The sequence below is a fragment of the Calothrix sp. FACHB-168 genome (assembly GCF_963889195.1).
GTDB lineage: Bacteria > Cyanobacteriota > Cyanobacteriia > Cyanobacteriales > Nostocaceae > Aulosira > Aulosira anomala_A.
In genome coordinates, this window is the sequence record NZ_CAWPNJ010000055.1 from 1 (window position 1) to 55,868 (window position 55,868).

Here is a 55,868-nt window from a genome sequence, read left to right on the forward strand (position 1 = left end):
CCCTCACCCCCAGCCCCTCTCCCTCAGGGAGAGGGGAGCAAGAGATTTAATTCCCCTTCTCCCTCAGGGAGAAGGGGTTAGGGGATGAGGGCGCGAGGTATTTGTACAACACGCGCCGTATATAGCTTTTAGCTTAAGTTGACACCAATGGGCATTGCCTTACCCTCTATTGCAGATGATCAATTTTTATACATTGCTAATAATTGAGGAATGTAATCATAGCCATCTACGCCAATAACTGCAATAATTTTCGGGCGATTTTGTTGGAGGAAATTGGTAAAGGTTTCCTCTCCTATTTGCCCTTGTAAAATTGTTAAAAGTCCGGCTGCTTGTCGCCATTCACGGGAAGCAATTTGCTCTAAAAGATACATGCCTAAACTACCAGTGTAAATGGTTTTTTCAAAATTTTGCAGTTGATAATAAGCTTCAGCTAAGTAAGCTAAATTGCGTCCTTGGAGATATAAATCTCCAGATATTTGCGCTGTTTTAAAACCTTCTTCTAAATATTTAATGGCAATTTGTGATTCGCCAATTACTAAATGGGCAATTCCTAAGCTACTAAAACACAAGGCTTTACTTTGAATATCACCTAATTGTTCGGTTAATTTTAAACCCTGTTGTAAATAGTTAATTGCCATTTCATAGGTTTCTGGTTCTAGCTGTTCTAGTTCTTGGGCGTGCATAACTTCGCTGTAGCCTAAGTTAATTAAGGCGTTGGCTTCGCCGGTGCGATCGCCTACTTGACGACTCAGAATTAAGGCGCGCTGGCTGTGGTTAATAGCTTCCACGTAATCTTGCTCTTGCACGTAGGTACGGCTGAGGTGATTGAGATTGGCAATTTCACAGGGGCGATCGCCTGCATTTCTGGCGATTTCTAATGCTTGTTGATGAAATTCGATAGAACGTTGATATTGTCCTAAAGCCCGTTGTGAATAGCCTAATAGCGTTAATATTCGCGCTTTTTCTTGGGTTTTCTCGACTCTCCGCAGTGGCTCATCTAAATAATCTAAAGCATCCCGCAAATAGTTACCGGAAAATGAAGCGAAAATCCCGCCGTAAAGGGGAAAATAAGGACGCAGGGCAAAATTGCGGAGAATTTGCAGCATAACTTGCGATGCGCCGTTGCTGTAAACTGGGGCTAGGTTGTGAAAACCGCTAGCTAATTGACTCCAAATTACTGCAAAGGTTAAATAAGTAGAAATCGATAACTTAGAACCAGCTTGCACATTGTAAGCTTGTTGGTCAAACCAGTTAACTAAACCCCTTTGCAAATATTGCAGAATTAACGCCATTTCTACCCATTCACTCAAGGTAATTTGCTGGTTAGCGGCGAATTCAATTGCCGAACCTTCCGTTGCTAAGGTACGCAATAGGGTATGGGGTATTTGGCTATTTACCTGCTTTGCCCAAGTTGCCCAAGGGCCGCTTTCTCCAGGTACACCACCAAACCCTAGTGATTGATTTTGCTCGTACATCCAGCTAACTAAATGTTCTTGCAATCGCTGCCAAGCTGCTAAACCTCGGTTAATTCCGTCGGATATATGTTGTAAATCTGATTCTGGTTGAGAAAATTGCTGTATAGATTTTGACAACTGCTGTAGCTGTTGAGAATTGAGGGGCTGCTTTTGATTGGGATCGGTAAATCTAAGAAAAATTGCTAGCCGTTCATCAGCTGCGGCTGTGGTGATTTCTTTGACAGCAGAAACGATCGCTTCTGTAGCTTTGTTGTGTTCTTGCCACCTTTGCCATTGAGTTTGAATAGTCTTAATTGCTCTTAAACTGCGGGTAGCCTTAGCTTTTTTGAGTTCATCCTTTTCCCCATCTACTTGGTTTTGGATGGCTGTAGAGCGATCGCTCAAAACTAACTCAAATACTTCTCCTGTCCCAGGATTCACCCCTTTGAGCAACATTTGATACACCTGCTCTACAGAGCTAATTTTGCCCTTGAGGGTGGTGTCCACAATTTCGTCAATTAAAGCCAGGTAGCGATCGCGCAATGGCAGAGAGTCTGACACTTTAAGCTACTGATGAATGTACGTCATCTTTATTTTAATTGTTGTCGCGGCAGAAGGAGCAAGAGGCAGAGGGAGCAGAGGGAGCAGAGGGAGCAGAGGAAGCAGAGGGAGCAGAGGAAGCAGAGGGAGCAGAGGAAGAAAGAGAGATGGGAAGAAATGCTATGCCCAATGCCCCATGCCCCATGCCCCATGCCCATTGACTAATGACTAATGACTTTCATCGGCAAATTAACAATAAATGTTGCGCCTTTGCCGATTCCTTGGCTTTGGGCTTCGACTGTACCACCATGCAATTCTACGAGATGGCGAACTATCGCTAATCCTAATCCTAATCCGCCGTGCGATCGCGTGCTGGAACTGTCGGCTTGGCGAAAGCGTTCAAATACATAGGGGAGGAAATCAGGGGCAATTCCGCCGCCTGTGTCGCTGACTCGCAATTGAATGCGATCGTCTAGGCGTTCTAGTTGCACTTCAACTCTACCGCCTTTGGGTGTGAATTTGACGGCGTTGGAAAGGAGATTCCAAAAGATTTGTTGCAATCTGTTGACATCGCCCATTACTAACCCCACTGCTGGATCGAATCTGCTCTCGATGTGAATTTCTTTAGCTGCAACAGCTGGTTGTAAAGTTTCAAGAGCGGCTTCTAAGACGGGTATCAGTTCTAATGGTCGCAGATTTAAGGAAAGTTGACCTTGAATAATTCCCGATACGTCTAATACATCTTCAATTAATTGTGCGAGGATCTTGCTATTGCGGTCAATGGTGTCTAAAGCGCGGGTGGTTGTAGTTTCGTCTAATTTGCGCTTTTTGAGTAGCTGTATCCAACCGACTATTGCGTTGAGCGGGGTACGTAGTTCATGGGAAAGGATACCTAAAAACTCATCTTTCATGCGGTTGGCGGTTTCGGCTTCGATGAGCAGTCTTTCCCGTTCTTGCTCTGAGAGTTTGCGATCGGTAATATCAATCAAAAATCCATGTAATATCTGCGGTTTTTCTCCTTGGCGCACGACATTTACTATGTCGTATATCCACAATACTCTGCCATCGGCTGTCAACATGCGGTATTCAAATTCATAGTTATCCAATGTGAGAGCAGATTGTAAACAATACTCAACTGCCCATTCTCGATCTTCTGGGTGGATATGTTCTTCCCAAAAATTTGTGGCGTACCATTCTGTTGCAGGATAACCTAAAATCTCTTCTGATTGCGGCCCGACATAGGTAAATTGTCCGGTATTTGCATCGACTTCCCAAGGAATTACCCGAACTTTTTCTGTTAATTTTCTAAACCTTTCTTCACTATCTTGTAGGGCTTTTTGAGCTTGTTTTGTCTCTGTGATATCGTTAATCAGAGCCACAAATCCTTCTACTTCCGATTGTTGATTAAATTGGGGAATATAAGTGACATTAACATCACGTTTTCCCATCTTTGGACTATCAACTTGAGTTTCGTAATTGATGCGCAATCCCGATAATACTGTATCTATATAATCACTGATTTCCTCATAGACTGAATCGCCGACAATTTCTTGAATTTTCTTGCCATAAAATTCCGCTGCTTTTATGCCATACCATTCTTCGTAATGACGATTATTAAATTGATAACGTTGTTGGTTATCGACATAAGAAATGAAGACGGGTAAGGCATTAGTAATTAATCTGAGTTGTTCTTCTCTTTGGCGAATTGCTGCTTCTGCTTGCTTTCTTTCGGTGATATTACGCCATGCCGAAACTCTGACATTACGACCTTTATATAGAGAATTTTTGGCGATAATTTCTAAATTTATAGTATTTTGCTCTTTAGTTACACCCGTGACTTCATAAGGAGTTTCCCCATTATCTTGCAGTAATTGGCGCGATTCTGGCGTGAGAAATTCTGTAATATTAATGCCAATAACTTCATCAATTTTATAGCCAAACATTTTTGCAAAAGCGGGGTTGGCATCTATGACTTTACCATTGGCGTGAATTAACACGCCTTCAACGGTAGCATCAGCTAAGGCATGAAATCTATTTTGACTTTCGCGTAATTCATTTTCTGTTTGTTTAATTGCGCTTAAATCAAGCACAAAACTAATAACTTCTTCTACACCACTGGCTAATAAGGCAGAACCGATGAGAATGGGAACGCGACTACCATCTTGGCGAAAATATTCTTTTTCAAATGGTTGATTAAAACCTTGATTACGTAATTCAGTAATAGCGCGATCGCTAATTTCTTGATATTCTGGCGGTGTCATTTCTCGCCAGCGCATTTTTCCCGATAACAATTCCTCTCTGGTGTAACCTAACATTGTTAAAAAGGCATCGTTAGCTTCCAAAATTGCCCCTTTCATATCAGCTACAACCACCCCAATAATGTTAGACTCTGCCAAACGTCTAAATCTGGCTTCGCTAGCTTGTAGCTGCTGCAAACTTTGTTCGAGACGACACTTAGCACTGCGTAACTGAGAGTTTAGCCAGCTAATCAGCGTTGTTACCAGTACAAATAAGATTAAGCGCAACAGACTATCAAAAGAGTAAATTAACGGTGAAGATATTGGCTCCAAAAAAAAGTATGCTACAGAGATAGTTGCTAAAGCCGTAGCTAATAGCCCTGGTTTCATCCCGCCGTACCAAGCACTCACCGCCACAGCAGCAAAAAACAGTAAAAAAATCGTTGGACTGAGTAGTGGCTTTAACAAGAAAGTCAGTAGTAATGCGCTACCAACTGCCAAAACTGCTACTGCATAAGGCAAAAGTCGCAGCATCGTTCCCTTCAAGGTGGCTTCTCCTTTGATGCAGCTAATTGCAGCAAAATTAGCCTCAATTAGCTAAACAAAGCGATTGTAGATTAGTTATTTTATCTTGGATAAATAGGGAACAAATCAGAATATTCAGCAAATCTATCTAAAGTAATAAAAGCTGATAGCCGACTATAATTAGTTTCATTCTATATCAAGCTGATAGAAAAAAATTGATGTGTCTCACCCTGCTTAACATCCTTCAGTGCTAGAAGTCTGACAGTTTTTCTCAATGGCAATCGGTGAGAGTATATAGTCTGGATGGAAGCAGGGATTGTTATCGCTTCAATGCGATCGCGATCGCTTTAATTTAATTTAGTCTAAGTTATTATTTAGCAATAATAGTATACATAAACTAGATTGCTCACTTTTGCTCAATAATGTCTGAACAGTAAAATAGAATACTTTACCTTTTCAAAAATATTTTTGCTAGCGTTATTTTAATCATCAACTAAGATTTATCAAAGTATAGAAATTCGCTTTAATTAAAAAAAACATTTAAGGGACTTCCAAGAAATAAATTATCCAATCTTGTGGGGTGGGCAGCGTTCGACTGAGCGCTCACGCCGAAGTCTTGCCCGCCTTTGACTATGGGCGGGCGAGACGCCCACCCCACAATAAATAGTTGTATATTTTTTTATTTGGAAGTCTCTAAGTATTTTTAGGGTTGCTAGATCCCAGACTTCTTATAGGATACAGCTGGCAAATGGTGGGTTAGAATCCTCAATAATGTCGATCCAAACACTTTTCTTGCTTACCCGACACATCGCCCGCAGGCTATAAGCCTGGGGCTAAATCTACAAAGCCTGCCTCCGCAGGCTAGAGAAATCGAGCCTGCGGAGGCAGGCTTTGTTCGATTAGCCTCACCCTTGAGGGTGAGGGCGGGATTTCGTCGGGATAAGCGAGGGTTATTACCCCTAATTCGCCAGATGTATCGGTCTATTTTCGTTCAAAGCCAGCTACCTACTAGAACATAGGGTGCCCAAAACCGTGGATGATCGTAGTTAGGATTTTTAAATAGAGCCTGTTGTGCTAGGCGTAGTGCTTCGGCTCGGCTGACACCAGGTTTTCCTAAGTTTTGATAAAAAGCCTTGGCGAAGAAGACGCTGGATTGATCGTCCAGATCCCATAAACTAGCGATCGCACTACTAGCTCCAGCTTGAACTGTAGTTCCCGCAATCCCCATGACTGCTTGATCGTTACCTGCTGCTGTTTGACAAGCACTGAGAAATAATATTTCAATTGCTTTGGTGCGTTTTTGTCCTTGTCTTTGAAACAACCGATCGAATTCGTCTAACTTCATTTTTCCGTCGGCTGTCAGCACAAATGTGTTTTCTCTGTCAGTACCGAAATAACCGTGAGTTGCTAGATGGACGATATCAAAGTTAGAAGTATTGAGCTTTGTGTTGAAGGCTTTATTAGTAAATTGTTCTTCAGCAATAGCACTAACATCTACGCCTGTCTTTTTAATTTCTGCTACTTCCTTTTGCACATTTGCTAGTCGGGAAAAGCCCTTAACTTGCTTTGGTGGTTCAGTCAAGCTAGCTGCTAACACCTTAATTTCTCGTCTTTGCAAAGGCATGGGATCGCGCACTTGTAGCCCTAAAACTAAAGAGACGGCATATTTTTCCATGAGATACTGTTTGCCATCATATAAACTTGCCATCGGAATTTTGCGCAGAAACCCATCCAAAACAAAAATTAAAGTTTTAATCTTGCCTTGCTCTAGTTTTGTTTGTATTGGTTGAATTAGCCAGTTGTAGACTTTTTTACCATCCTGTCGTACTTCTTGATAAGTACCCACTAGCTTGAGATTTTCATAGAGTTGCTTTAAGGTAGCCTCAATTTCCTGTTTGCCTACTTTGACAGATGGAGAGTGATATAAATCTGGATTATTGGGAAATTTGACAATCACCTCTAAGCGGTCATCTAAAATAATTGAATAGATCACCGCCGCTTGTTGGTCTTTAGTATCAATCACCTTGTCAAGTTGTAATTTATTATCTTGACAAGCTTGTTGCATAAAGTTTTGCAATTTGGCAACTTGCAGCGCTTCTAAGACATTGCGAGCTTGTTGGAGGTTGCTTTGACTAGAGGTGGGCGATTGTAGCAGCAAATCTACTAAGCGGCGATATAGAGGCTCGACACTTTCCCGAAAGGAAAATTGTACATCTGCATTACTGGCAATCAAGTCACCCCGGATACCTTGTAGACTATTAAATGCTTCGGTGTAGGCAGCGATCGCATCTGGAAATTGTTTTTGGTTGTCGCATTGCTTTTGTCCTTGACAGAGAATCCGCCCTAGTTGCCATTGCCAACGATAGGCAATATCTTGTGCTTGAATTGACTGAGATAAATTCAGTGCTTTGCGCGTCAAATCTTGCGCGATCGCCCATTGTTGAGTCATTTCATACAAGTGTCCCAGATTACCTAATACAAAAGACTCTGCCCGTACATCTTGCAATTGTTCCGCCTGCTGACGAGCCACAGCCAGAATTTGACCAATTGTTTCTGGGCTAGGGCTAGAGGATTTCAGCCTTAATTCGAGGAGACTCTGAGCAAATTGTACCTGGGCATAAATCGCCGGACGACCTACAGGCAGGTTAGCAATTTGACTTTGTATTTGCGGATATAGTGCTTGTGCTTCTGGCCATTTTTTCATTGCTACCAGCAGGCGCAGGCGGTTAATTTGGGCTTGAGCCTTCATGCTTGAAGTATTCGCTATCACCTCTGCTTGCTGGTAAAAACCCAGAGCTTGCTGATTATTTTTTTCTTTATTCTTACTTTGAGCGCGAGCCAGATTACCTAAGCTCAAATAAGTAGCAGCAATATTTTCAGGCGATTGTAGTTGTTGAGCAATTTTCAGACTAGCTTGTAAATTCTCATCCGCCTTTTTTAAATCCCCTGCAACCAAAAGAGCATCACCTAAGCTGCGCAAATTAGCGACTTTAATTAAAGAATCTGGTTGATTTTGCAGAGTTGTTTTTAAATTCTCCAGCGTGGAAATTGTCCGTTGATACAGTCCTAAAGTTTGTAAAGCTTGTGCTTGCTTAATAGTGACGAGGGTAACTTTATTGCTATCTTGCAGCTTTTGGTAAAATGATGCAGCTTGCTCCCAAGATGACAATGCAGCTTCCGCCTTACCTTGTGCTAGTTGTAAACCACCTTTGACATCTACAGCTTGCGCCCAAACTGTTAAACGTTGGGGAGAATCAGGAGTTTTTTGGATTAATGCGATCGCATTTTCAATGGCTTCGGTTGCTTTTGGTATCTGTCCTAATTGGTGAAAATTCAAAGCCAAATTACTCAGAACAACCGCCTGTCCAATGGTATCATTATTACCTTGATAAACCTGCAAAGCTTGCTGCAACACCGTCACCGCCTCGCTAAATCGTCCGGCTGTATATAAATTTTTCGCTTCTTGTTCCTGAGGAAGAATCGCAATTTGGGGTGGGTTAAACCCTTGATTTGAGGTATCGCGGGCAATAACAGGTGAAGTAAATATACATAATAAAGCAGTTAAACCAGCCAAAATAACATAGCCAATTTTCTGCCGTTGTCCAAACAACGAATTAAATTTGTGTATAAAAATCTGACTATATAATGCCCTCTTTCCCCACCTCAAAAAGGTTTGTAAATGAGAGAGAAATACAAACCATTTTCTTGCCATGTGTCCCCCTTAGAATCAACTGATGTGAGTGGAATTCCCCAATCTAAACGCGCTGTTAAGTTATTACCTTGATGCCAAAGCAATCCAATACCGGTACTTACTAAAGTGTTGGACTTAGGATTTGCGCCATCATTATTCCAGCCAGTACCAACATCAACAAAAGGTGTGAGTTGCAAAACTCCTTGCAGTTGAGGAACTCGCAAAACTGGTAAGCGAATTTCCGCCGTTGCTTGTATGCCATTATCTGTTAACAACTGATCTTGACGATATCCCCGGACACTAGTTTGTCCACCAATCCCAAATTGTTCTAATCCCAATAATTCGCGATCTGCTAATTGCATATCAGCTTGTAGCAAAAACAAAGTATCAGGCGCTAACAAACGCAGCCATTGTCCTTGTCCGCGCCAGCTAAAAAAGCGACTATCTGGTGCATCTTTGTTGATAGTTGCGTCTAAAATACCTAATCCCAGGCTAAATTGCGATCGCGCGGCGATGACTTGTTGACTACTGCGCTGAGTCCATTCTTGGACAAATCTGATAGCCGAAACCCTGGTACGTCCTTCTTCATCCGCTCCAGTCGCCAGAGGAAACCCACCAATACCATCAACACCTAAAAAGGTTTGACTAGTCTGGTGGCTAGCGGTAAGTCCTAAAGCAAATTCTTGGCTAGGAGTTTGGACAATTGGTTGCCGGAAATTTAACTCATAATAACTAGATTTAGATGTAATATCTAATACATTGAAAGGCTTTTCTATAACATTACTATTAGTATTTCCATAGGAAAAAGTTAGCTTACCGTTGCGCGGGTTAAGTGGCAGACTATAGCTAATATCAAAGCCGTTACTTCCATCGGTGTTGGTATAACCAATATTTAAACTATCTCCCAATCCCCAAAAGTTACCTTCATGAAGATTAACTCGCCGCCGAAAACTACCTACACTAGGACTGCGTCCGTTATCTAAGACAATATCGCCACTCAAAGAATTGGCTTCTTTAACCTTCACCTCTAAGATATTCGTCCCCGGACTGATCCCAGCTTGTAAATCCGCAGAAACACTTTGGATCAGGGGATCGAGTTGTAATAGTTGCAATCCTTCCAAAAGGCGATCGCGTGAGAATGGTTTACCCGCAGCAATCGCCAAGCGATCGCGCACATAACTAGGATTGAGGCGGCGCGTACCTGTAACATTAATCTTTTCTAAACTTCCTTCTACCACCTGCATCACCACCACCCCAGCCTTGATAGTTTGGGGTGGGATGATTACTCCCGATGTAACATAACCTTTATCTACATATAATTTTGTCAACTGAGAGCGTAACTCTACTAATTGAGCAAAAGTTATTGAGCGTTTAGTATAAGGTGCAGCCACCTTTGCTAATTCTTCCGTACTAAACACCGTATTCCCGACAAACTCAAATTTTTCGACTGTTAACGTCTCAGGTAGCGCCTCCGGAGTAAATTCTGGTTGAGTGATAGTACCCGGCGAACTGGGTAAGAGTTGTTCTGGTGGTGGTAAAGGTGGTAGCGGTTCTAATTTTGGCTGCTGTTGTCCTGAAGGCGGTTTAACTTCCACTGGTGGGACTTGCGCCGCTAACCGTTCCACCTGAAAGCTAGGAATCATTGCTGTCATCAGCATCAACATCTTGCGCCAAGACACAGAAGACTTGTATCTAGAATTGTGAGAATATAGACTGCGCGATCGCCAGTCCGATAAACGATTCATAATAAAAATTCTCTATATAGGTAAAATAAACATTGCAATGTCAGCACCCGATGAATTGTTAAATTTATACTGTTAAATTTCTCACCAGCAAAAAACCTGCTGAAAAATCCCGAAATTTAGGCAAACTACTTTCAACTAAATCAACCATCCTGTAAATTAAGCTAGAAAACCCATAAGCCTGCACCAATGACAAATGACAAATGAAAATTGTACAGACGCGATTCATCGCGTCTCTGGCAAATGACAAATGAAAATTGTACAGACGCGATTCATCGCGTCTCTGACAAATGACAAATGTCTACTTAACACTACAGAATGCACTAGATAACCGAGACTGTAGCTGAGTAGCCGTTGTCGGTTTAGCCGTTAACACAATGTCACCATTGCTATTCCGTACCATACCTACTGCTTCCACTAAAGGCTTAGTCCCACCGGATGAAAATTCCATCACATTCGCCGCTTTCACAGAATCTTTTTCATTATTATTACTTGATGTATCAGTATCACGATTAACCCAACTAGCCGACACAGCCCCCGCACTTAAAGCATCATCAGGACTAGGCGGTAGTCCACCTCGCCCAGTGATCACAAATTCACTCTGCCCCTTAGCCACGCTACCACCACCGCCAGCGCCACAGCCTTGAGCAATTAATCCAGAGGCATCTGTTAAGTCAGTAGGCAGTGCTACAAGCCCCTGACTAGGGTCAATACTGAGCGTATCAAGCGATATCTCTCCATCTTGCCCAATATCAGAACTGGCGCTGATATCGCTAATACGGTTTTGATCAATGTTATTCAGATCCAACTTTCCCCGATTTTGAGAGTTTTTAAAACCTATAATGCGGTTAGCGCTAATCTTAATCTTGCCGCCATTTCCACCCACACCATTGGCAAGAATATCGCTATCTTCTGATGGTACTGCTATCACAAATCCAGCTTTAGCATTCTCATTAATCTTGATATTACCGCCATCACCTTCAACACCTGTTGCGATAATGTTGCTGCGATCGCGCAGTAGCAAGAAGTCTTGTACCGTGATGTTAATATCACCGGCAACTCCCTTTTCAGTCTTTGTAGTAATCGATGAGTTATTCAAAGTTAGAGTGTTGGCATTAATAAAAATCCTTCCATAATTTCCTTGACTAGATATTTCACTCTTATTAAAAAGAGAAATTTCGTTACTTGCTTTAATAATAATATCTCCTGCATAACCAGAACCAGTATTGCTATTACTTAATGTAGAATTATCTAAATAAACAGACCCTTCGGTAGAGTTAATATAGATAGTACTAAAATATTTGTTACTATCATTAGCATTATCATTAATACTAGTAGCTGTTATATTAGCGACATGGATATCATCAACAGCTTGAATCGTGACATCGCCTCCAATTTTATCCTTTTGAGCAGTAGTATTAATCTCACCCTGAGTGTCAATATCACCTCGCGAATCGATGGTGACATCACCATAAGTGCTAATTAATCCAGTTGTGATATCACCCGCCAATTCATTATTGGGCTTGTACTGATTAGTTATAAATATTTGTCCACTGTTAGACTCAGCACCTGAAGTATTATAAATACCACCGTTAATGGTGATATTGGCATCTGTTGGAGTATTGGTTGTCGTAGGAATTGTACCACTGTTTCCAATGGGAGGATTGCTTATAAATATAGGAATCCCAATAGCACCAGAACTTACACCTGCGCGAATGTCTAGTGTTGGTTTATTACTACCATCTATCTCTAATTTTGTTCCATCTGACAGCGTGATGGTTTCTTTAAGAAAATTGCTTGTGTCTTCACCAGTGATTTCAACATTACCCTCAATAGTGACACTTCCACCCGCCAAAATGTGCAAAGAAGCACCTTTATAACTACCAAAACTCACATCCCCACTAGCGCGAATCACCGGATCTTTGGGACTTAACAGATTACCCAAATCGCCATCTAACTGTTCGATGGTAAAATTACCCCCAGCCCAGTAATGTGCATCGCCACCAACCGCATTACTACTGCGCAACACCATATCCCCTCCAGAGAAAAAGCCACTATTGGGGTGATTTAAAGCAAAAATATCGACTTGTTGATTACCCTGCACCACCAGTTTTCCACCAGCAGCCGCAATAAAAGGATTGCTTACACTATCTCTAACCTTTAAAGTATCCTGCGCCTGTAAAGTTAAATTACCACCAGCCTGGAGTTGTCCCTGCAAATCCAAATTTCCTGCACTCAGAGTCAAATCCTTTCCAGTTTCTAAATTTCCCTCATTACTAATACTCGCCGTTGGCTGAGAACCATACTGCACCCCCACAGGAACACTCATTGTTAACAGTGGCGCTGCTTGGGGATTCGTTGCACTAAACTCACTACCATCAGGAAACTGAAAACTGTTGGCTGTAGTTGCTAAAAACGAACCTTGAATATCTAACTGGGCATTTTTCCCAAACAAAATACCATTGGGATTGAGTAAAAATAAATTGGCGCTACCATTTACGCCCAATGTTCCCAAAATATTAGAAACGTTATTACCCGTCACACGACTGAAAATGTTTTCAACTCCTGTCGGGTTACCAAAATAAGCTCGTTTCCCTTCGTTGATATTAAATTCTGTAAAGCTGTGAAACAGACTGCTTCCCCTAAGTGCGCCACCTTCTATCAAATCAGCAGCACCACCTTTAATTGTGACATCACCAGTCACGCGGGAGCTTTCATTGCCCAATGTCCCATCCGGCACGATTTGTGCCAGAGTGGGATTGCTGGTAATTATAGGTATCAATAAAAATTGAGCTAAAGTCTCTATTGTTACTACAGACAAAAGCTTGAATCTATCGAAACAATTACTTTTACTCATCTCAATAATTTGTGATTTTATATACAAACAAAATAATCGATTCTAAGACCGAAATAAATTATTAGATGTGTAAATACTTACATGGAAAGCTATCCTGAACTGCACATAGCAGGACAGTTAGACTCATCCCCACCCGTGATGAACTATCAGTGGCAAGTTGTTTTTGCTACTTAATACTGACAAATGACAAATAGCAGCTACGGGATGTCTATCTCTCTCACCCCAGTTGCGGAGTTAGTTTCCCGTCATCTTTTGAAAAAGTTTTCATCTGCTTTTTTTAGTCAGTCTGGACTGAGTTGAGCGATACTCAAACCATCTGAGCAAATTAAGCCGATAAAGAGTGTGAGTGCTGAGTACGTTACAAATACGAAGATTTACGGTTTTGAGTTCTAACTATAACAGAATACTATTACAGTATATTTTCTAGTACTCTACAGGTTTTTCATGAAAAAAAAGTATAAATTCATGTTGCTTAAGTAAAGATACCATAAATTTCTGATAAAGTAATACATAATCTCTACCCATTGTAGGATGTGTTTATGTAAGATTTATGACGACAAAGCAAATTCTTGTGGAATAATGAGCGTGACTTTCTACACTTCAAATTCCAAGTCATGGAAAAATTTCTTAGCCTGAGTTTCGACCAAGGGCAAACAGCAACAGCCGCTAGAGTCTCTGAATCTACAGAATTATCTAATGTGCTTGAGCAAATGGGGCTAATTGGTTCGCGTCCTATTTTAGTGATCGTCGGTGGTGCAAGTCAGATTAGCGCAGCAGATTTTGGGCGTATCCAAAGCTTGTTTGTGGAAGTATTAGCCCCAATAGCCGAGAGTTTAGGAGCCTATGTTGTTGATGGCGGTACAGATGCAGGAGTGATGCAACTGATAGGTAATGCTCGTCAGCAAACCAAGTCTACATTTCCTCTGATTGGCGTAGCACCTATAGGAAAGGTGATTTTACCAAATCAAACTGAAGTTGCTGATGATGCTGCACCCCTAGAGCCACATCATACTCATTTTGTTTTAGTTCCCGGTAATAATTGGGGCGATGAGTCTCCTTGGATCGTCAAAGTAGCAACCATACTAGCTGGTGGCGCACCCTCGGTGACAGTGCTGATTAATGGTGGCGAAATTACCTTTTTGGATGCGGCTAATAGCGTCGTCGCCGGACGTTTGGTGATGGTAATAGCAGGTAGCGGTAGAACAGCCGATAAACTTGTCTCTGCACTACATGGAGAAGCCACAGATGAACGTGCTGAAAAATTAGCTGCATCGGGAAAGTTACAAACAATTGATTTAGAAGCAGAAGTAGAGGAGTTAACCCAGACTATTAAACATTTACTGTCTACTTAATTTACCTTGAGGATACAAAAATAGCAAAAAAAGTCCATATCGGGAATTTTTCCCGCAAGAACGAGTAACCATTATTTTTATCTAACTATAGCTAGAAGCTTTTGAGAAATTTAAAACTATGGCTAAGAAAAACGACTATAGTCAATACCTTAAACAGACCTTCTATGGACTGATTGACCGACTCGACTTGTCAGACTTGCGCAAAGACTTTCTGAAAAATCGCTGGCTCGATCAAGTGATGTGGTTGGAGGGGCGAGCCACCAAAGAACGCAATGCCCATCATAACCTCAGAATGATTACCATCATTGGTGGGGTAATTGTCCCTGCACTCATTGGTTTTGAGAAAGGGAACCAGAAGTGGCAAGAAATTGTTGGCTGGTCGGCTTTTGGTTTAAGTCAGGTAGTAGCCGTTTCTGCTGCGGTTGAAGAGTTTTTTGGTCATGGTGAGAAGTACCGCAGCTATCGTAATACTGCTGAAGGCTTGAAAATTGAAGGGTGGCAGTTTTTCCAAATGGCTGGCCCCTATCGTCAATATAATAACCACTCCGAGGCCTACACCATTTTTGCCGAACGAGTCGAACAGTATATTCAGCAAGATGTACAGGGCTTTATTTCTCAGTTAACAGAACGACAAGAGGGAAGTAGTAAGCAAACACAAGAAACAGTCTCAAAGAATGCAGAACTTGCTCTAGAAAATCTCAACGAGCAGTTGCAGTTACGGGCACAATATGAAGCCCAACTTCAGGAACTAGAAGCCGAGAAACAGCGCATTCAAGCTGAAAAACAGCAGTGGGAACAAGAGCGTTCTGCCCCACAACAAAGCAATAACGAACAAGTAACCCAAGGGGACTCAGATGGGCAAGCTGACTTAAATTCTGCGGTCAATTTCTGGCAAGACGACGAAGAGGATCGTGATAGCACCAGCCTCAACGCTGATTCAGTACAGTATCTCAGTACTAACGAGATTCTGGCTAAGGTTAAGAACAATCCTATCAGCAGGAACGGTACCGCACCAAACCAGCTCGTCGAAACTAAACAACTCTCCACAAAACTACCTATGTGTGGAGTTGAGCTAATTAAAAAGTTTGAAGGTTGTTATCTTAAAGCATACCCCGATCCTTTAAGTGGAGGGCTACCAATCACAATTGGCTGGGGTACGACGAGGAAACGTGACGGTAGCCCCTGGTATCTGGGAGAGAGTATTTCCCAACAAGAAGCTGACGATCTGTTGATTTATCAGCTGGAAACAAGCTACTTACCCGATTTAATGAGAATACCTTGCTGGGGCGAACTTAACCCTCACCAACAAGGGGCATTACTCAGCTTTGGTTACAACTTGGGGAGTAAATTCTACGGCTCTTCTGGCTTCGATTCCATGACCAGAGTCATAAATAATCGTGATTGGGCTAATATGCGCGAAACTTTCATTAAGTATCGCAATCCGGGAACAAATGTTGAGCAAGGATTGAGGAGACGAAGAGAAGCTGAAGCCGATCTATTCTTAAAACCCTACCCCTAATCGTCTAATATTTAAAGCTTGAGGGGTTTTTGTTTGCAGACAACGGGAGATAAGGGAAGGGGGACAAGGGAAGAGGGACAAGGAGAAAATTAATCTTTCATGTCAGCTATCTACGAGAAAATCTCACAACCAAACATGAAAATCTTTTATTAAGAGTCAATAGTCAGCAGTCAACAGTCAACAGTCAACAGTCAACGCTATTTTCAAGTCTGTCATTCACGCTAGGTTTTGGCACAACCAAGCATTAAAATCTGTCTTTCCCATGCCCTATGCCCCATGCCCCATGCCCTATGCCAATTTTCAACTAAACCATTCACGAAAAAATTTTATAGGACACAATTATGATTCGTAACAGTAAAAAGTATTCCATCGATATAGACAAAACGGGGCCAAATATTGCGATTAACATTTCTTTGGAAATAGAAATGAGTCCGGAGTTAATCGATTTGGTGTTGCGTGACTTAAGAAGCGATGCTAGAGACTTTAATGAAGCTCGCATTATAACTGAAATCATCCGCGATCCGATTATCATTTATAGCCTCTGCCAACGCATAGAACAGGTGAAAAATCAAGATAATAGATATCCAGAAGTCCATAATGAAGAGCTGAACAATCCACAGCCAAGAAATTCAAACTGGAGCTTAAACACAGCAAGTTATACTTCTAACGAAGCATAGCTGGACTGTTTAACAGTGGATGCTAGTGTTGCCTGTTCTAGCTGTTGGCGATGATTTATTGGCGATGATTAAAAAATAAAGCTACCAGCCGTTTTAGTTACCAAGCATTTATCACAAAAATGGCTAATATTGTACATATAGAAGAAAAATATACAGAACTATGGCAAAGCTGCAAAGTGCAATCAAATCTCTTGCCAGAGTTAGAAAGAATAGCTGAGAAGCTGTATTACGATCGCGGTTTGTACGAAAAACTTGAGTGGTATTATCCCAATTTACCTTGGTATTGGGCAGGAATCTTACATGCTAAGGCAGATTTCCCGGATTATCAGCAATTTTTAGAGCAAATCACGGGCAAGCTGAGTAAAATTCAGGGCGAACAGATACCAACAAAGCTTTCTACTCGCTTACTCGCCTTCGATGCGTGTAATGACTTCCAAGGTAAAGATAACCAGGGAATTACGCCGTTTGTTTGGGCTGGGACTAATCACACCAAAACTATTGATTCAGTTCCTGGTTGTGCGGCAATTTTGTACTTTCTGCAAGCGCTCGGACTCAAAGATGGCCAGGTTGAGCAGGGACAGTTTAATCTGAAGGTAACTTCTGACTCGGTGTTGAAAAGTTGCTCATTGCCCTCTAATAAGCTGGAAGCATCGGAAAAAACCACCGTCAAAGCGGGGAGAGAGTTGGAAATTATCGAAGTGGCGATCGCAGATGCACAACATCTGCGAGTCATGCTCAAGACTCCAATTCTGAGCCGACGCATTTGGTTTATCTATGGCGGACATGTGCAGATTGATGGTTCTAAAATCGCCACAGTCACGGTTAAGCCGAAAACTCTAGCCGAGAAAATCGTTGCCTATTGTGAGAAAAAGGGCTACAGAATTGACAAACAACCTGGACAAAAGAATATTATCTACATCGAGGGCATGAATCCAGATGGCACGCTCAATGATAATACCCTGAATGTCTGGAACGACCTTCGTACCGTGATTGAGTTTCAAGATGGTAAGCCGAAAATGATTGGCTGTTGGGAAGCTACAACCAACCCAGGTAAGTACTATACCTACAAGCCCATGAACCCCAAAGGTGCAGCAATGATCGCCTTTGGGCAATACAGTGCATGGCAAGTAGGAATTCATACGCCAGGTGGCGGACATGAAGCGCTGGTGCAAACTGGCGGACAAGTCACCGTTCATCGTGATGCCAATCGCAATGGCAGACGCGATCAAGGCGACTCTATGGACTCAGGGATGTTTGGCATTAACCAACATTGGGGAGGTGATAACCCTAAATCTGACGTGGGCAGATGGAGTGCTGGTTGTCAAGTAGGTAGGACAAGACAGGGACATCGCGATTTTATGGCGATGATTAAGTCAGATCCACGCTACCAAGCTAATCGCAAGTTTGTCTTTACTAGTACCATTATTGACGGCAAAGACCTGCTAGCACAGTTCCCTAATTGATGTTCTGTTGACTAGTCGAAGCATCTCGAAGCATCTGAGGCGATCGCTCTTTTGCAAGGGTGGTGTATCACCTGTGTCAACTTACAGCAGTTTTCACCTATTTGAACCACATCTATCGTAGTAGGGGCACCGCATCAGTAAAATTATTGTATTGCCCCTACAGCGTGGTCTATTTACTTTCTCTATCTTGTTTCCAGCAGGAGGATGGAAATGTGGATTCGTGGGCTGCTGCCTCGTCTTCTGATAAATTGAGGCAGAGCCTGATAAATCTTAGCTCCCACGCAGAGCGTGGGAGCTAGATGGAATGGGGGTTTTGCGTTAAGTTGACACCAATGAACATCAGCGCCCCATGAGGGGGAAGTCAAAAGTATTCAACTCCCTTCATCACAAACAATCTGTGTTATTTATGCTTTTATTTGGTATAATTTTAGCAACTCAATCTCATCTTTATATATTGAGTAATATAGTTCAGGTAAGGCTATTTTCTATTCTCGGTGTATTCCTTTCCTGCATAGACCAATTTTTTCCACTTAACCTGATTAATATGTAAAGACCTCTTTTATTTTTTATCTTGATTAAAAAGATTAAATAAAAATACTGGTCAAGTAGTGACTTTTACCACCCGAAGTATTAATCTGTGTATGCAAAGATGAAGAGGATATATAAAAATTAGAGATATGACCAAAATCATCGTTACAGGGGCAGCTGGATTTATTGGTTCTCACATAGCTGAAGCGTTACTGCGACAAGATAAAGAAGTAATAGGTATTGATGAATTTAACGATTACTACGATCCGACATTAAAACACAAGAATATAGCAATTTTAAAAGCATATCCTAACTTTAAACTTGTTGAAGGCGATATTCAGTTATTAGATTGGCCGACATTACTACAAGATGTAGAGGTAGTTTACCATCAAGCCGCACAAGCAGGAGTTAGAGCCAGTTGGGGTAGCGGTTTCCGTGCTTACACCGAACGCAACATTAACGCAACACAAATTTTACTAGAAGCTGCTAAAGATGCAAAAAACTTGCAAAGGCTAGTATTTGCCTCTACATCTAGTGTATACGGTGATGCCGAAACTCTACCGACTCACGAAGATATTCCACCTCGCCCTGTGTCTCCTTATGGTATTACCAAACTAGCAGCCGAGCGTTTATGCAGTCTCTATCACAAAAACTTTGGCGTACCTTTTGTATCTTTGCGCTATTTTACAGTTTATGGCCCCAGACAGCGCCCGGATATGGCATTTCATAAGTTTTTCAAAGCTGTATTGCAAGATGAAGCCATTCCCATCTATGGCGATGGACAGCAAACTAGAGACTTTACCTTTGTTAGCGATGCTGTTGCTGCTAACCTAGCCGCCGCTACTGCGCCTGATGCTGTGGGTGAAATCTTCAATATTGGTGGTGGTAGCAGAGTTGTCTTAACTGAAGTATTAGATACAATGGCAGAAATTGTTGGTCAACCAATCAAAACCAACCATATAGAAAAAGCTATAGGAGATGCACGCCATACCGCAGCTGATGTATCGAAAGCCAGAAAAATTCTCCAATATCAGCCAGCTGTCTCTCTCAAAGAAGGTTTGACTCAAGAATGGCATTGGATCAAATCTTTGTATAGTTAATTATTAACAGCCTGCAAGCTGTAGATAGGTTTTTTGAATTTAATTTAGGGTGTGTTATGCCGTAGGCTAACGCACCTTTAATTATATTTAATCGCCACCAGAGAAGAAAAGAGGTAAAATCAGCGCCGCTAAAATTCCTATTAGGACGATAATTTCTACGATACTGAGAGGAAAATTATTTTGTCGTAAATTACTAATTTCTCCAGCAATATTAGCTGAGAAATTACTCCCCCAATGACGCAACCGCCCATACCATTGTGTCGGGCTATCTTCTGGGCGGAGATTTGGCGAAAATATAGATAATAATAAAGGCGCACCACCTACTTTTGCAGACATCAATACATGAATTGCTAAACAGCAAACTAATAACACCCAAGCAATTAGATGTAGGTAGTACCAACTTTGATTTAAATCTCCTGTCGGTAACCATTCTTCTTGCATCATTCTGCCAGATAATACAGCTAAAATTGATGCAATTAGCATGAGCGTATTAGCAATTCTCTGCAAACTTACCCACCAAATTGGTCTACCAACTTGAGTTAAGTTTTGTAAAGAATCTTTTTGTAATAGGCGTCTATTACCTGCATGAAAGCTATATATTGCTAATATGGGGAAAATTCCCAAGAAAAATACTGCAAATGTCCCGTGAATATCGATAATTGGCCCAATACGCGGGAGGGGTATTTTCCCAAATCTGCCGTCGAAGGTATTGTAAACCAAAAAGCCTGTGATGATGGCGGCGATCGCTAAAATTCCACTCACGCCATGAATTATCTTTAACAACAAAGGCTGATAGGGCGCAGAACGAGACATGAGTAATTACCTCAGTATTTATTTGCATCTATTATTAAAAAAATATTATTAAATAATAAGTCTGATTGAGTAAAGAGCAAAAAATAATCATATTTGCTGATTCAGCGCATCATTATAGGTGTTTAAAAAGATTTTCACAACTATCTAAGGGCAAAATTATTTGTGCCCTGGCATATAATTTAGGTATTTTTGATGATGAAAACTTTTTGCTATGTCAGCCAATCAAATCAGGTTTATACAAGTTAATTTTGCTGCATTCTGGGAATAGGTTGTCCAAACTCAATTACTGGTGCTTCTCCCGGAAAACTAGGGGGAGATTGGGGTACTGTGGGTACGGTAAAATCAGGTTGATTGATCAAAGCAGGATTAGCAATATTATTAGGTTGATTTGAGAAAATTGGCGGAGGAAGTATCGGATTTGGTAGTTGAGATTGGTTATTAGGTGAAAGTGGGGGAACAACTACTAGTGGTTGCTGAGAATTAGTGGGTATTGATGGCAAAGTATGAGATGGTGGTGGTAAAGTTGCAAAGGGAAATTGTTGATTATTAATTGTTGGTTGATTAATCGTTGGTTGGGAATAGTTATAGGGAATTGTCGGGGGGTTATTAGGTTGTTGTGGGTAATTAGGGGGAATTACAGGTAAGGTATTAGGTTGTACAGCATTTCTCAACCCAGAGTTAATCCCCCGCAGTACCCAGCGAGTAGAGTTTTTCTTGGATGTTGGTTGTAATTTTACTTGATTGGGATCTAAATAATTTCCTGGTGCTACATCTAAAACTATCCGAGTTACGCCTGCATTTAACTGAGAAACCCGGACTCTTTGAATAGCTCCAGAATAACTTTGTTGAGTGGAAACATAACCCAATTTCGTATTAGGTAAATCGACAACTAGGCGGGGAGGTTGGGCGAGATAAAAATAATGAGGTGTAGTCCCGGATGAAACTGAAAACTCTAATTGTAACGCTTCTGGAGAAAAGCGCCAATTATCAAGTATAGCTAATGGGGAGGTAATATTGCGGCTACCAATTGGCGGTGGTAGCTGTTTTGTTGCTGGTAAGGCGCTGATGCTACCAGCTTGCAGAGTAATTATGGTATATATGCCAAACCAGCTAATACCAAATAGCTGCTGACAAAGTTGGCAAGATTGTTGAGTTTTGAGACTTTTGTCCATAGGTTTTATCTGGGATATGTTGAGCTATCTGGCATGTTTGTGCTTTAATGTTTTTTGCTCTGTTGAGATTTTACCTGAGTTTTATCTGGCACAGCAGTAAATTTAAAAACTCTCGTGCTACCACTTAAGGAAAATTGTCCGATGAAATTTCCTTGATTGATTAATTGCATTTGCATTTTTACTGAGTGAACGTAGTTATTTTTGGGGTTACTAATCTGACAGAAAACGCTTTTGTCAATTCTGCCAGATAGGTTTAATTCTTGGTTGCTAAAAATGCCAGAGAGATGATTGTGAGTAGGATTGCTATTTGATGATTCAGCTTCAGGATTTGCTGGTAAAAAGGAGGCATTTAGGTAAATACCTGATTGCTGCATATTCAAAATTAATTGTTCTGGTTTTTCGCAGTTGGGTATGGCTTCTTGTAAAGCAATACGATAGTGATTGTTGATTGCAGGGGGAGCTTTTAATTTACTTTCTCCATAGACGCTGACAGTTTTAAATAACAGGAGAACTGAACCGATCGCAATTCCGTAAAAGGTTAAGGATTTTAAATTGAAATGATTCATGATTTCAACTCCTAGCAACCGATTCTTGTGTGGTGACTTCAGATAGCACAGATGATAAATGAGAGGTAACTTGACTATAGCGTCGAGTAATTAGCAAGGAAGAACGACATTGAATTGCTAGTTGATCTGTGTATCTTCCTAGAGTTTGGCGCTCAATACCCCAAGCGCGGCTAGTACCAGCTATTGTCAGATCTACGGCTTCGGAAGCGGTAATTACAGCTTGAATTGGTTCTTCTTCGGCTTTTATGGGTTTAATTTCAATGCGATCGCGTACAGTCTCTGGTAAGCGTTCCATCATCATGTGCAGCTCGTAACTTAATTCATCGTTGGTTTGATTCCCTGAAACAACCTGTAAAATTTTTAACATACAAGTGTCACGATTGATTAATAATCTTAAGGCTAATATCAGGGCTAAATCATCATGAATGTTGGCAGAATATGGCACTAATAAGCTTTCTAAGCGTTCGTTGCCTCTATCAATGAAAACTGCTACATCTACGGGTGCAGTAGTAAGAATTTGACCTACTCTACCACCTAAGCGATTGTTACTAAAAGCTGGACGGTGCCAACCGACTAAAATCAAGTTAGGTTGCTCGATTTTGGCAATTTCTGCGGTTTCTCTGGCAACATTACTTGACAAGCGAATAATCGGTTGCACGTAAGAACGGATTGTTGGCGGTTCTAGACTATTGATTAAATCTTCTAGCTGTTGCTGGCGTTGCTCAATTAGGCGGTTAGCTTCAACTGGGGTATTCTCAAAGGCATAGTCTTCTTCAAATTCAATTAAGCTGAGGGGATGAACTACAGCCGATTGATGATTGTTCAGCGCCAAGGCGACTGCTAACTGTACTAAGCCTTTTTGGGTGCTGGGATTAGCTACTGGAACTAAAATGCGATAATCGTTAGCAACAACAGTATTTTCCCCTGTGGTTTCTGTTAATTCTGGCTCTAAACGATCTAAGCGGATTAACTTTTTGGGATATGTCCATTCCAGTAACGGTGAGGTCATAAATGTGGTGACTAGTGCCATAATCACCAACATGGTAAAAAGTACGGGGGAAATGACACCTAAATCTAAACCAATATTCAGTACAATTAACTCAGTTAAGCCGCGAGTATTCATTAACCAGCCTAAAGCTGAGGCTTCTCGTTTATTAATCCCACTGACACGCGCTGCAACATAAGTTCCAATATACTTACCTGCGATCGCTACTCCTAAAACTAATGCACACATTAGCCACAATTCGGGACGATTGAGTAAGCCAATTTGCGTCCGCAAGCCACTAAAGGCAAAAAATACCGGCAGTAAAAATACTAAAACAAAATCTTCGGTTTTTTCCGCTAATTCCCTGACTAAATCCGCATTTTTTGGCATGGCTGCACCGAGTAAAAAGGCTCCAAAAATCAAATGGATACCAATTAATTCGGTAATCAAGGCGGAAGCGACAACAGCCATATAAATTAAGGCTACTACCAATTGGCTTAAGCGTCCGGCACGCTGGTAATGAGTAGCGAGGCGTTGCAAAAACCAACGTCCGGCAGTGACCATAAAGCCAATATAGAGTATACTTTCGATAATCGTCGGGAATGCACTAACAATACTACCTTCTCTGGCAACTGCGATCGCCACTGCTAACAGACACCAAGCTGTGACATCATCCACCGCAGCGCAAGTTAACGCTAATGTCCCTAACCTGGTTCCTTGCAAGTTGTTTTCTGTAATAATTCTCGCCAACACAGGAAATGCTGTAATTGACATCGCTGCACCTAAAAATAAGGCAAAGGCGGTAAAAGATACACTCCCATTAGAAACTAGCGGATAAAGCAATAATGCTAGGATTGTGCCTAATGAAAATGGTACTAAAATACTCACATGGGAAGTCAAAATTGCTGTTTCTAATTGACCGCTCAGATATTTAGGATTAAGTTCTAAGCCAATGAGAAACATGAAAAATATTAATCCCACTTGTGACAAAATATTTAAATAGGGAATTGTCTCAGGTGGAAATACATGAGCTGCTACTGAAGGTGCAATTAGACCAAATAAAGAAGGGCCAAGCATAATCCCGGCGACAATCTCACCAATTACCAACGGTTGCTTAACTGACTTAAATGCCAGTCCGACTAACCGTGACAGTCCAATAACAATCAGCACCTCAAACAGAACGAGTATGACTGCGTGCATAGTTTCCTCAACAACGACTATCCGGTTTCCCTAAGATGATTCTTTAAATCACTAGAAAATGTCAACCTTTTTATATACATACCAGGTACAGTAATGCTAGGTGAAGATGTTAATTGTTGTTACAACACTGAACAAATTATCATCAATTAAGCGTGTTTTATTCAAATTTTTAGCGATAATTTAATACTCAGAATTGAAATTTCCTAATTCATAATTATTATTGCAAAAACCTAACAGTAAGGGGGAGCATCCCAATTTTGACGCAATACCCTAGAAGGGTATTGCTATAACAACAAAGCCTGCCTTCGCAGGCTATCAAACTTTTAGCCTGCGTTCGTCGAAGACGTTCCCGAAGGGTAGGCAGGCTTCGTATTTCTAGCCCCACCCTTATAGGGTGAGGGCGTTTTTGCACATTTGGGATGCTCCCCAGTAAGGAGATTTACCACAACTTAAAACCTGTAATTTAAAACCCACTTATGACGATGTGACTGATGTTAGGAAAATTGTCCCAATAACTATGATACCAATAAAATTGGGCTAATTTATTTTTGTAATAAACAAATATAAATTAGCATTAAATCTTTACTTATCAGTCATTTATCAAGAACATATTATTATTTAATAAATGCCATTTTTTACCAAATAATTTTTCGGTAAACAGCTAAGTAATATCTTGATAAATAATTAATTTAGCCACAAATAACAGTACAATTACTCAGAAAATACAGCATATTTCACGTAAATGAGGTACAAGCTTCGGGGCATGGCAGTGCCAATGCCCCTACAATCAACTATTATCTGTATCTCACCAACTTGCAATTCGCTGTAAGTGTAGTTACTCACCTAATATGAGCCTTAATCAAAAGACAAACAATAGGCGCAGTAAAAATGCTGTAGTTGAGAGGCGAGGTTGTTGACATATTGCGATCGCCAGTTAAATACCTTATATAAGGCATGTAGTCTTAATGCTAGCCCAAAAAATATGAATGCTCAGGAAATAATTCTTAGACCTGCACAACCAACAGATGCCAGGGATCTGAGTATAATTCATATTGCTGCAATTAAAGCGCTACCAGCTACTTTTTATTCTCCAGAAGAACTGTTAGCTTGGCGCAACTACCGCGATCGCCCCGATAATGGAAATATATTTAAGCTAATTCAAGCAGATAATTTTTGGGTAGCAGCTATAGATAATGTAATTACAGGCTTTGCTAGTTATATTGATGATGAACTCATAGCTTTATACGTGCATCCTCAATATCAAGGGAGAGGAATCGGGCGAAATTTAGTTGAACATTTTTGCGATCGCGCCAGAGAACAAGGTATAGATAGAGTAATGACCACTGCTAGCCTATATGCTGAAGGCTTTTATTCGCGACTAGGTTTTACAGCAATTGCCAGAGCGCCACATTATTTAAGTAAAGGGATAATTGTACCAGTGATGAAAATGAGTAAAAAATTGATGGCGTAGAGAGACGCGATGAATCGCGAGAGACGCGATGAATCGCGAGAGACGCGATGAATCGCGAGAGACGCGATGAATCGCGAGAGACGCGATGAATCGCGTCTGTACAAGAGTCATTTCTCCTCCATGCCCTATGCCCTATGCCCTATGCCCTATGCCCTATGCCCATTTTCAATCTAATGATAGGGTGAAAAAGAGAAGAACTGAGGTTTTTCCATGCCAATTTACTTTTACTGGGGTGAAGATGATTTTGCCATAGAAAAGGCGGTGTCGGCATTAAGCGATCGCATTCTCGATCCTTTATGGACAAGTTTTAACTATACTTCCTTTCTCCCAGATCGAGATGATGCGGTGATTCAAGCCTTAAATGAAGCGATGACACCCAGCTTTGGCGCTGGTGGGAGATTAGTCTGGTTAGTTAATACTACTCTATGTCAGCATTGTCCAGATAATGTGTTAGCTGAACTGACGCGCACTTTACCAGTCATCCCCGAAAACTCATTTTTATTGCTCACCAGTCGCAACAAACCCGACGAACGCTTAAAAGCAACAAAAACGTTAAAGCAGTTCGCTACCGAGTTTCGCGAATTTCCCTTGATTGCCCCTTGGAAAACAGAGTTACTGGTACAAGCTGTCAATCAAGCTGCTCAAAGTTTGGGTGTAAAATTGACACCTAAAGCTGTGGAATTAATTGCTGAGTCTGTTGGTAATGATACAAGACTCCTCTACAATGAAATGGAAAAATTGCGCTTGTATGGGGCTGGAAACAATCAGCCTTTAGATGTAGCAATTATTACTAACTTAATCAGAAATACTACACAAAATAGTTTACAGTTAGCCGCAGCCATTAGAACTGGCGATACGGCTAAGGCTTTAACTACCTTAAACGATTTGATGAATGCTTCCGAGCCTGCTTTGCGGATAGTTGCAACCTTGATTGGTCAATTTCGCACCTGGCTATGGGTAAAAATTATGATGGAAAGTGGCGAGCGAAATTCGGATGCGATCGCTAAAGCAGCAGAAGTTGGGAACCCCAAACGGATTTATTTTTTACAGCAAGAAGTCAAATCCCTCTCTGTACAGCAACTAATCAGCATTTTACCCTTGTTGCTAGAATTAGAAGTCAGCCTCAAACAAGGATATTCCGATATAGCTACAATGCAGACAAAAGTGATAGAACTTTGTCAAGTCTCTCGGAGAAACTGACACAAAATATAAAAATTTCCAGGATTATATAAAAATTTCATGGATAAAAAAATTTGTGGAACTTCTTACTCCTAAAATAATTCAGAGCGAATATCATATCCCTACTGAGTTCTGTGTCACAGGTTATATGCAAAAAACTGCTAATTTATTTTTCCGAGATAGCTTAAAGCAAATGTTTTCTAGAACATTGTATAAGAGTGCGATCGCTACTACAGGTTTAATCGCTAGCGTGCTAATATTTAGCACCAAAGCTAATGCACAAAGTCCATCACCAGTTAATACCAATGAAATCAATAGCTATGCTCAAGCAGTATTAGCAATGGAACCTGCGCGTCAACAAGCCTTTGATGACATTAAAAAACTGATGGGTGGAAGAGAAATCCCCAAAATAGTTTGTAACGATCCTAAAAGCATAAGCGCTCTACCAAAAAAAGCTCAAGGTATCGCCGTTAATTACTGTAAACACTCCCAAAAAATAGTCGAAGATAATAATTTAACCATTGAGCGATTTAACCAAATTACTGTAGATATTCAAAAGGATGAGAACTTAAAACGCCAAGTTTCTAATGCATTAATCCGCTTACAAAATGCGTCAGAAGTTCGTTAAGCAATGAAAGTTACCACATCTTATATCAGATAATTTGGTAATTGCACCCACCATGTAGCAAAAAGTCAAGATGCGTCAAACCCTTACCAATGACAAATGACAAATGACTAATGACTAATGACTAATGACTAATAACTATCCTGAATAGTCACACAAGCTTGACGTTTAGCATGAATATTCTTCATGTGCTTCTTGACCGTGTTGATTGTGATGTACAATTTAGCAGCGATATCTTTATAGCTATAGTTCCTTCTATATAAAGACCAAATTTCCGCTTCTCTCGGCGTTAAATCGTATTTTCTGATTTCAGAAAACGCGACATTTTTCAAAGACTCACAGCGATTTTCAATCGTTACTAAAAAACAAGAATTATGGACAAAATTTAAATTTAGCAATCTCACCCGCACGCGAAAAACTTTTGACGGATTTACGACAATTTCATCCGAAAGAATAACTGGATGATCGGTAGTAAATCTGTAATTCTCTCTTAAAGAATTACAGAGCCGCTCAATCACTGGGTGAATAAAATTCGCCTGGTGTTCTTCTTGATTTAATTGCTCGCATATTGTTAATCCAGATGCATTTGCATGAAATAATTTACCGCGCTCGTCCAAAATTAACAGTCCATCTCCGAGATTTTCAATCACTGCTTGTAATAAATTAGCTTGCAGCGATTCAAAATAATCAATCTTATCTAATTGAGTTGGTTTAATTGCTGTTGCTAGGGAAGTTTTGCTGATAGTAGCCATAGAACGAATCTACGAAAGAATAACTATTGATTTCATAGGTTATACTGACTAAATTTATGCACTGCTAATTTCTGCTGAATAAAGATAATTTATTATTATGCAGATATCGTATATATATAGCAGTCCCATTTGAGTTGTAAAAAATATCAGTGTTGGCTGTTGACTGTTGACTGTTGACTGTTGACTGTCAACGCTTAACAGTCAACAACCCTGTATGTAATATTTCACAACTCCTCAACGGATTACTATATTGGTGTTATTTGTACATTCACACTCTCAGTGCTAATAGTCTGAGTCTCTAGAGTCTTGTTGACTACATAATTTACATACAACTCTTCCGTGAGCTATTTCGGATATATAGGAGGCTAAATTGAAAATAGCGTTGACAGTTGACTGTTGACTCTTACAGCTATTTTCAGGTAAATAAGGGACATCCAATTTTTTAAATACCCAATCAATTTGTAGTGCGAGCAGCGTTCGACTGAGCGCTGCTCGCACTGCGGAATTTGGGTAATTTATTTTTTGTAAGTCCCTAAACCAAACTGTAGGGGCACGGCACCAGTAAAATTATTGTATATATGAGAAGATTGTGGATGCCGTGCCCCTACGACAGATGTGCTTCAAATAGGTGAAAATTGCTGTAATGAGACAAAGCACCAGGGATGAGGGGAGAGATTTTCTTTTTTATGGCTGATTTAAAAGAGTAATTTCTCCCTTCCCTTGTGCTTTCCTACATAGCGATGAAAAAATTTTCATCGAGACTGGCTTTTTAAACCTGATTATCCTCAACTTTGGCGATTTCTAACATTGTTTTGAGAACTGAATCGGGATTTAAACTAATAGAGTCAATTCCCTCTTCTACTAAAAACTGGGCGAATTCTGGATAATCGCTGGGTGCTTGTCCACAAATACCAATTTTGCGATCGCATTTTTTCGCCGCTTGGATAGCCATTTTTACCATGCGTTTAACACCTGGGCTGCGTTCATCAAATAACCGCGCCACCAATGCAGAATCCCTATCTAGTCCTAATGTTAACTGCGTTAGGTCATTAGAACCGATAGAAAAGCCATCAAATACTTCTGCAAATTCCTCCGCCATAATCACATTATTAGGCAACTCGCACATCACATAAACTTGCAAACCGTTCGCGCCTTGGTGTAAACCATTCTTTGCCATTTCTGCTAATACTAACCGTCCCTCATCGGGAGTGCGACAGAAAGGAATCATGGGAATTACATTAGTTAAACCCATTTCTTCCCGCACTCGCTTAATCGCATGACATTCTAAAGCAAACGCTTCCCGATAACCTGGATCGTAGTAACGTCCAGCACCGCGCCAGCCTAGCATTGGGTTTTCTTCATCAGGTTCAAATTGTTTACCGCCTAAAAGATTGGCATATTCATTACTTTTGAAATCAGACATCCGCACAATCACAGGTTTGGGATAAAATGCTGCCGCAATTCTGCCAATACCTTGGGCTAATCTATCAACAAAATATTGAGGTTTATCCTCATAAAGTGCGGTGATTTCGCAAATTTTCTCTTTCACAAATTCATCTTTTAAGTCATCATAGTGAACTAACGCCATTGGATGAATTTGAATTTGATTAGCGATAATAAATTCTGTTCTCGCCAAACCAACCCCATCATTAGGGATAGCAGATAAACTAAATGCTTCTTGAGGATTACCCACATTCATTAAAATCTGTGTGCGGGTGCGGGGTAGATTTTCTAACAAAACTTCTTGGACTTCAAAAGGTAATAAACCGGGGTAAACTAGTCCTTCATCACCTTCCGCACAAGAGACTGTTACCTCTTGACCAGTTGTTAAAATTTCTGTAGCTTTATTACAACCAACAATTGCTGGTACGCCTAATTCTCTGGCAATAATAGCTGCGTGACAAGTGCGTCCGCCAGAGTTAGTAATAATTGCACTCGCCCGTTTCATAATTGGTTCCCAATCGGGGTCAGTTCTATCTGTAACTAATACTTCTCCTGGTTGGAATTGGTCAATTTTATTTACATCTAAAATTAAACGAACTTTTCCTTGACTAATAGCTTCGCCAATAGCCCGTCCGGTAACAAGCGGCTGGGGAGATTTCACAACTTCATCTGTTTTAACTAAGCGATAACTCCGCAGTATATTTCCCCGTTTTTGCGATTGTACTGTTTCTGGTCTAGCTTGGACTATAAATAGTTGATTGGTAATCCCATCTTTTGCCCATTCAATATCCATTGGGGTGTAATAACCATTGACTCGCGAATAATGATCTTCAATTACACAAGCCCAATTTGCTAACTGTAATATCTCGTCATCGCTTAAAACAAATTTGCCTCTTTCGCCTTGAGGAACTAAAATATTTTTCGTAAATTTAGAGCCATCATCATAAACCATTTTGAGTTCTTTACTACCCAATTTTTTATCAATAATTGGGCGGAACCCAGCTTTTAAAGTCGGTTTAAATACATAATATTCATCGGGATTGATATTACCTTGGACGACATTTTCACCCAAACCATAGGCGGCGGTAATTAAGGCTGCATCTTTGAAACCCGTTTCTGTTTCAATAGAGAACATCACCCCAGCAGAGGCTAAATCGGAACGCACCATTTTTTGCACGCCCACAGCTAAAGCAACGCTAAAATGGTCAAAGCCTTTGGTATGACGGTAAGAAATAGCGCGATCGGTAAATAAAGAAGCAAAGCAACGATGACAAGCTGCTAACACCCCAGAAACGCTAACAACGTTGAGGTATGTTTCCTGCTGTCCTGCAAAACTAGCATCGGGTAAATCTTCAGCTGTAGCGCTAGAACGGACGGCAACATCTGTATCTGCATTGTAAGGTTCGCAGAGGGTTTCGTAAGCAGATGCGATCGCCTGACGCAGTTCTGGGGGAAATGGCGTATGCATTAATAAGGCGCGTGCTTTTTTACCCCGTTCTTGTAAATTTTTCATATCCTCCACATCCAAGTCTGCAAACAGTTCTCTTAGCTGTGCGTCTAACCCCGCAGACTCGATGAAATAACGATAAGCATAAGCTGTAGTTGCAAACCCGGTAGGAACCTTCACGCCTTTAGGTGTCAACTGACGAATCATCTCACCTAGTGACGCATTTTTCCCACCAACTAAGGGAATATCCGCAATTCCCACCTCATCAAACCAAAGAATCAGCGATCGCTCTTTTGTATCCACAGACAAAGTATTCTTCGCTACTGTTACCATCAGAATTACCTCACAAGTAAATGCTCTGGTTATAAGTGCAAAATTGCTAGTACTCCTAAGCATCCGGGGATAAGAGTCAAGCAGCAATAATCAGGGATCAAGGAGAACAACAAGCATTACAGAAATTCTCCTAAGTTTGTCGAGAACTTTTATTTGCGCCTTGGCGTGCTAGTTTATTTTGCCTATGTTCAATTTTAGAGATTAAATTTGGGATTGTGTAATGAAAATACCAAGATATAGTCAAGAAAGATTAACAATAATTTGAGATAATCACCTTATTGAGACAAATTGGAAATTAAAGATATAATTGAAGATGGCGCAATTAGAAAATCTCCTCAGAATGGCGGAAGACGAGCTAACTGAGTACAGTACTGACGCTCGTAAAATTGAAAAGCTGCGGCGCAAAATTGGTTTATCAGTATCTTTAGCCGAGCAACGCCAAATCAAGTCCGAATTATTAGCGATAATGCAACCCAATCAAATAGCCCAAATTGTCGAAGAACAAAGACAAGTAGTAGCCTTACCCTTTTGGGGAATTGCCGGCTTAGGTTTATTATTAGGAATTTCTCTAAATCAACCCATCGGATTATTAGCAGCCATCGCTGGTTCTGTCGCTGCTTTTAGAGTTCAAAAATGGGGTTGGCAATTACAAGCAAAACGTTTATTACTGCAAACATTAGAAGATATCGAAACCCGGATTGCTCAACCGAATAAATAATAATTTGCAAAAATAATGCACGTTATGCCCTTCAGAATAAGGGAAATTCAAACAATAAATTATCCCAAATTGTAGGGGCGGGGTAACCCCGCCCCTACGAGTTGCGGGCTTAGTAAGTTAATAATTAGGATATTTTTTCATTCTCCGCCCACAATATACACAGCAGAACCAAAATTCTCATCATCAGTACCAACAACAATACCGCCTTTAGCACCAGAAACAAGTTCTAACGCTTCAATTTTGTGATAATTATTCCGGTAAATTGGTACAAAATGAAAACTTTGCTTGAAGACTATTTTGTTATTACGATATCCCAAAGAACCTGCAACATATACAGCCGATTGAAATGGCCCGTTATCACCAGGATCGCTAGCTGCGCTAATATATATAACTCCTGCTGCATCTATTTTTAAATCGGAAATATGGCGCACATTTCCAGAGGGAAAGGGTACGACTAAATTATTATAACCTGTGGGAACAATTTGATATTTATTCAAATCCAGCAATCCCCAATAAAGAGTTGCTGGTTGTTCTGCTGCGCCGCGATGTGCCCAAACTGCAACTAATTTCTCATCTATATCTTGTAGAGCAAATGCTTCAAAATTACTACCTTTTGGATATGGTGGTAAATTAAACTCTTTAACTAAAGAAATAGTTTTCTTATCAGACTCTAATTTTAAATAATAAGCTTTTCCTAAACTAGTTAAAGCTATAAAAGCAGTATTATTTGTCCCAGGAATAGATGTTAAAGCTTCTAAATCTTCCGGTAATTTTGCGTTACTTGGCCAGTTTAACTCTAAATATTCAGGTTGCTGCTTACCTTTAATATTAATAATTGCTAGACGACCTTGATTTGGTTTTTTATTATCATGAACAATAAGAAAACTTAGGGAATCACTTTGTTGTTCAATCAGCGCTATTCCACTGATACCAAATGGGATACCACCGCGCACAGGTAGCCAATCTTGCGCCCAAACTCGCTGACAGAGGAATAACAGTGTTGATAAGACTACTAAACTGATAATTAACTTGAGGAACCGAGATAGATTAAATCTTGCTGACAGGCGCATAATTGAGCATCCATTAGAGACGATGTGTTAATTGATGCTCAATCATATCAAATTCACGCGATCGCGCCATGCTAGGGAGACAGCTTTTTGTACTTTCAGTCAATCTTACTTAGGTATTAACTTTGTTCTGTATTACCAGAAAAGCTTAGACTGACAAAGTCAAGCTAAATGTTTTACAGGAAGTTGTACTAACTTTTCTAATTGGTGAGCAACCTCTACTCGATGACATCGATGCCAATCTTTCTCTGCACAGAGTAATAAAACAGTTCCAGTACGAGCAATTTCTGCAACCGCTTCTAATGATTTCTCAGCTTCTTGTCTATCGGGAGGTTCCCAAGTTGCATTTCCTGATGTATTTCCTAAATAGATATGAGAAATGTAATTGATCCCTTTAGTAACACAAAGCTTTTCAATTTGTTCTCCATACCATTTTCTACTCCAAGCACGGGGATGAAATCTTACATCAATAACCGATGAGACATTAAACTCTTCAAGGTATTTTATGAACTCTTCATAGCCCTTACGATTACCATAACCGAATGTAAGAATGTATTGATTTGTACATTGTTGCAAGTTATTCATTTTACACTCTTTAATTATTTAAAAAAGACTAAGTTGCTCAAACTCAACTTTTTGTGGATAAAATAGCCCAATAATCATAAAGGCATTCTTATGATTTTTTAGATTACCTACTATAAAGTATAAATCTTTTTTGTTCAAAAAATCATCTACTAATTTTTGTCTAACTTTTTCTAATGCTTCTTGTTCTTTTAATTCTAAAGTAGATGCTTGAGAGTTATTGCGGCAATTTCTATAAAGTTGCATTATCTCCCAATCATTTATAGAGCATTTATGACGTTTACCATCTTGAGCCACAAAATCATAAAAAAATTGGTAAGGAATTTTTTCTAGCTCTACGGAAGGTTCAAATAAATCTAGTTGGTCTTGAATCGCTTGTTGACGGGGACTCCATTCCCGCTCAGTTTTTTTATCATAGTATCTGTTAATTTTTTGAGGTTTAATAATACCTAAAGATTTACCTTGTTGTTTAATGTCACTGATAGAACTAAACTCTAGGGGTAGAATTAGCGACTTTCTCTCTGCCCAATTATCATTGGTACCAATTTTTCTGACAATTTCTATAGATTCATCATTAATTCTAAAGCTTTCTTCTCTGTAGTCTTTTTCATTTCTTTCAATTTCCGCGCTAATAATAGACCATCTAGGATAACGTCGATCGGTTTCTAAATAACGAAATCGGATAGGATAAATGCGAATCCACTGTAGCGGTTGCTCTAAATCATCTAGTAAAACTCCGGCTGTACAGACTGTTTCCTTATACTTTCTGCTAATTGCAGGATATGTTTTTGTAGCAATTAAAATTTTTCTTCTTTCCATTGCTATATAAAGGTTAATGAAATTTTGTATGTTTATTATTTAAACATATTTTCATGGATAATTTTCACTTAAAAACATCTTTTTATATAATGATAGACTCCGCAATTTCTATGCCTCTGTGGTTTAATTAAAAAATCAGGTGGGCATTGCCCACCCTACTATTAATTAGGCGGATCGATACGATTGACAACGGCTGCCCAAAGAATCATCGGTGAACCAACACCTAAACAGAATAACCACTGCTGCCAACTTAAAGGCGCTGTTTCAAACACGTAATTAATAAACGGCACATGGGCAAAGATAATTTGCAAAATAATCGCCCCTATAATCCCAAATGCAATGGCAGGAATATCCACATTTTCTTGAATTGTGCCGTCCATTTTGGCAATTAAATTGGGGATTAATTGGCTAATACTCAACAGATAAAATATCCGCCCAGCAATTAAGGAATTAATCGCCATTGTTCGCGCCAAATTTAAATCGCCTGTGGTTTGGCGGATATATTCAAATACGCCAAATATCACAATCCAGTTAAACAATGAAATTGCTAAAATCCGCTTTAACCGACTTGCCGATAATAAGGGTTCGTTGGGATGGCGCGGTGCTTGTTCCATGATGTTTTGCGCTTTTGGTTCAAAGGCTAAAGGTACTGTCATGGTGATGGAGTTGAGCATATTTAGCCAGAGGATTTGTAAGGATAAAATCGGTAAATCTCTGGCTAATAAGGTGCTAATCAAAATTGTCATTGATTCGCCACCATTCACCGGCAAAATAAAGCAAATGGCTTTGATGAGGTTTTTGTAAACCGCACGCCCTTCTTCTACAGCTGCTTCAATAGAAGCAAAGTTATCGTCGGTAAGCAGCATATCTGCGGCTTCCTTCGCAACTTCTGTACCTGCGCCACCCATCGCAATCCCGATATCTGCTTGTTTTAAGGCGGGTGCGTCGTTGACACCATCTCCTGTCATGGCGACGATTTCGCCTTTTGATTGTAAGGCTTCGACTAAACGCAGCTTTTGTTCGGGGGCGACACGGGCAAAGACTACGCCTTCTTCGGCTACTTGGGCGAGTTCTGCTGGTTCCATTTTTGCTAGTTCTGCACCTGTGAAGGCGAGAACTGAACCGTTTTTGTTAATGCCCATACGACGAGCGATCGCCCCAGCTGTGATAGCATGATCTCCGGTAATCATCTTCACTTGAATTCCGGCTGATTGACAGGCTTGCACGGCTTTAATTGCACTCTCACGGGGTGGATCGATCATTCCCTGTAAGCCTAAGAATATCAAGCCATCCTCAATATCTGCACGATCTACTGTATTTTGCCCATCGCTCACAGGCTTTTTCGCTAACGCCAACACCCGCAAGCCTTGTCGCGCCATAATATTCACTTCCCGTTCGATGGAAGTTTGTTTTAATGTCTCGACACAATCGAGGGGACGAGGTTGTCCATTTGTGTTTAACATTAAGGTGCAGCGTTGCATAATCGCCTCGACGGAACCCTTGATATAGATGGTTTTACCCTTGGGTGTGGCGTGCAAAGTCGCCATGTATTGATAGTCTGATTCAAAGGGTATCCCATCTAATTTAGGCATTTGCTTGGTTAAGGTTGGTTGGCTAAAACCGACTTTGTTTGCAGCTGTAATTAATGCGCCTTCGGTGGGATCTCCCATGACTACCCATCTACCATTTTTCGTCTCTAGGTGGGAATCATTGCAGAGTAAGCCGGCGATTAAGCATTCTTGCAAACCCTTATCACTGTTCAAATCTACAGGTTTCTCATCGTTGAGAATTTCCCCGTCTGGTGCATAACCTACACCTGTAACAGTATATTGATGTCCCCCTGCATAGATGGCTTGTACTGTCATTTGGTTTTCTGTCAAAGTTCCGGTTTTATCGGAACAAATGACAGTTGCACTACCCAAGGTTTCCACAGCCGGTAATTTGCGGATAATTGCATTGCGTCGCGCCATCCGGGAAACGCCAATGGCGAGGGTGACTGTGACAACTGCTGGTAAACCTTCGGGAATGGCGCTGACTGTTAACGCTACCGCCGCTTCTAAAGCATCTTGAAAACTGCGGGAACTTAAGCCGACGAAAAAGCACAGGGTAGCTAACCCTAGCACCATATACAACCAATTTTGACTGAATTTATCAAATTTTCTGGTTAAAGGCGTGGAAAGATTGGTATGCTGCTCCATTAGCTGGGAAATGCGCCCGGTTTCCGTCTCATTCCCTGTAGCTACGACAATTCCCGTACCTTGCCCAAAGGTAACAAAACCACCTGCGTAAGCCATGTTTTTTCGTTCGGCTAGGGCAGTGTCTGGGTTTAAGGTTGCGGTATGTTTTTCTATGGCTACTGATTCCCCAGTTAACGCAGATTCATCGATTTGCAAATTTTTTACTTTAATTAACCGTAAATCTGCTGGGACTTTATCGCCAGAGGTGAGTAATACAATATCTCCAGGGACTAAATCGCGGGAAGGGATGCGAATTTTTTGACCGTCACGGATAATTGTGGCTTCCGTAGTAATGGCTTTGGCTAAAGCTGCGATCGCACTTTCGGCTTTTGACTCTTGAATAAAGCCAATGATGGCGTTAGTAGTCGTCACACCCCAAATTACCCCAGCGTTGACAAAACTACCTGTTACCGCCTTTACCAACCCCGCACACAACAAAATAATCAGTAGCGGTTGGTTAAATTGCAGCAGAAACTTCAACCACCAAGGTTTACCCGGCTTCGCCACTAGTTCATTTGCGCCCAATGTATTCAACAGCATAACTGCTGTTGCATCATTCAACCCATATTCAGCGTCACTTTGCAACCGCGCGATCGCTTCCTCAATATCCAAGCCATGCCAAACAGTCAGCTGCTTATCTTCTGGAGCGATGGTAGATACAGCTGGAGCCATAACTCTTTATTCCCTTGTTTTAAAGTGTTATATTTTGTATAACACGAAATTTTAGTGCTATTTATTTGCAAACACTAAATTATTTAAATAATAATCATAGTTATTCAGCATGGAACAACCATTAACCGTCAACCGTCAACCATCAACCCATTCCACGGTTGCCCACTACTCCCACAACTTAGTATGCTGACGTTACAGATAGGGCAGCATTCAGCAGGCGGGTATATTTTGGACTTGGCTACTCCTTTACAATTAATTGGGCGCTCGGTGGAATTTCAGCATGTTGTCGAAGTGCTGGCGCGAGATGGTGATTTGCTGATTACGGGAGTACCGGGGAGTGGGAGGCGTACTTTAGTGCGAGGTGCAGCTCAAGAAGTAGGTGCGATCGCATTGGAAATCGATTGTATCCGCGCTATCGATGGGCAGCGATTTGTGCAATTGTTGGCGGAGGTGATTAGCCAAAATTGGCAACTAGAAAAAATCCACAGCTGGGTGGCTGAGAATGCTAGGGAGTTTTTTGTCTACAATTCTGAAGGAAAACTAAAAATATTACCTTCCCTTAACCAAAAACAGGTATGGCAAGCATTTGAATTATTGTTGCAATTGACACAAATTATCGCCGTAGATTTACAGCAACGAGTAGTATTAATTTTGCATAGTTTTCCCCACATTCGCTCTTGGGATCGAAATAATTTGTGGGAAGCAACATTCCGCAGAGAAATTAAGGCACAAACGGAAGTTAGTTATGTTTTAATTGCGACTATTGCTGAAACAAGTCAGCACACAGATGAAAATAACTATCCTTTAGAAACGATACAGTTACCTCCCTTAGTTAAAGATGTTTTAGGATTGTGGGCAAGGGAGATGTTACATACACAAGGACTAAAATTTGATTCTCGTTCTTGTGCTTTACAACTCTTCTTAGATGCAGTACAAGGACATATAGGCGATGCAATGGCGTTGATTCGTCGCTTGCAAACTTTGTGTCCTGCTGATGAATTAATTACAGAAGAACATGTACAACAAGCAATTGCCGGATTACTCAAAGATTTATCGATTACCTTTGAATCATTACTGATGCTATTACCTGCAAATCAGGTACACTTGCTGGAATGTTTAGCTTTAGATCCCACAGCAAAACCCCAGAGTAAAGAGTATATTCAAAAACATGGACTATCAAGAGGCGGCAGCCTACAAGGTGCATTGACTGGATTACAGCATAAGGGTTTAATTTACAATGCAGAGCAAGGTTATAAACTAGCTTTGCCGTTATTAGGTTTGTGGTTACAGCGACGTTTGAGCTAAAAATTAGGAGATTTGCTGCTTAAGCCTATGCGTAGAAGGCTTGTAATTACAGTTTTAGGGTTATTAGCCTTAGTTCTGGCTCATCAAATGGCTCTCATCTACCAAATTCAGCCAGGAATCTCTTTATGGTTTCCGCCTTCAGGTGTGGCGATCGCGCTCACTTTTTGGTTAGGGACTGATGGTATCTTACTTACAGGATTGGCATCATTTTTGATGGCACCATTTTGGGGCTTGCAAGGTTGGGAACGACTCATTGGTTTTACTGATGGTATAGAGCCTTTGATTGCTTGGTTACTCTATCGTCGTCTTAAACAAGGTTCGCTGCGATTAAATAATCTCAGAGATGCCGCAATTTTTACCTTAACCGTACCCATAGCAGCCTCTGCTAGTTTAGCTGTAATTGGTAGCTTAACTTGGTTAGCTGTGGGAAAAATGTCTTGGGCTAGCTTGGCGCAAACTATCCCTAATTGGTGGTTAGGTAATGCTATGGGAGTGATGGCAATTACACCAACTGCTTTATTAGTATTCACGCCATTTTTTCAGTCTATGGGCTGGATAGATCGTGAGGAAGGGGTAGATTCTAGCTTAAATGCTGTCAATTTCCGACAATCGCGGCGATTTATCCTGGAAATTAGCACGATTATTTTGCTGTGTGTAGCGATCGCAATTCTCACTGTTACCCAAACTCAACAAACACATTTTCGCTTCCAACAATTATCTTTTTTAAGCTTTATTCCCGTTTTATGGGCTGCCAGTCGCTTTGGTGTTACCAGTGGAATGTTAATCTCTACATTCTGCGTATTAGTAACTTTATTTTGTTATCTCATTGTCTACCCAGATACAATTTTAATAGACAATTTTATGCTTCCTGGTGAAGTTTTACACGTTCATAAACTAAGTTTATTAGTCCAATGTGCTGTAAGTTTACTGGTAGGAACAGCAATTACAGAAAGAGCCAAAACTCAAGTAACATTAGCCGTAGAACGAGTCAAACTTGGTGAATATCAAGCCCGTGCTAAACTTTCGGAAAAACTGATTTATCTAAATGATTCTTTAGTTGCTACTAATATTCGCCTAGAGGAATCTAACCGGGAAAAAGATGAATTACTCCGGCGAGAACAATCTTTGCGGCAGCGTCTAGCCAATATTCTTGAAAGCATGACTGATGCTTTTATCGCAGTCAATCAAGATTGGCAAATTACTTATATTAATCAACAAGCAGTGAACATTATCGGCGTAGACGCAGATAGAATAGTAGGAAATAACTTTTGGGAACAATGGCCAGACAGTCATGGTACACCATTTGAGCGCGAATATCGTCGCGCATTAACTGAAGGAATACCCGTACATTTTGAAGCTTTTTGCGAAGGCGATTGTAAATGGTTTGAAGCCCATGCTTACCCCTCAGAAGATGGTTTAGGTATCTTTTTTAGAAATATTACTAGACGCAAGCAAGCAGAAGTAGAACGAGAACAATTATTAACTAGAGAGCAAGCTGCAAGGGCAGAAGCGGAAAAAGCCAACCGCCTCAAAGATGAATTTTTAGCTGTACTTTCCCATGAATTACGTACTCCCCTCAACCCGATTTTAGGTTGGGTATCTTTAATTAAAATGTATAAATATGAGGGAGAAAAATTATTTCGCGGCTTAGAAATTATCGAGCGCAATGCTAAGTTACAAATTCAACTAATTGAAGACTTGTTAGATGTTTCTCGCATTCAACAAGGCAAAATGGTATTAAATATCCAGCCAGTGAATTTAGCGAAGATAATTACCGCAGCTTTGGAGACGATGCACTTAGCATTAGAAGCGAAAAATATTCAACTAAAAACTAGTTTAGATAGTCATATTGGCTTAGTAGCTGGGGATGTCGCTCGCTTGCAACAAATATTTTGGAATCTCCTATCTAACGCCGTAAAATTTACCCCATCAGGAGGACAGATAGAAGTAAGGCTAGAACAAGTAGATAGTCATGCTGTAATTCAAGTCAAAGATAATGGTAAAGGCATTAGCTTAGATTTTCTTCCCCATGTATTTGAATATTTCCGTCAAGCTGATGGCACAATTACCAGAGAATTTGGCGGCTTAGGATTAGGACTAGCAATTGTGCGCCATCTCACAGAATTGCATGGCGGAACAGTGCAAGTAGAAAGCCAAGGAGAAGGTACAGGGGCAACATTTATTGTAAATTTACCATTGATGCCCAAACAATCACAAATATCAGCCAATGAGCGGACATTAAATAATCATGAAAATTTGGCAGGTTTACGGATTTTAGTAGTAGATGACGATCGCGATACAGGTGAATTTATCACGATTATGCTGGAAAATTTAGGTGCATCAGTCACGGCTGTCACTTCCGCCGGCGAAGCTTTAGAAATCATTGCCCAATCTCGCCCAGATTTACTGTTAAGCGATATTAGTATGCCAGGAATTGATGGCTATATGTTAATCCGTTTAATTCGCGCTATGCCACCAGAACAAGGAGGGAAAATTCCCGCGATTGCCTTGACAGCTTTCGCCGGGGAAATGAACCAAAAACAAGCAATTGCAGCCGGCTTTCAAATGCACCTATCTAAGCCAGTTGAATTAGAAAAATTATTAACAGCAACCACAAAAATTTTAGAATTAAGGGATAGGAGTTAGGGAAGGGGATAAGGGAGAAGGAGAAGGGAAGAAGGACAAATGACTATTGACCATTGACCATTGACCATTGACTATTGACCATTGACTATTGACCATTGACTAATCCAGAAAACTCAAATTATAAATATCAAGTTGGCGGGAGCTTACAAATTGATGCTCCCAGTTATGTGCAGCGCCAAGCGGATAGAGACTTTTATGCGGCGCTGAAGGCTGGGGAATTTTGTTATGTGTTTAATTCGCGGCAGATGGGTAAATCTAGTCTGCGGGTGCAAACTATGCGCAAGTTGCAAGCAGAAGGTGTGGCTTGTGGTGTGATAGATATTACAGCTATCGGCAGTCAGGATATTACTCAATCTGAGTGGTATTTGGGAGTGTTGCGGCGACTGGCGCGGAGTTTTATACCGAAATTTAAAGTATTAAATTGGTGGAGCGATCGCACTGGACTTTCACCTGTAGAATGTTTGAGTGAATTTATTGAGTCGGTGCTATTGGTAGAAGTTGCGCAAAATATCGTCATTTTTGTAGACGAAATCGATAGCATTCTCCAAATCAGCTTTAAAGATGATTTTTTAGCCTTGATTCGCGCTTGTTATAACAAACGCGCCGATAATCCTGCTTACCAACGTCTGACTTTTGCTTTGTTAGGGGTAACTACTCCCTACGATTTAATTCAAGATAAACAGCGTACACCGTTTAATATTGGACGCGCAATTGAACTCAACGGGTTTCAATTTTCGGAAGCGCAACCATTAGTCAAGGGATTAGCGGGTAAATTTGCTCGTCCTGAGAGGATTTTACAAGAAATTTTGGCTTGGACTGGCGGTCAACCTTTTTTGACGCAAAAACTGTGTCAGTTAGCGATTGCATCTTCTGGGATGATTCCCCCAGATAATGAAGCAGATTATGTTGCGAAATTAGTGCGATCGCAAATCATTGACAACTGGGAATCTCAAGATGAACCGCAGCATTTAAGAACAATTCGCGATCGCTTAATTTATCGTTGCAGTGATGATAGCTTGAGAAACGAACAGCGCATTCACAAGTTACTCAAACTTTATCAGCAAATTTTACGCAGAGGACAAATCGCAGCCAATAACAGCCTTGAGCAAATGGAATTAAGGTTATCAGGATTGGTAGTCAAGCAGCAAGGTTGTTTAAGGATTTATAACCGGATTTATGCTGCTATTTTTAATCAAAATTGGCTGGATAAAGCTTTATTTAGTCTAGAATTAGACGATAAACCACTGCAAACCTTATCGAGCAAGCGCCAACTGCAAACTGTGTTAATTTTACCTGCGATTGTCACCGCTTTACTATTAGGCGTGCGTCATCTAGGATTATTACAGGGTGCGGAATTAAAAGCTTTTGATCGAATCATGCGCTTGCGTCCTCAAGAACCGGTAGATTCTCGATTGTTAGTCATAGCGATCGCAGAAAATGATTTTAAGCTACCAGAACAGCAAGACAGAAAAGGCTCCCTATCAGATCGCGCATTGGCTTTATTGGTGGAAAAACTCGAAAAATTGCAACCACGCGCCATTGGTTTAGATATTTACCGAGATTTCCCCGTTAACTCTCAACAAGCACCTCTAGGCGATTGGATGCGACGCAGCGATAAATTTTTTACCATTTGTCGAGCCAGTGAACCAGAAATTAACGAGCCAGGTATTGCAGCAGCGCCAGAAATTCCCGTACAACGTCAAGGCTTTAGCGATTTTACCCAAGATACAGATAGTATCCTTCGCCGCCAGTTAATTGCCATAGCACCCAGCACATCATCCCCTTGTACTACACCCTACAGTATTAGTATGCAATTAGTATTTCGTTACTTAAAAGCTGAGGGTATATCTGCACAGTACACCAAAAATCAGGAATTGCAGATTGGTAAAGTGATATTTAAACGTTTGCGATCGCGCATGGGAGGATATCAGCAATTAGATGATAAAGGCTATCAAATCTTACTAAATTACCGTTCCTCAGGCTCTCCCTTAAAAGCGATAGAGCAAATTACCCTAAAAGATGCGCTGCAAGGTGCGATCGCTCCCGATAAAGTCAAAAATCGCATCATCCTTATCGGTGTTACTGCTCAAAGTGCTGGCGATTATTTCCCCACACCATACACCACACAGCAACAGCAAGAAATTCCTGGTGTAATTATTCATGCACAAATGGCGAGTCAAATTCTCAGTGCAGTATTAGATGGGCGAACTTTGTTAGGGGTTTGGCCGATTTGGGGCGAAATTTTATGGATATTTTTCTGGTCTATTTTCGGCGCAATTATCGCATTGCGTATTCGTAATTACCTAATTTTAGGATTAGTGGGAGTTGTTGTAATTGTCGTCATCTCAGCAACCAGCATGATTCTGCTATTAAAGGGGATTTGGATACCCCTAATTCCTGCTGCTATAAATTTTGTATTTACAGGCACTAGCCTATTAGTAATAATGCCTAAATTAGCCCAATACGAAGACAGAAATAATTGCGCAAACATATCTCCTGATGGTGATTATTTAAAAGAAAACATAGATTAAATCTGGCTCTCTTAATTAAGAATCTTGACAAATCAGCGATTCACGAGAAAATCACACAAATTTTGCCATGAAAATCTCTCTTAAGAATCAACAGTCAACAGTCAACCGTCAACAGTCAACCGTCAACAGTCAACAGTCAACCGTCAACGCTCTTTCCAAAACAGGTAAAATAGCTTGTGCGATCGCTTTATTATCGCTTTGCTGTTGCTGCACCCTAATACCAACACAACCCGTAAACTCGCAAATCCCCGCAACAGAAATATTTAACGCACCCCCACCACCACCAGGGCTTGGCGCACCCGGTAATCGCACAGCCGGCGGAAAACGCGGTTGTTCCGTGATGACAGAACAGGGGGATATCAGTAACCAAAAGCAGCTAACAGCCTTAGTTCCGGTGTATGGTGCTGCAAATCCCCAAGTCGTCTTTGGATTAACAACTCTTTCCCATCCTACCTTTTGGTTTTACGTTCCTTATGTCACCACAGCTAATGCAGAGTTCAGTTTGCAGAATGAAGCTGGAGAAATTGTATATAAAAAACCAGTGACACTATCGGGAAAACCAGGAATTATCAAGCTGTCTGTGCCATCAAAAGATTTCTCCTTAGAAATTGGCAAGCGTTATCACTGGTATTTAGATGTATACTGCGATCGCCAACAACCACCTGTTTATGTTGATGGTTGGATTAAAAGAGTCGAACTCAACGCTACAGCAAAAAATCAATTAAATAAAGCCACACTTAACCAACGCGCCGCAATTTATAGCACCAACGGTATTTGGTACGATTACCTAACTACTTCCGCAGAAATTCACCGCCAAGACCCTAAACAAAATAACTGGTCTAAAATGTTACAATCTATCGGCTTAAATAACATTTCTTCAGAACCGCTAATAGATTGTTGTAAGTAAATGGGCATTGGGCATTGGGCATTGGGCAAATAGAATTCTTAATTTTGAATTTTGAATTTTGAATTTTGAATTGTTTAGATCCTTACCTTTCCTTACCTAACCTTACCTCAGTTTTTTAGTAGCCAAATTAAGCCAAAGAAACTCCTTAAATTATCCACATTTATCTTTTGGGATTTATAGGAGATTCTAAATAATAACAACGGCACAAAGGAGATGGGAACAGCACCAGGAAGATTAATCAATAAACGTGATATTTCCAAATAGTTTATATCAAGTTTATCGACATACAAATTTAATTTAATCTTCCTTTTATCCATTATTCAACTCACCTTTGTTCAACAAGCATAGAGTCAAAATTTGTATTAAATTTTATTGAGAAACTGACATGGCTACTAAAAACGGCACTATTTACAACGACAACGGCACAACTCAAAATGGAATATATTACCCTATCCTCACAGGTACTGATGGCGACGATAAAATCTATGGATTAGCAGGCAATGATATTCTAGATGGTGGCGCTGGTAATGATAGCCTTTATGGAGATAAAGGAAACGATCTGTTACTTGGTGGAGATGGTAATGATTATTTATCTGGTGGTGATGGTAACGATACCTTAGTTGGTAATCGCGGTGCAGATAGATTTTTGGGTGGTGCTGGTAACGATTTACTGATTTGGAATAACGGCGACGGTTCCGATAGAATCAGTGGTGAAACAGGCTATGACACAGTTCAAGTTAATGGCGCAGGTGTTGGCGATAACTTCCGCTTGCAACGCAATGCCCAAGGACAAGCTGTATTTGACCGCCTTAACTTGGTACCATTTACCTTAACCGTAGACTCAGCAGAGAAATTCGAGATTAACGGTTTAGGTGGCGATGACATCTTAGATGTCAATAGTCTGGCTGGTACTGGTGTGAATTTAGTAGAATTCACAGGCGGTGCTGGTAACGACTGGCTAGATGGTAGCGGTACAGAAACAACTTTGCGCGCTTATGGCAATGATGGTAACGATACCCTAACTGGTGGTTCTGCTCACGACAGCCTTTATGGCGATGCAGGGAAAGACTTATTGCAAGGCGGTGACGGTAACGATTATCTATCCGGTGGTCATGACGATGATACCTTAATCGGCAATCGCGGTGCAGATAGATTCCTTGGCGGCGCTGGCAACGATTTGCTGATTTGGAATAACGGCGACGGTTCCGATAGAATCAGTGGCGAAACAGGCTATGATACAGTTCAAGTTAATGGCGCAGGCGTTGGCGATAACTTCCGCTTGCAACGCAATTCCCAAGGACAAGCCATTTTTGACCGCCTCAACTTGGTACCATTTACCTTAACCGTAGACTCGGCAGAAAAATTCCAGATTAATGGTTTAGGTGGCGATGACATTTTAGATGTCAATAATCTGGCTGGTACTGGTGTAGATTTAGTAGAGTTTTCAGGCGGTGAGGGTAATGATACCCTCAATGCTAGCGATAGCAGTACGCGAATATTTGCCAAAGGTGATGCAGGTAATGACTTGCTCACTGGTAGCAGTGCCAATGATACTCTTAATGGTGGCGATGGTCATGACTTTGTTGAAGGAGAGAAAGGCAACGACACCATGATTGGTGGTGCGGGTAATGATACCCTGGCTTGGGATGATGGTGATGGAAGCGATCGCATTAGCGGCAATAATGGTATTGATACAATTGAAGTTGAAGGCTCAGTTACTTTAGGTGACAAATTTGTTCTAGGTCAACAAGGAAATCTTGCTATCTTCGATAGAGTTAACCTAGTACCATTTAAACTCACCGTAGATACTGCCGAGCAATTTTCTGTATCCGGTGAAGGCGGTAATGACTCTTTAGATGTCAACAACTTAAGCTACACAGGCGTCAACTGGGTAAGCTTCTCCGGTGGTTACGGCAATGACACCCTAGATGGTAGCGATACCAGCACTCGCCTATTAGGTAATGGTGATGCAGGTAATGACTTGCTGATTGGTGGTAGCGCTCATGACACCCTCAATGGTGGTGACGGTGATGACAAACTCAATGGCAAGGGTGGTAACGACTTGCTTTCCGGTGGCAATGGTAATGATTATATCGTTGGTGGTTACGGTGCTGACACACTTTATGGCGGTGCGGGTGCAGATAAATTTGCCTTTACCTATGTAGCTGAAGGCATAGATATCATCAAAGATTTCCAGAAAAACTGGTCGCAACCCAGCTTATCAGACAAAATTGAGATCAGCAAAGTTGGATTTGGTGCTAGTTCCCTTTCCCAGTTCCACTATGACAGTTATTCTGGTGGGTTATCCTTCCAAGGTACTCAGTTCGCTATTCTTGAGAACAAGCCAACAGGCTTCTCGACAACAACTGACATTGTTCTGGTATAAAAATATCTTGTATTCCAATAAGGTTCAGTTAGCATCAAAAACCTGAAAAGATGTAGGTTGGGTTGAGGAACGAAACCCAACAAAGCCGCTTTAATGTTGGGTTTCGCTATCACTCTACCCAACCTACAATTATCCTTAACTGAACTGTATTGTATTTTATTCAGAATAAACTAAGTAGGGGCATAATATATTGTGCCCCTATTATTTATTGGGCATTGGGCAATAATAAAGGTAATTAGGAGAACCAATGACAAATGACAATTGTACAGACGCGATTCATCGCGTCTCTGACAAATGACTATTAATTCTTCTCCCGAATCCACAAAGCCAATCCACCCCCACGACCGCGAGCTGCGATAAAATCTTCTGTAATTAAAAAGAAAGCAAAAAACGGTAATTTCGCAATCGGTTGACTATAAAAATCCCCTGATTCCACTTTACCAGAGCGAATCTTACCATTGTAAACAGTCAAATTAGCTAAGTTAATTTGCATCTGCGTAAAGTCAAACGCCAAGAGATTTTTCTTATTTAAATATTTAGCTGGCCCTGTTAACTTTAATAATACCGGGCCTACTTTTACCTGATTGCCAATTTCGCCTTTACCTAAATCCTGTTCAGAAGTTGCACAAAAAGAAATCTGCGCGGCTGCAAATTTGGGCATATATACACCCTTACCTAAGACAATTCCTCCACGCTGTCTTACCTTGCGAGTTCCCGTAGCAAAGCAAAGTTGCCATTTACCTAACAGTGACTCAAAGTTATAAGCTAACCGTTGCTGCTTCGCTGCTGTTTCTGCTGCTAGCAATGCATCCACTAGCACAGCCGGATTTGGAAGTTTACCACCTTCACCGCGATAAGTAGCCGCAGCTTGCGATAATGCGATCGCAAAATCAGGTGTAGTCTTAGATGTTATATCAGCACTCATGTACAAACTCTAAATTTAAATAGCTCTTATTTTCCATTCTGCACTGATGCCGTAGCAAAAAGCTCGCAATTGGCTGACGCTCAGGTGATAATTGACGCTGTTTGACACAAAATAGGGGTACATTATATGAGACAGGAATTCCACAAACTCGCTCAACTCTACAAAAACGCACTGCTCAATGATGTACTCCCCTTTTGGGAACAACACTCAATAGATTGGGAGCAAGGCGGCTATTTTACTTGTCTCGACCGTGAGGGTAATGTATATGACACAGATAAATTTATCTGGTTGCAAAACCGTCAGGTGTGGACTTTCTCCATGCTGTACAACCAGCTAGAAAAGCGGGAAAATTGGCTACAAATTGCCACCAATGGCGCAAATTTTCTTTCCCAACATGGCAGAGATGCTGATGGTAACTGGTACTTTTCCCTCACCCGTGAAGGACAACCCTTAGTCCAGCCTTACAATATCTTTTCTGATTGCTTTGCCGCAATGGCTTTTAGTCAATACGCCCTCGCCTGTGGTGAAGATTGGGCTAGGGATGTAGCCATGCAAGCTTATAACAATGTTTTACGCCGTAAGGATAACCCAAAAGGTAAATATACTAAAACTTACCCCGGTACGCGCCCGATGAAATCCCTGGCTGTACCGATGATTTTAGCCAACCTGACTTTAGAAATGGCTTGGTTACTACCAAACGAAACCCTAGAGCAAGTCTTGGATATGACTGTTCAGGAAGTGATGAACGATTTCCTTGACAAAGAACAGGGTTTAATGTACGAAAATATAGCTCCTGATGGTTCTCACATTGATTGTTTTGAAGGTAGAGTGATTAACCCCGGTCATGGAATTGAAGCGATGTGGTTCATTATGGATATAGCCCGTCGTCGCAACGATACCCAAACAATCAACCAAGCTGTAGATGTGGTGATTAATATTCTCAATTTTGCCTGGGATAGTGAATATGGCGGATTATATTACTTTATGGATGCAAAGGGACATCCCCCCCAACAACTAGAATGGGATCAAAAATTGTGGTGGGTTCATTTAGAGACTTTAGTTGCCTTAGCAATGGGTTATCGTTTAACAGGGCGTGACATTTGCTGGGAATGGTATCAAAAAGTGCATGATTATGCTTGGGCGCATTTTGCAGATTCTCAGCATGGTGAATGGTTTGGCTATCTCAATCGGCGTGGGGAAGTACTATTAAACCTCAAAGGCGGTAAATGGAAAGGCTGCTTCCACGTACCGCGTGCGCTGTATCTCTGCTGGCAGCAATTTGAGGCTTTGAGTGCGTAGTGAAAAATTTCCCAAATCCATAATTTTTTGAACCGCCAAGACGCCAAGAACGCCAAGAATTAGTAGAGTGTCTTTAACCGCAGAGGCACAGAGAACACAGAGGAAAAAGAATGAGCATTTACCCTCCGCGTACCTCTGCGGTTACCCTTGCGCCCCTTTGCGTTTAAATTTCCCGCACTTAACCCTGCGCAGGTGGCAAATTTAAATCCTTCGCCAAGCCAACGGTTTTTAAACACCAAATCGCCCACCAAGTAATATCAATTTCCCACCAACGCCAACCACACCTAGCTACATGGGGATAAGCATGGTGATTATTATGCCAGCCTTCGCCATAGGTGAGTAAAGCCGCCCACCAGAGATTGCGGGAGTTATCGTTAATTTCAAAGGTGCGGTAACCCCACATGTGGGTGACTGAGTTAATCAACCAAGTTGTATGCCAAAGAATCACAGCCCTGACAAATACCCCATACACCACAAACGACCAACCGCCCAAAGCATACAATAATAATGCAACGGGAATTTGCAGAAAGAGAAAGTTAGTATTTAGCCAGCGATAAAAGGGATCTCGCACCAAATCGGGAGCATATCGCTGGTAGTAATTATAATTAAAGAACTCTGCACGGGGATAGAATATCCATAGCATGTGACTCCACCAGAAACCTTTGCGGGCAGAGTAAGGATCTTTATTTTCGTCTTCGGTATGTGCATGGTGCAAGCGATGTCCAGCCGCCCAAAATATCGGCCCGCCTTGTAATGATAAAGCACCCAAAATAGCGATCGCATATTCTAAAAATCGCGGTACCTTAAAACTACGATGGCTAAGAAGTCGGTGATAGCCCAAGCAAACGCCAATGCTACCAAATAGCCAATGCAATAACAGCATAATCCCTACAGCCGACCAAGAAAAAAACCAAGGAGCCAATAAAGCTAATCCATGAATAGCCCCAAAAAACAGCACCGTTAGCCAATCCAGACGCAAAGGCTCATCTTTTTCGGGAAAATTTTGTAATTTCAATCTCACAGATACATCCTCACACAGAATATGCAGGGGGGACAATTGTAGAGACGCGATTCATCGCGTCTACCCAATGCCCAATGCCCAATGCCCAATGCCCTACACCCAATCTTGCGGTTGCAGGAAAACTTCAGTTAGTTGCGCTTCTGGCGTGCCGGGTTCTGGCTGGTAGCAGTACTCCCAGCGTGTTAGCGGCGGTAGAGACATCAATATAGATTCCGCTCTACCATCGGTTTGCAGCCCGAATACTGTTCCTCTGTCATATACCAAATTAAATTCTACGTAACGACCGCGACGGTATAATTGGAATTGACGCTGGCGATCGCTATATTCAATATCTTGGCGGCGATTTACAATTGGTAAGTAAGCAGGTAAAAAAGCCTTACCACAACTCTGCACAAAAGCAAATAAATCTTCCCAATTCCGTGTAACTTTTCCTACCTGCTGACTGTAAACTGCGGCTGGTGTATCTGTCTGGGAAGTCACATAAAGATTACCACTGGCATCTTGATAGTCAAAGAATATACCGCCTATACCCCTTTGTTCTTGGCGATGGCGCAGGTAGAAGTATTCATCACACCAGCGTTTGAAGGTGGGGTAATATTCTGGATGATGCCCATCGCAAGCAGATTTAAAAGTTTGGTGAAAATGAATCGCATCCTCAGCAAAAGGATAGTATGGTGTTAAATCTGCGCCGCCGCCAAACCACCAAATCGGGCCTGCTTCAAAGTAGCGATAGTTAAGGTGTACTGTGGGAACGTAAGGATTACGAGGATGCAGTACCATTGAGGTTCCCGTGGCAAAAAACTGATGTCCGGCTGCTTCTGGGCGTTGAGTTAAAATCGATGGCGGTAAGGTATCACCCCAAACTTCCGAAAAGTTGACGCCACCTTGTTCAAACACTCGCCCTTCCCGAATTACGCGGGTACGTCCTTCACCACCAGCTTTGCGTTCCCAATGATCCTCACGAAATTTGGCTTCGCCATCCAGCTGTTCTAAGCCACTGCAAATTTCATCTTGGATATTCTGCATAAACTGCTTCACCCGTTGGCGTGAATCTGCGGGTGGTAGGTTTGCTGCATTGATGGGAGGTGTGAGCAATGCTGTGTGATTGTTGTGTTCCTGAGAACGATTGTCTGAATGACGACCCATACTGAATATCTCTTAAACTCTTAGTAAGCGTGATTACCTTCGTAAATCACTCTATGGTTATTTAGTTTATTTATGATAAGTATGTTTCAAAACTTAATAAATTGGGCATTGGGCATGGGGCATTGGGCATTGGGCATTGGGCATTGGGAAGTGCATTAGATGTAGGTTGGGTTGAGGCTTTGCGAAACCCAACATGAATTTCAGAAACTCAACATAGATGCTGGTGTTGAGTTTCCTTACGTCAACCCAACCTACTGGCGCGACAAGGCTAAAATGGTGCATTAATAAAACTCTTGTGGGATGGGCGTCTCGCCCGTCCTGGGCGGACAAGATGTCCACCCCACAACAAAATTATATTGTCACATTTTAGTCTAGACGCGCCAGTAGGGTGTGTTATGCCGTAGGCTAACGCACCGAGAGGTTTTGGCGGTGTGGCGTTACGGTGTGGTGCGTTGCGCTGCGCGACAACACACCCTACTTTCTATCAAGGTTGGCGGTGTGGTGTTACATGGGAAGTTCCCATTTGCAGAGTTGCAAAATTAAAGGATTGTAAATCTTTTGGCAAAATAGGCTGGTCTACAAATTACACTAATCATAACTTAATGGCTATGTAATTGTTAAGCTAACTACCGGAGAACTCATGGTAAATACCTTATCCCAGTCTGCCCCGAAAGAACCAAAGCCGGGAATTAAAGCACCAAGCAAAGAAACGGTACTGACTCCCCGGTTTTACACTACAGATTTTGAAACTGCGGCTAGCCTAGATTTGTCTGCTCAGGAAACGGAGTTGCAGGCGATGCTAGCAGAAATGCGGGCAGATTACAACCGCCACCATTTTGTGCGGGATGAGGCGTTTGAGCAGTCTTGGGAACATATTGAAGCCGAAGCACGTCAGTCTTTTATTGAATATTTGGAACGTTCTTGTATTTCCGAGTTCTCTGGGTTTTTGCTATTTAAGGAACTGTCACGCAAGCTGAAAAATCGCAGTCCCCTGTTGTCGGAAATATTTAACTTGATGGCGCGTGATGAAGCGCGTCATGCAGGATTTTTAAATAAAGCTATGGGCGATTTTAAATTATCGCTGGATTTGGCTGATATTACCAAAAGACGCACTTATACATTTTTCCCGATTGAGTGGGTAATTTACACAGTATATCTTTCAGAAAAAATCGGTTATTGGCGTTACATTATTATTTATCGTCATTTGCAACAGCACCCAGAAAACCAGTTTTACCCGATATTCCGCTATTTTGAAAGCTGGTGTCAGGATGAAAACCGTCATGGGGATATTTTCAAAGCTTTATTACGCTCTCAACCCCAATTGTGGAAAACCTGGAAATCTAGACTGTTGAGTCGCTTTTTTCTGTTATCGGTGTTTGCTACCCACACTTTAACAGTTCACGAACGCGCTGGATTTTATCATTCATTGGGGCTGGATGCGACGGAATTTGACCGTCAAGTAGTGTGCAATACTAATGAAACTGCTGGACGCGCTTTTCCGGTGATGTTAAATACGGAACATCCCAAATTTTTCTCGCGTTTGCATCGCTGCTCGGATTACAACTTCAAATTGATGGAAATTGAGCGCAGTTCTCAACCTAAGTTTGTCAAATTTATGCGGAAAATACCGTTGATTACGGCGATTGTTTGGAATCTATTGCTACTTTACTTGATTAAACCCATTGATACCGAAGCTTTGCGGGGACAAGTTTGTTAGATAGTTGAAGCGATCGCATTTTTTGCATTTCGGTAAAACAAGTTCACTCCTACAACCCTATAATCTGTAGAGATTGTTCCGCAGTCTCTACATTTTTTTATTTCTGAGGAAAACACTTAGACATTACCCTTGACAGTCATTGCAAGAACCCTGAAGTTGATTCAGGGTACGCGAAACACGGAAACGGGAACCCTGAAGTTGATTCAAGGAACCCTGAAGTTGATTCAGGGTACGCGAAACACGGAAACGGGAACCCTGAAGTTAATTCAAGGAACCCTGAAGTTGATTTCGGGAACCCTGAAGCTGATTCCGGGAACCCTGAAGTTGCTACACAATAAATGCATTCATTTTCATGGCGATCGCATTTTAAAATTGGTGTGGTGAAAAAGCGATCGCACTTTTGGAATCAGGCTGTAATTGCGATCGCATTTTGAGAGAATGTTTTAAAAATCCTCTCGTGGGTAGCGAAAAGTTATCGATCCCCCTAAATCCCCCTTAAAAAGGGGGACTTTAAGAAGTTTTCCCCCCTTTTTTAAGGGGGGCTAGGGGGGATCGAGTTTTTCGGCTTCAGTGCGCAAGTCTTATTAATGTTGTAGAAATGCGATCGCACTTTTTGAATTAAGCTGGAAAAGCGATCGCATTTTACAGCAGTTTTCACCTATTTGAACCACATCTGTCGTAGGGAACACCGATAATCTTTTGGTACATACAATAATTTTACTGGTGCCGTGCCCCTACAGCGTGGTCTATTGACGTGAAAATAGCTTTAAAATTGGTGTGGTGAAAAAGCGATCGCACTTTTCATATAACGACTTTCTTAATTACCAATTCTACAATTTTTTCAACACATCATCTGTAAAAGGATTCTTCCCAGCCTTGAGGTCTTTCACCCAGCTTTGCCGTTGTGCTTTGATATCTTTATCGTCAGTCTGGGCGATATAGGCTTCAAAATCAGCAATTGCGCCTTGATAGTCGCCTTTTAACGCCCGCGCCAAGCCACGACTATCACGAATGCTGCCATTATCAGGGGCAAGCTTCACGGCTTGGTTACAAGCAAACATTACATCGGCGGCTTGTTTTTGCAAACTACCGTGCCAGCATAATGTATCCCAATTATCAGCAGAAATTTCGACTTTTGGATCTAACTGTTGGGCGTTGGTGTAAGCTGCTAATGCTTCCTTAAACTTATCCTGCCATACAAGGCTTGTTCCTTGCTCAACTAATAAAGTAGCTGCTTTTGCCTTTGGTTTAAAGTCTAAACTGGGGTCTAGTTGTAATGCTTGCTGGAAATTAGCAACTGCACCGTCAAGATTGCCTGCTTGTACTCGGCTCTCACCTTTTTCAATTAAGGCTGAAGCATCTGCTAATTGTTTGGCTTTTGCTTGGGGGTCAAGTTTTAAGCTGGGATTCCATTCTAATGCTTGGTGGAATTTAGCAATAGCAAGATTAATATCTTGATTGCGGGCTAATTCTTCACCTTGGGTAACTAATGTTGGTGCTGCTGCTTTTTTCATAGCTGGAGTTTGGCAGGCTTTGAGGTCTTGCAGCACATCAGGATGGATAGCTAGGTAATTATTTAGCCAATTGCAACCACTGGCTAATAAATTATTTAAATCCAAATCCCATAAAATCACTGTGCGGTCATAACTTGCTGTAGCAATGGTTTTGCCGTCGGGACTGAAACTCACACTATAGACCCAACTGCTATGCTCTTTGAGAGTTGTGAGTGGTTTGCCAGAGATGTCCCAGAGTTTGACTGTGCTGTCAGAACTTGCTGTGGCAATGGTCTTGCCGTCGGGACTGAAACTCACACTATTGACATAACCGCTATGCCCTTTGAGAGTTTTGAGTGGTTTGCCAGAGATGTCCCAGAGTTTGACTGTGCTGTCACCACTGGCAGAGGCAATGGTCTTGCCGTCGGGACTGAAACTCACACTATTGACATAACCGCTATGCCCTTTGAGAGTTGTGAGTAATTTGCCAGAGATGTCCCAGAGTTTGACTGTGCTGTCATCACTGGCAGAGGCAATGGTCTTGCCGTCGGGACTGAAACTCACACCCCAGACAGAACCGCTATGCCCTTTGAGAGTTTTGAGTGGTTTGCCAGAGATGTCCCAGAGTTTGACTGTGCTGTCAGAACTTGCTGTGGCAATGGTCTTGCCGTCGGGACTGAAACTCACACTATTGACAGAACCGCTATGCCCTTTGAGAGTTTTGAG

At 41.3% G+C, this 55,868-nt stretch carries 37 protein-coding genes; 18 read left to right on the top strand and 19 right to left on the bottom strand.

Annotated features, from left to right (window positions below; translation table 11 throughout):
• Positions 1-179: 179 nt before the first annotated feature.
• Entirely contained in the window at positions 180-2,015 is a 1,836-nt protein-coding gene (locus AACW45_RS29090; protein WP_190636428.1) for a tetratricopeptide repeat protein, read from the bottom strand.
• Positions 2,016-2,056: 41 nt separating this feature from the next.
• On the opposite strand from AACW45_RS29090, the gene AACW45_RS29095 reads away from it, so the two are divergent.
• Positions 2,057-2,215, top strand: a complete 159-nt coding sequence (locus AACW45_RS29095; protein WP_190636430.1) for a hypothetical protein — start codon at positions 2,057-2,059, stop codon at positions 2,213-2,215.
• Here AACW45_RS29095 and AACW45_RS29100 read toward each other — a convergent pair whose 3' ends face one another.
• The 4 genes from AACW45_RS29100 to AACW45_RS29115 all read right to left on the bottom strand — a co-directional run bounded on the left by AACW45_RS29100 (position 2,216) and on the right by AACW45_RS29115 (position 13,010).
• Positions 2,216-4,777, bottom strand: coding sequence for a PAS domain-containing sensor histidine kinase (locus AACW45_RS29100; RefSeq protein WP_190636432.1), 2,562 nt, complete (start codon positions 4,775-4,777; stop codon positions 2,216-2,218). It abuts the gene before it with no gap.
• A gap of 970 nt (positions 4,778-5,747) precedes the next feature.
• Positions 5,748-8,366 carry a CHAT domain-containing protein gene (locus AACW45_RS29105; RefSeq protein ID WP_242045506.1) on the bottom strand — a complete coding sequence of 873 codons (2,619 nt, stop codon included), beginning with the start codon at positions 8,364-8,366 and terminating at the stop codon, positions 5,748-5,750.
• A gap of 53 nt (positions 8,367-8,419) precedes the next feature.
• Positions 8,420-10,192, bottom strand: a complete 1,773-nt coding sequence (locus AACW45_RS29110; protein ID WP_190636436.1) for a ShlB/FhaC/HecB family hemolysin secretion/activation protein — start codon at positions 10,190-10,192, stop codon at positions 8,420-8,422.
• A gap of 298 nt (positions 10,193-10,490) precedes the next feature.
• Positions 10,491-13,010: a two-partner secretion domain-containing protein gene (locus AACW45_RS29115; RefSeq protein WP_199331255.1), complete on the bottom strand. Its 2,520-nt coding sequence runs from the start codon at positions 13,008-13,010 to the stop codon at positions 10,491-10,493.
• A 650-nt stretch (positions 13,011-13,660) separates the two neighbouring features.
• Here AACW45_RS29115 and AACW45_RS29120 point away from each other — a divergent pair.
• From AACW45_RS29120 to AACW45_RS29140, 5 genes are all read left to right on the top strand, one after another.
• The gene (locus AACW45_RS29120; RefSeq protein WP_190551093.1) at positions 13,661-14,398 is read left to right on the top strand and encodes a hypothetical protein; all 738 of its coding nucleotides are present in this window, start codon (positions 13,661-13,663) and stop codon (positions 14,396-14,398) included.
• A 118-nt stretch (positions 14,399-14,516) separates the two neighbouring features.
• Positions 14,517-15,917 carry a DUF4231 domain-containing protein gene (locus tag AACW45_RS29125; protein ID WP_242045505.1) on the top strand — a complete coding sequence of 467 codons (1,401 nt, stop codon included), beginning with the start codon at positions 14,517-14,519 and terminating at the stop codon, positions 15,915-15,917.
• Positions 15,918-16,258: 341 nt separating this feature from the next.
• Positions 16,259-16,594 carry a hypothetical protein gene (locus AACW45_RS29130; protein WP_096647495.1) on the top strand — a complete coding sequence of 112 codons (336 nt, stop codon included), beginning with the start codon at positions 16,259-16,261 and terminating at the stop codon, positions 16,592-16,594.
• A gap of 119 nt (positions 16,595-16,713) precedes the next feature.
• Positions 16,714-18,057: a hypothetical protein gene (locus AACW45_RS29135; RefSeq protein ID WP_190636440.1), complete on the top strand. Its 1,344-nt coding sequence runs from the start codon at positions 16,714-16,716 to the stop codon at positions 18,055-18,057.
• A 677-nt stretch (positions 18,058-18,734) separates the two neighbouring features.
• On the top strand, positions 18,735-19,685 hold the full coding sequence (locus tag AACW45_RS29140; RefSeq protein WP_190551087.1) for an NAD-dependent epimerase/dehydratase family protein: 951 nt from the start codon (positions 18,735-18,737) through the stop codon (positions 19,683-19,685).
• A gap of 87 nt (positions 19,686-19,772) precedes the next feature.
• Here the strand turns inward: AACW45_RS29140 and AACW45_RS29145 are convergent, their stop codons facing one another.
• The 4 genes from AACW45_RS29145 to AACW45_RS29160 all read right to left on the bottom strand — a co-directional run bounded on the left by AACW45_RS29145 (position 19,773) and on the right by AACW45_RS29160 (position 24,421).
• Positions 19,773-20,498 carry a cytochrome b/b6 domain-containing protein gene (locus AACW45_RS29145; protein ID WP_190636442.1) on the bottom strand — a complete coding sequence of 242 codons (726 nt, stop codon included), beginning with the start codon at positions 20,496-20,498 and terminating at the stop codon, positions 19,773-19,775.
• 242 nt (positions 20,499-20,740) lie between these two features.
• Positions 20,741-21,670 carry an AMIN domain-containing protein gene (locus AACW45_RS29150; protein WP_190636444.1) on the bottom strand — a complete coding sequence of 310 codons (930 nt, stop codon included), beginning with the start codon at positions 21,668-21,670 and terminating at the stop codon, positions 20,741-20,743.
• 44 nt (positions 21,671-21,714) lie between these two features.
• Positions 21,715-22,236 (bottom strand): hypothetical protein, encoded by a 522-nt coding sequence (locus AACW45_RS29155; protein ID WP_190636447.1) that lies wholly within the window; start codon positions 22,234-22,236, stop codon positions 21,715-21,717.
• A 4-nt stretch (positions 22,237-22,240) separates the two neighbouring features.
• Positions 22,241-24,421 (bottom strand): cation:proton antiporter, encoded by a 2,181-nt coding sequence (locus AACW45_RS29160; RefSeq protein WP_190636449.1) that lies wholly within the window; start codon positions 24,419-24,421, stop codon positions 22,241-22,243.
• A gap of 913 nt (positions 24,422-25,334) precedes the next feature.
• On the opposite strand from AACW45_RS29160, the gene AACW45_RS29165 reads away from it, so the two are divergent.
• The 3 genes from AACW45_RS29165 (at position 25,335) to AACW45_RS29175 (ending at position 27,699) form a co-directional block, all read left to right on the top strand.
• Positions 25,335-25,892, top strand: a complete 558-nt coding sequence (locus AACW45_RS29165; protein ID WP_339385100.1) for a GNAT family N-acetyltransferase — start codon at positions 25,335-25,337, stop codon at positions 25,890-25,892.
• Positions 25,893-26,102: 210 nt separating this feature from the next.
• Positions 26,103-27,092 (top strand): DNA polymerase III subunit delta, encoded by a 990-nt coding sequence (holA, locus tag AACW45_RS29170; RefSeq protein WP_190636453.1) that lies wholly within the window; start codon positions 26,103-26,105, stop codon positions 27,090-27,092.
• A gap of 55 nt (positions 27,093-27,147) precedes the next feature.
• Entirely contained in the window at positions 27,148-27,699 is a 552-nt protein-coding gene (locus AACW45_RS29175) for a DUF4168 domain-containing protein (protein WP_313933815.1), read from the top strand.
• 128 nt (positions 27,700-27,827) lie between these two features.
• Here the strand turns inward: AACW45_RS29175 and AACW45_RS29180 are convergent, their stop codons facing one another.
• Positions 27,828-28,448 carry a LuxR C-terminal-related transcriptional regulator gene (locus AACW45_RS29180; RefSeq protein ID WP_190636455.1) on the bottom strand — a complete coding sequence of 207 codons (621 nt, stop codon included), beginning with the start codon at positions 28,446-28,448 and terminating at the stop codon, positions 27,828-27,830.
• A 769-nt stretch (positions 28,449-29,217) separates the two neighbouring features.
• Entirely contained in the window at positions 29,218-31,671 is a 2,454-nt protein-coding gene (ppsA, locus tag AACW45_RS29185; RefSeq protein ID WP_190636457.1) for a phosphoenolpyruvate synthase, read from the bottom strand.
• A 313-nt stretch (positions 31,672-31,984) separates the two neighbouring features.
• Between ppsA and AACW45_RS29190 the strand changes: the two genes are divergently transcribed.
• A complete protein-coding gene (locus AACW45_RS29190; protein WP_190636459.1) occupies positions 31,985-32,389 on the top strand; it encodes a hypothetical protein in 405 nt (134 codons plus the stop codon).
• 137 nt (positions 32,390-32,526) lie between these two features.
• Here AACW45_RS29190 and AACW45_RS29195 read toward each other — a convergent pair whose 3' ends face one another.
• The 4 genes from AACW45_RS29195 to AACW45_RS29210 all read right to left on the bottom strand — a co-directional run bounded on the left by AACW45_RS29195 (position 32,527) and on the right by AACW45_RS29210 (position 37,766).
• Positions 32,527-33,459 carry a hypothetical protein gene (locus AACW45_RS29195; protein WP_190636461.1) on the bottom strand — a complete coding sequence of 311 codons (933 nt, stop codon included), beginning with the start codon at positions 33,457-33,459 and terminating at the stop codon, positions 32,527-32,529.
• A 159-nt stretch (positions 33,460-33,618) separates the two neighbouring features.
• Positions 33,619-34,041 (bottom strand): DUF488 domain-containing protein, encoded by a 423-nt coding sequence (locus AACW45_RS29200; protein WP_190636462.1) that lies wholly within the window; start codon positions 34,039-34,041, stop codon positions 33,619-33,621.
• 18 nt (positions 34,042-34,059) lie between these two features.
• Positions 34,060-34,857, bottom strand: a complete 798-nt coding sequence (locus tag AACW45_RS29205; protein ID WP_190636464.1) for a hypothetical protein — start codon at positions 34,855-34,857, stop codon at positions 34,060-34,062.
• 161 nt (positions 34,858-35,018) lie between these two features.
• A complete protein-coding gene (locus AACW45_RS29210; RefSeq protein ID WP_190636466.1) occupies positions 35,019-37,766 on the bottom strand; it encodes a cation-translocating P-type ATPase in 2,748 nt (915 codons plus the stop codon).
• A 183-nt stretch (positions 37,767-37,949) separates the two neighbouring features.
• Here AACW45_RS29210 and AACW45_RS29215 point away from each other — a divergent pair, with 183 nt between their 5' ends.
• The 5 genes from AACW45_RS29215 (at position 37,950) to AACW45_RS29235 (ending at position 47,541) form a co-directional block, all read left to right on the top strand.
• Positions 37,950-39,071 carry an ATP-binding protein gene (locus tag AACW45_RS29215; RefSeq protein WP_190636468.1) on the top strand — a complete coding sequence of 374 codons (1,122 nt, stop codon included), beginning with the start codon at positions 37,950-37,952 and terminating at the stop codon, positions 39,069-39,071.
• Positions 39,072-39,098: 27 nt separating this feature from the next.
• Positions 39,099-41,717: an MASE1 domain-containing protein gene (locus tag AACW45_RS29220; protein ID WP_190636470.1), complete on the top strand. Its 2,619-nt coding sequence runs from the start codon at positions 39,099-39,101 to the stop codon at positions 41,715-41,717.
• Between the two features lie 95 nt (positions 41,718-41,812).
• Positions 41,813-44,248 (top strand): CHASE2 domain-containing protein, encoded by a 2,436-nt coding sequence (locus AACW45_RS29225; RefSeq protein WP_190636473.1) that lies wholly within the window; start codon positions 41,813-41,815, stop codon positions 44,246-44,248.
• Between the two features lie 67 nt (positions 44,249-44,315).
• Positions 44,316-45,155: a DUF928 domain-containing protein gene (locus tag AACW45_RS29230; protein WP_190636475.1), complete on the top strand. Its 840-nt coding sequence runs from the start codon at positions 44,316-44,318 to the stop codon at positions 45,153-45,155.
• A 385-nt stretch (positions 45,156-45,540) separates the two neighbouring features.
• On the top strand, positions 45,541-47,541 hold the full coding sequence (locus AACW45_RS29235) for a calcium-binding protein (protein WP_190636477.1): 2,001 nt from the start codon (positions 45,541-45,543) through the stop codon (positions 47,539-47,541).
• 301 nt (positions 47,542-47,842) lie between these two features.
• Here the strand turns inward: AACW45_RS29235 and AACW45_RS29240 are convergent, their stop codons facing one another.
• Positions 47,843-48,466: a hypothetical protein gene (locus tag AACW45_RS29240; RefSeq protein WP_190636480.1), complete on the bottom strand. Its 624-nt coding sequence runs from the start codon at positions 48,464-48,466 to the stop codon at positions 47,843-47,845.
• A 126-nt stretch (positions 48,467-48,592) separates the two neighbouring features.
• Between AACW45_RS29240 and AACW45_RS29245 the strand changes: the two genes are divergently transcribed.
• Positions 48,593-49,765: an AGE family epimerase/isomerase gene (locus AACW45_RS29245; protein ID WP_190636481.1), complete on the top strand. Its 1,173-nt coding sequence runs from the start codon at positions 48,593-48,595 to the stop codon at positions 49,763-49,765.
• 178 nt (positions 49,766-49,943) lie between these two features.
• Here the strand turns inward: AACW45_RS29245 and AACW45_RS29250 are convergent, their stop codons facing one another.
• Together AACW45_RS29250 and hemF are read right to left on the bottom strand one after the other, a co-directional pair.
• Positions 49,944-50,780, bottom strand: coding sequence for an acyl-CoA desaturase (locus tag AACW45_RS29250; RefSeq protein ID WP_199331258.1), 837 nt, complete (start codon positions 50,778-50,780; stop codon positions 49,944-49,946).
• A gap of 99 nt (positions 50,781-50,879) precedes the next feature.
• Entirely contained in the window at positions 50,880-51,932 is a 1,053-nt protein-coding gene (gene hemF, locus AACW45_RS29255; RefSeq protein ID WP_190636484.1) for an oxygen-dependent coproporphyrinogen oxidase, read from the bottom strand.
• A 640-nt stretch (positions 51,933-52,572) separates the two neighbouring features.
• Between hemF and acsF the strand changes: the two genes are divergently transcribed.
• Positions 52,573-53,649, top strand: a complete 1,077-nt coding sequence (acsF, locus tag AACW45_RS29260; RefSeq protein WP_190636488.1) for a magnesium-protoporphyrin IX monomethyl ester (oxidative) cyclase — start codon at positions 52,573-52,575, stop codon at positions 53,647-53,649.
• Between the two features lie 129 nt (positions 53,650-53,778).
• The gene (locus AACW45_RS29265) at positions 53,779-54,033 is read left to right on the top strand and encodes a hypothetical protein (protein ID WP_190636490.1); all 255 of its coding nucleotides are present in this window, start codon (positions 53,779-53,781) and stop codon (positions 54,031-54,033) included.
• A 446-nt stretch (positions 54,034-54,479) separates the two neighbouring features.
• On the opposite strand, the gene AACW45_RS29270 is transcribed toward AACW45_RS29265, so the two are convergent.
• On the bottom strand, positions 54,480-55,868 hold a 1,389-nt coding region (locus AACW45_RS29270), incomplete at its 5' end, for an eIF2A-related protein (protein ID WP_190636491.1).

Bases quoted from the DNA above. Each gene is read 5' to 3' on its own strand.
- ppsA (WP_190636457.1), bottom strand. From the start codon at position 31,671: ATGGTAACAGTAGCGAAGAATACTTTGTCTGTGGATACAAAAGAGCGA.
- acsF (WP_190636488.1), top strand. From the start codon at position 52,573: ATGGTAAATACCTTATCCCAGTCTGCCCCGAAAGAACCAAAGCCGGGA.
- AACW45_RS29145 (WP_190636442.1), bottom strand. From the start codon at position 20,498: ATGTCTCGTTCTGCGCCCTATCAGCCTTTGTTGTTAAAGATAATTCAT.
- AACW45_RS29215 (WP_190636468.1), top strand. From the start codon at position 37,950: ATGCTGACGTTACAGATAGGGCAGCATTCAGCAGGCGGGTATATTTTG.
- AACW45_RS29155 (WP_190636447.1), bottom strand. From the start codon at position 22,236: ATGAATCATTTCAATTTAAAATCCTTAACCTTTTACGGAATTGCGATC.
- AACW45_RS29120 (WP_190551093.1), top strand. From the start codon at position 13,661: ATGGAAAAATTTCTTAGCCTGAGTTTCGACCAAGGGCAAACAGCAACA.
- AACW45_RS29230 (WP_190636475.1), top strand. From the start codon at position 44,316: ATGAAAATCTCTCTTAAGAATCAACAGTCAACAGTCAACCGTCAACAG.
- AACW45_RS29135 (WP_190636440.1), top strand. From the start codon at position 16,714: ATGGCTAATATTGTACATATAGAAGAAAAATATACAGAACTATGGCAA.
- AACW45_RS29205 (WP_190636464.1), bottom strand. From the start codon at position 34,857: ATGGAAAGAAGAAAAATTTTAATTGCTACAAAAACATATCCTGCAATT.
- AACW45_RS29160 (WP_190636449.1), bottom strand. From the start codon at position 24,421: ATGCACGCAGTCATACTCGTTCTGTTTGAGGTGCTGATTGTTATTGGA.
- AACW45_RS29110 (WP_190636436.1), bottom strand. From the start codon at position 10,192: ATGAATCGTTTATCGGACTGGCGATCGCGCAGTCTATATTCTCACAAT.
- AACW45_RS29130 (WP_096647495.1), top strand. From the start codon at position 16,259: ATGATTCGTAACAGTAAAAAGTATTCCATCGATATAGACAAAACGGGG.
- AACW45_RS29140 (WP_190551087.1), top strand. From the start codon at position 18,735: ATGACCAAAATCATCGTTACAGGGGCAGCTGGATTTATTGGTTCTCAC.
- holA (WP_190636453.1), top strand. From the start codon at position 26,103: ATGCCAATTTACTTTTACTGGGGTGAAGATGATTTTGCCATAGAAAAG.
- AACW45_RS29150 (WP_190636444.1), bottom strand. From the start codon at position 21,670: ATGGACAAAAGTCTCAAAACTCAACAATCTTGCCAACTTTGTCAGCAG.
- AACW45_RS29125 (WP_242045505.1), top strand. From the start codon at position 14,517: ATGGCTAAGAAAAACGACTATAGTCAATACCTTAAACAGACCTTCTAT.
- AACW45_RS29235 (WP_190636477.1), top strand. From the start codon at position 45,541: ATGGCTACTAAAAACGGCACTATTTACAACGACAACGGCACAACTCAA.
- AACW45_RS29210 (WP_190636466.1), bottom strand. From the start codon at position 37,766: ATGGCTCCAGCTGTATCTACCATCGCTCCAGAAGATAAGCAGCTGACT.
- AACW45_RS29245 (WP_190636481.1), top strand. From the start codon at position 48,593: ATGAGACAGGAATTCCACAAACTCGCTCAACTCTACAAAAACGCACTG.
- AACW45_RS29220 (WP_190636470.1), top strand. From the start codon at position 39,099: ATGCGTAGAAGGCTTGTAATTACAGTTTTAGGGTTATTAGCCTTAGTT.
- AACW45_RS29240 (WP_190636480.1), bottom strand. From the start codon at position 48,466: ATGAGTGCTGATATAACATCTAAGACTACACCTGATTTTGCGATCGCA.
- AACW45_RS29190 (WP_190636459.1), top strand. From the start codon at position 31,985: ATGGCGCAATTAGAAAATCTCCTCAGAATGGCGGAAGACGAGCTAACT.
- AACW45_RS29195 (WP_190636461.1), bottom strand. From the start codon at position 33,459: ATGCGCCTGTCAGCAAGATTTAATCTATCTCGGTTCCTCAAGTTAATT.
- hemF (WP_190636484.1), bottom strand. From the start codon at position 51,932: ATGGGTCGTCATTCAGACAATCGTTCTCAGGAACACAACAATCACACA.
- AACW45_RS29180 (WP_190636455.1), bottom strand. From the start codon at position 28,448: ATGGCTACTATCAGCAAAACTTCCCTAGCAACAGCAATTAAACCAACT.
- AACW45_RS29200 (WP_190636462.1), bottom strand. From the start codon at position 34,041: ATGAATAACTTGCAACAATGTACAAATCAATACATTCTTACATTCGGT.